A 57,671-nucleotide genomic window follows, 5' to 3' on the forward strand; every position below is an offset into this window, starting at 1 on the left:
CTGCATTGAAGGCCGCAGCTCTAAAAAATTCCTCCACCATTTCCGTATCTAAATCTCCTACTTTATCTACGGTAAATTCTGCATCAAAAACTAAAAATGCTCTTCCGCTTATATCCAAGGACACCAGACCTAGAGTTTCATCCATTGGTACATAAGAAGTGCCGTATCTTTTTATACTGCTCTTATCTCCCAAGGCTTCCTTAATGCATGCCCCAAGGACTATACCTATATCCTCTACGGTATGATGACAATCTACTTGTAAATCTCCCTTAGCCTTTAAATCCAAATCCATTCTCCCATGTGCCGCAAAAAGTGTAAGCATATGATCTAAAAATCCTATTCCAGTGTCAATATTGCTGTTTCCTTCTCCGTCTACCTTTAGGTTTAGCTTAATATCCGTTTCTTTTGTTTTTCTTGATATTTCAGAATACCTTCCCATAAAATCACTCTCCAATACCAGCAAGCAGTTTCTCTAATGCTTCAATAAATTCCCCATTCTCTTTTCTGGTGCCTGCATTTACTCTAAGGTTCTCTCCAAAATTTCTTACTATTATGCTGCTATTTCTTAAGCTTTCAAATATTATCTGAGAATAAACAGTCCTTATATATATAAAATTTGCACCTGTGGGGTACACCTTTAATTTGCTTTTTCCAAACTTACTTTCTAAATTCAAAAGCTTCTCATATAAATAGTTTCTCTCTTCTTTTATTCTTTTTATATTCTCCCTTATTATCTCCGGATGACTAAGCATAACCTTAGCCGCTGCCTGAGATAGAGAATTTACATTGTAAGGAGGCTTAACCTTTTTGGCATTTTCTATAATAATATCTCCAGCTATCAAAAATCCTACTCTTAACCCTGCCAAGCCAAAAGCTTTTGAACAAGTCCTAAGCACCGCCAAATTTTCATATTCATATATGCAGTCAATTACAGTTTCACCGTAAAACTCATAATAAGCTTCATCTGCCACTACTAAAGCGTCACAGTTTTTCACTACATAAAGTATGTCATCTCTTTTTATCACATTTCCTGTAGGATTGTTTGGATTAGAAAATATTATTAGCTTAACAGCATTGTCATTAGCCAATTTTACAAATGCCTCTTTATGAAAAATCAAATTTTCTCCCATATCATATTCTAAGGAAGAAGCCCCTATAATTGAGGCGTAAAACTTATACATTGAAAAATCAGGTTTTAAAGTGAGGATTTTATCTCCACTTTCTAGAAATCCATTGCACAAGGTTTGTATTATGTCATCGGAGCCATTGCCGGGCATTATATTTTTTTCTGATGTTCCGCAGTATTCTCCATATAATCTGCATATTTCCTCTGCATCAGGATCTGGATACCTATTGAAGAGTACCTCATCTATGGTACTGAAAAGCTCCTCCTTTAGTTCTTTAGGGAACTCCAGAAAGCTTTCATTGGCATCCAATTTTACATTGTACTTATTTTTATCCATTATATATGGTTGTATTTTTTTTAATTTTTCATTTATAGAAATCTTCCCCATTACTCTAACCTCACTTTTATGGAATTTGCATGAGCAGTTAATCCTTCTGCTTCTGCCAGTACTATAGCCTTATCTCCTATGCTTTTAAGCGCATTCTCAGTATAATAAAGAAAGCTTGATTTTTTTATAAAGCTGTCTACAGATAATGGAGAAAAGAATCTTGCACTACCGCTGGTTGGCAGCACATGATTAGGCCCAGCAATATAATCTCCAAGAGGTTCCGGTGCATATTTCCCAAGAAATATGGAACCTGCATTTTTTATTTCTCCGAGGTAGGACATAGGTTCATCAACCATTAATTCCAAGTGCTCCGGTGCTATGGTATTAGCTATATTTATAGCGTGCTTTGTATCTTCTGTTACTACAATGCAGCCATAATTTTCTATAGATTCTTCTATTATCTTTCTTCTGCTTAGACTTTTAATTTGCAGCTCCATCTGCTGTCTAACCTTTTTAGCCAGGTCCATAGAATTAGTTACTAATATAGCAGACGCCAAAACATCATGCTCAGCCTGAGACATCAAATCTGCAGCTACATATTTTTCATTTGCTGTTTCATCTGCCACTATCAAGATTTCGCTGGGTCCGGCTATCATATCAATGTCTACAAAGCCAAAAACATATCTTTTAGCGGTGGCCACATATATATTTCCAGGTCCTACTATCTTATCTACTTTTGGTATGCTCTCTGTACCAAAGGCTAAAGCTGCAACAGCCTGAGCTCCTCCTACCTTATAAACCTTGTCAACTCCTGCAAGCTTTGCTGCAACTAATATATTAGGATTCACTTTGCCATCTCTTGAAGGAGGCGTCACCATGATTAAATTATTTACTCCAGCTACCTTGGCAGGAATAGCGTTCATAAGCACTGAGGAGGGATAGGCTGCAGTGCCTCCAGGAACATATATTCCAACGTTTTCTAGTGCCCTTATATTTTGTCCAAGCATTACTCCCTGTTCTTTGGTTATTAACCAAGATTTCTGTTTTTGTTTTTCATGATAGAATTCAATATTTTCCTTAGCTGCATTTATTGCAGCTATAAATTTTTCTTCCACCTTGCTGAAAGCCTCATCAAATTCTTCCTGAGATACTAAAAAATTATCTATTTTAACCCTATCAAAGCTTTGAGTGTAATCCTTAAGAGCTTTATCCCCTTCTTTTTTTACTGTTTTTATTATTTCATCTACTATAAAACTCACTTCTTCTTTTACTTCTTCACTTCTATTCTTCAAGCTTTCTATATATTGCTTTTCCAGGCTTCCATCCGCTTTTATTATTTCTATCATCTCTTAATCTCCTTTTTGTAGAATTATTTTAACCCCTGGGATATTTTTCAGCATGCGCTCTCATGATCCACATATTTCTGAATCTTATATATTATGTCCTCAATTTTTTCCTTTTTCATTTTTAAGCTTGCTACATTAACTATCATTCTTGCACTTATGTCACAAACTTCCTCCAATACGATTAATCCGTTCTCTCTGAGAGTTGTTCCTGTTTCCATGATATCCACAATAGCATCCGCAAGACCTAATATAGGTGCTATCTCTACAGATCCTTCTATTTTTATTATTTCCACGTCCATACCTTTTTTAGAGAAAAATTCTCTTGCCACTGCTGGATACTTAGTAGCTATTTTTTTATTATTATAACCGCTGTATAAATTTACTCCCGGCATAGCTGCCACTATGAATTTGCATTTTCCAACCTTTAAATCTACCACTTCATAATAGTTTTTTCCGCTCTCCATAAGAGTATCTTTTCCTACAATACCTATATCTGCTGCGCCATGTTCCACATAGGTTACCACATCTGCCGCTTTTGCCAGAAAAAATTCTATATCATTTTCTTCATCATTAAAAATAAGTTTTCTTCCTTTATTTTTAAGTTCCCCGCAGTTAATTCCTACAGCTTCAAAGATTTCTATGGAGTTTTTCTCAAGACGTCCTTTTGTTAATGCAATTTTCAATTTTGCCATTTTTTCCTCCCCATTTATAGCTGAAATTCTTTTTCTTCTTTGCTTTCCACATCATAAATATAGGTGCTTTCATCCTTTATAAAAATAATATTTTTGATTCCTTTTTTAGATGAATACTCTACAGTTTCTTCTCTTTTTGAAAAGAACGACATTTCACAAGCAAATCCTTTTGAGATTATTCTATCCGCTAATTTGTTTGCTATATCCGTACTCTTATAATCATAGTGAATTATATAATCGGCATTAATATTTACAAAATTTTTTCTACCCTGCTTATGAAAATACTCTAATATCCCATCTACATTTATAGCAAATCCTGTGGCAGGAATATCTGCTCCAAAATTTTTCACAAGCTTGTCATATCTTCCTCCGCTTAATATCTCATCTCCTGCTTCATCTATATAAGCTCTAAATATCAAGCCTGTATAATAATCTATATGATGCACCATTCCTAAGTCCACAGTTAGATAATCTTTGAAGCCCATAGTTACCAGTATGTCGTAAATATTCTCTAGGTTATTCAAAGCTTCAAAAGCTTGCTTTATTTTATCCCCCTGCTTAAGCTGATTTAATAGCTTTCTAGCTGTATCCAAAACTTTAATATCTCCAAAAAGTGCCGGAAGCTTATTTAATATCTCCATATCACTCTTTGATAAGCCAGCTTTTCTTTCCAATAAAAAATCCTTTAAAGCTCCAAAATTTTTATTTTCTATAAAACTTCTGATGCTTTCTTTTTCTTCATCCTCTAGATCTAAATTCTCAACTATTCCCTTAAAGAAATCTATTTGCCCAAGTTCCAGTTTAAAATTGGTTATTCCTGCTTTAATCATGGCCTTCATCGCAGTTGCTATAACTTCTATATCCGCTTTTAATTCCCCTGAGCCTAGGATTTCTACTCCGGATTGAGTGAATTCATTTTTCTTACCGTTTAGATTCTCATTGGCTCTGAAAACATTAGCAGAATAACAAAATTTAATGGGATAATAGCTGTCTCTTAATTTAGTTGCTGCAAGCCTTGCCGCAGGTGTGGTCATATCTGGTCTAAGCACCATTATCCTGCCGCGATTATCAAATAATTTATACAGCTTTTCCTGCTCAATCCATATATTATCTCCATCAAACACATCATAAAACTCCAAAGTTGGAGTTACTATTTCCACAAATCCTCTATCTAGATAAACCTTCTTTAAAATATTTTCTATATACCTCTTATCCGCACAATCCTGAAATAATATATCTCTTGTGCCTTCAGGTATATTTTTTTTCCACTTCCTCATTTTTCCACCGCCTAAACTTTAACGCTTTACCACGCTACTATATTAAAATATTATCAGCTAAAATATTATATGTCAACATTTATTATGCTTAACCATTTATCTATTATTTACCGTATTTAAAAATAGTGCATTTTGAAAAGATAATTATTTTTATATTTATTTAAGGCATAATCAATAATATATCCATAATTTTTTTTATAATTTTAGAATTAAACAGGAAATAATTTATTTATTCGTAAAATAGGTTTAAAATGTAAGAGGAAAAAGACATAAAATTGGAGGTACTAAAAAAATGGATAAAGCTGCAGAAAGAATTTGCTACTATTTAAAAAATATAATTAACATCGAAAGCCCTTCCGGGTACACTAAGGAAGTTATACATTACATTGAAGAGGAACTAAATAAGTTTAATATACCTTATTCTATTACTAATAAAGGTGCTTTAATAGCAACTTTAAAAGGTGAAGATGATGAAAATCAGATAACTTTTTCTGCCCATGTAGACACATTAGGTGGAATGGTGAAAGGAATAAAGGCTGATGGCAAGCTTTCTCTTGTACTTGTAGGCGGATATATGTTAAACAGCATAGAAGGAGAAAACTGTATAATAAAAACTTCAGCTGGAAAAAGTTACAGCGGAACTGTGCAAACCTGCAAGCCTTCAGTACATATAAGCGGTGATGAAGCTAGAGAGCTTAAAAGAACCGCTGATAACATGGAAGTTGTACTAGACGAAAAAGTGTTTTCTAAGGAAGATGTAGAAAAGCTAGGTATTGAAGTAGGAGATTTCATATGTATGGATCCTAGATTTAATATCACTGCTTCAGGCTTTGTTAAAAGCAGATATTTGGATGATAAAGCCAGTGTGGCTGTCCTTCTATACTCTATGGAATATTTAAAAGAAAACAGCTTAAAATTAAAAAGCACTATAAATTTCTATATAAGCAATTATGAAGAAGTTGGGCATGGAGCCAGAGCAGCCCTTCCTGTTAACACTAAGGAATTTATATCTGTGGATATGGGAGCTCCTGGCTTAACTCAAAATTCCTCAGAATACGCAGTATGTATATGCGCTAAGGATTCTTCAGGTCCCTATGATTACGAGCTAAAAAACAAACTTGTTAATATCTGTAAGGATAAGAGTATACCTTATAAAATAGATATATATCCATATTACTCTTCTGATGCCTCTGCTGCTGTAAGTGCTGGCTGGGACATAAGAACAGGACTAATAGGACCAGGAGTATTTGCTTCTCACGGCTATGAAAGAACTCACATGGATTCACTTTGTGCAACAAAGGATTTAGTTATTAATTACTGTATATAAATAAAATAAGCCACTGATTTAAAACAGAGCCTAAAATAAAAATAAAGAAGGTAAAAGCATGAAAAATATCTATGAAATAGCTAATAAAGTTAATGAGCTGGAACAGCAGTACGAAAGACTGGAGTGGGTCTTATATACAGCTGGCTATGACTTTGGCACACAAGAAACTTATAATAAGCTGGTAGATGAGCTCTCCTCGGAAGAGAATTTTAAAGTTGTAGAAAAGGCTTATAATAGCTCTTTTCAAGATATAAAAGAGCAGAGACGCTCTGAAATCATGTATAAAAAATTTAAGCCCTATCATCTATCTAAAGAAATTAACGAGCTTTCTTTAGAGATTGAAACCTTGACAAATAAACTTTCAAATATTTTGAACAAGCATAGAAGCAAGATTAATGGAGTAGAAGTTTCTTCTGTAGACATAGCCCAAATTTTAAGCGGAGAAAGCGATAGAGCCAAAAGAAAGGAAGCTTTCCTTGCAAGAAGTCAAGTAAATAAAGCTCTAGTAGACGGCGGTTTTATCGAACTTATAAAGCTAAGAAAAGAATATGCTGAAAAAAGAGGTTTCAAAGACTTTGTAGAAATGAAGCTGGATGAAGATGACTTAAATATAGATATATTTAAAAACTGGAAGAAGCAGGTTCATAACATGCTTCCAACCATGCGTAAGACTAAGGAACAAGTAGCTATAAAGTATCTTAATGATACAGAAATTGAGCCTTGGGACGAAGATTTCATCTCCTCAAAGCTTGCTCCAGCTTTAAATGCAAAAGTAGATATGAGCTCTTATTATGATGTGATCAGAAGCTTCTTTTTAAAATTCGGTATAGATATAAGCAAATTTAATATAACCTATGATATTTTCTCCAGAGCAAATAAATCTGAATGGGGTTATAATTTTCCTATTGCTACTGGCAAAGATTCCAGAATATTAGCTAATGTTAAAAATCAATATAGAGAATATGGAGTGCTTTTACACGAAACAGGGCATGCTGTTCACTCTTTTCTGTTAAGCCCTGATGAAACAATATTGAATTATGCTGTAAGCGGAATAATATCTGAAGGAATTGCTAATTTGTTCGGAGGTTTTATTTACGAGGAAATATTCTACAAACAATTCTTTGCTGCTACTGCGGTAAAAGAGGAATTCAAAGTAGTAAGGGATTATTTTAATATAAACTCACTTACTGCAGTTAATTCAATACTTTTTGATCAAGAGCTTTATAGAAATGATATAAATTCTTTAGAGGATATAAATAATCTGGCATTTAAACTCCAAAAGGATATTTTAGGAGAAGATCGATATGCTGAAGAATATCCTTGGGGCTACAGAATTCATCATACTACCCATCCAATATATCTGCATAATTATTTTATGGGAGATGTGACTTGCGAAATGCTTAAAAAGTCCTTCTGCAAAAACTATAAATGCTCTTCGGTAATAGAAAAGCCTTTGGACTTCAGTGAATTTTTAATTACTTCCGTAATAAGTCCTTCAGGCCTTTACAAATATCCAGATCTATTTAAAAGAATCAGCGGAGAGGATTTTTCTCTTAAATATATACTCTAATAATTGCAAATTATAAATGGCAGGTTTCAAAGGAAATCTGCCATTTATCTATTTTTATTAGCTATTAAGTTTTGCGGCCTCTACTATTTCTTTAGGGTAACCTAGATAATCTAAAAGCTTTATAGCATTTCTTGTTGGTGAAACACCAGCTCGTATTTTATAATCAAACTTTAGTCCTTCTTCGTTATCTACATCTTCAGTAAAGTAGTAACAAGCATACTTGTCCCTAAGCAATTCCGTAAGCTCTAAGTCATGAGTTGCTACCACTACTAAAGCATTTCTAGCCATAAAATATTTTAATATTTCTGTAGAAGCTGCAACTCTTTCTATAGGGTTTGTCCCTCTAAATATTTCATCTATTATGCATAGAGTTGTATATTCTCTGTTGCAGTTATTAATTATTCTAAGCAGTGCCTCTGCTTCTCCCAGATAATAGCTTTTTCCTTCATTTATATCATCCTGAGGACTTATGGAGGTCATTATATTAAGAAAAGGAGCTTCATACTTTTTAGCCATAACCATGACTATAGTCTGTGCTAAGATTGCATTCACTCCAACAGCTCTAAGAAAAGTAGATTTTCCAGACATATTGGAGCCTGTTATTATTATTCCGCCTTTTATGCATATATCATTTGGTACTGCTTCCTCCAAAAGCGGATGACTTAAGCCTTCTATATTTATGTTAGCGTTATCTTTAGAGAATTCAGGTTCCACATATCCAGTATTGCTATCTCTATAGGAGGCTATAGAAACAAGAGCGTCCAAGGTGCCTACCATGGAATAAACTTTATTTAATTCATACCTATGAGAATTAATATCCTTAATTATCTTATAATAATTTCTTTCATCTATGAGGAATATTGTCTTAAAATATTCTAAAATTATATCCGCATTATCAGGTATGGCAAGCACACTTGCTTTAGGAATCATATTTTTAAATTTATTATATAAACCTTTTAAGGGTTCTATATAATGATTAAGCTCAGCATTATTAATTTCAGATATTTCTCCTGCACATTTTATAACCTTTGACAGGTACTGTATAGAATGAAGCAAGCCTTCATTGGAAGTCAGGCTCTTATTATGAATATACATATTAATTCCAAAGGATATTATCAAAGGAAATATTACTGCGCTCTTAAAAAATGGAATCATGCATAGAAGTACTAACGGCATAGCAGCAGCAACATTGCAGGTTCTCATCATGCTTTCATCAAATTCATGTTCCTTAAATAACAGTTCAACTATGTTTCCATCCTTAGCTCTTTCTCTTCCGCAGATATAAAGATAAGTTCTAAGTTTATCTCTCAATTCCTTATCCCTAGAAAATAAATCTATTTGAGCCTTTCTTATATGGATTTCCTCCTGGCTCTTAAGCGGTCTTCTCAAAATATCATATAGCATATGCTCACCTGGAGTGGATAAATTTCTGTCTAAAAAAGCATATATTTCATCCATGGTAAGATCTCCCCAGGTTTGATCATCTATTATATCTTCTTCATCCTCTTTTTTAGACAGCAAATGATATTTTTTCGTTCTTTCTAAATTTCTCTTCTTTTCTATGGGAGTACCCCAGTTTTCTTTTAAATAGTCAAGCATTCTGTAAAAATTTCTTCTGTATCTAAACTTCAAAGCTATGGCTAGAAATACAGGAACTAATATAAGCACGGAAAATCCCTTAATTCCATAGCTTTGCCCTAGGAGTAATCCAAAATATACATCCAAAGCCAAAAGGGCTAAAAACAATTTAAACAACTTATCTAAAACATATTCATTACTCATGGCTGTCTACCTGCCTTCTTTATTAAGTTTCTTATAGCTACTGCAAATGCATCTGGTCTATCTACTTGAATATAGCTTCCTGATTTCTCTATAACCATCTGTTCTGAATTGCTGGAGAGCTCTGTAAGCTTTTTTTGCTGTTGTATATAAGCGGTATCCTTAGAGGCATCATTAAATTTTGAGGCTGGAGTCATAACTATAAGCGGCATACTTAAAGAATTTTTTTGCTGTACATTAAGGTTATAGTTCTTTAAGGTTTTAAGCTCATCTCCAAAAGCACCATAATATTGCCCAGTTTCTCTTTGTGCTCTAAAAGCCCCTTTATCATCTTCCTCTAAGTTATTCAGGAAATACTCTTTATCCTTAAATATTCCTAAATCATAGGCCAGTCTGGTTCCCCCAAAATAGGAAGCAACTTTTTTTATATTAGCATTCCTTATATTTTTAGCTAAAGTTTGCTGAAATTCCTTGCTTTTTATATCATCTTCCATAAGACTGTCCACTAATATTACTCCAACTATGTCTTTAGGATATTTCTTAGCATATTCAGTCATTATAAGTCCGCCATAGCCATGTCCTACAAGTATGTATGGTCCCATAGTACCAGTACTTTTTAAAACATTTCTCAAGTTATCAACATTAGCTTCAAAATCCATATTACTAGTTGAGGCATCACTGAAACCAATGCCCGCTCTGTCATAGGAAAGTTCTCTATAAGTATCATCAATGCTGTCCTTAACGCCCTTCCATTGCCCTATAGCACTGCCAGTATCACTTTCAAATACAACGGCGTATTTCCCATTTCCATTACCACCAGAATTTACAAACAGCCTGTAACCCTTAATAGAATACATGCTTCCTTTTCCCTTGTATTCATTTTGATCTGCTCGAGATGCTATGAATTGAAATAACACTCCCACAAAAAGCAAAAGCACTAAGGAGAAAAAAATAATTTCAACAGATAATAATATTTTATTTCTAGGTTTATCACCAGGCTTCTTCAAAAAGCTGCTGGCATTTTTATCTTTATATTTAGAAAGAGCATTAGTAAATATAAAAAATTTCATATAATTGACCTCTATCTTTCCCCAAGCTTAAGATTTGGAATAGCATTTAGTGTAAGTGGAGATCTAACTCCTCTCATATATTCAAAATAAGCAGCGCTTCCTATCATGGCTGCATTATCAGTGCACAATATAGGCGGTGGAAAAAGTACCTTTATTCCAAGATTTTCTCCCGCCTTCATAAGAGATTCTCTTAAAGCAGAATTGGAAGCAACTCCTCCTGCTATAGCAATCTTATCTACATTTCTCTTTTTACAAACCTTTATAACATTATCCGTAAGCACATCTACTACAGCTTTCTGAAAGGATGCAGCCACATCAGCTTTGTTTACCTCTTCATGAGTCATCTCTGCTTTATTTAAATAATTTAATACTGCAGATTTTAAGCCGCTGAAAGAAAAATCCAAGGAATCATCATGAAAATTAGCTCTAGGAAACTTTATAGAAGCCTCTCCTTCCTTGGAAAGCTTATCTATCTTTGGTCCCCCGGGATATCCAAGTCCTATTGCCCTAGCCACCTTATCATAAGCCTCCCCTGCCGCATCATCTCTGGTTTGACCTATAACTTCAAAATCCCCATAATCCTTCATGTGAACAATAAAAGTGTGCCCTCCAGATACCACCAGACATACAAAAGGCGGCTCCAAGTCTTTATGCTCTATAAAATTAGCACTTATATGTCCTTCAATATGATTCACACCTATCAAAGGCTTTTTCAATGCATAGGCTAACCCTTTTGCATACTGGAGTCCTACAAGAAGAGCTCCCACAAGTCCTGGTCCGTAAGTTACTGCCACCGCATCTATTTCCTCAAAATCTACCTTTGCCTCCTGAATAGCTTCCTCTACTACTGCATTTATAACTTCTACATGTTTTCTTGAAGCTACCTCAGGTACAACTCCTCCAAATTTTTTATGTATATCAATCTGTGATGCTATTATATTGGATAGAACTTCTCTGCCATTCACTACCACTGCCGCTGCAGTCTCATCACAGCTGCTTTCTATAGCTAGTATTTTTATATCTTTCATCTTATCACCCTTTATATTAAGCCATTATACTTATTTTTAACATACCTTATATTATATTATTATACCGATTAATTGTAAATTCTATTTAAAATTTATTATTCGCTATTTGTAAAACAAATGTTATAATATATACACATAAAAACATTTTTCAGCGGAGGTATTATGGAAGCTTATGCAAAGGTTATAGTTAAGGGATCTCCCATATCTAAATCTAATTTTAAATTATTCAACAGCAGCGGAAGAGCTATTCTTCCTTATAATTCAGGAAAATATCATGATAGATATGCCCTTTACGAAGAAGAAATTGCCTATGAAGCAAGGATTCAGAATCCTAATACTGTCCTTTCTCAAGCTTTGATTGCAGTGCTTAAAGTTTTTTATAAAAGTGCTAAGAGACATCCTGATACAAATAATATTACGAAAAGTATATTCGATGGTATCGAAAAAAGCGGATTAATAATTAATGATGCCCAAATAAGGCGTCTTATAATCGAAGAGTATTACGATGTAAAAGATCCTAGATTTGAATTAGAGCTTTACGGTGAAAGCAGCTATAGTATGAAATACGAGATATTTAAAAGAGAGATTCCTAATAAACCTATAGAATACGAACCACCATCTAACAAAAAAAATATTTCAAGTTTAAAAAAAATAAAACCAAAGGAAACAGAGGCTACCGCCGATAAGCTTTTGTGCAGCATATGTAACAGAGAAATTTCTAAAGACTCCTGCATATCTGCCAATAATGGAAATATGTTAATTTGTAAAAATTGCTTTAAAAAATTATTTTAATAGGGGGGCTAAAATTGCTTATACGTGATATATACAAAAATAAAAAACCTGTCATATCCTTCGAGATATTTCCACCAAAAAAGGATAGCGATATTTCTGCAATTTATAATACTTTAGAAGGCTTAAAGGACATGCGACCAGACTTTATAAGCGTAACTTACGGTGCAGGGGGAAGCACCAGAGACACTACTGTAAGCATAGCATCCTTGGTAAAAAACAAATATAATATAGAGTCACTGGCACATTTAACCTGCGTAGAACTTGATGAAAAAGCTTTAAGTTCCATTACAGAAAATTTAAAAAACAATAATGTAGAGAACATATTAGCCTTGCGTGGAGATTTACCAAAAGATTTCTCTCACGATGCTCTTAATTCTCAAAAATTTAGACATGCTAGCGATATAACTTCTTTTATTAAAAAATCAAGCGGATTTTCTGTAGGAGGAGCTTGTTATCCTGAAGGCCATGTAGAATGTGATAGTCTTGACAAAGATATATATAATTTAAAGCTTAAGGCTGAGAGCGGAGCAGATTTTCTTATTACTCAGCTATTCTTTGACAATGAAAAATTCTATTCCTTCATGGAAAAGATAAGAAGCATAGGCATAAACATCCCTGTGTCTGCAGGTATAATGCCTGTAACAAATAAAAAGCAGATTGAAAGAATGGTTCAGCTTAGCGGAGCCACTCTACCTAAAAAATTTACTCGCATAATGGAAAAGTATGAATTTCAGCCTGAAGCTCTAAAGGAAGCAGGAATAGCCTACGCTACAGAACAGATAATAGACTTGCTTTCCTGGGGAATAGACGGCATTCATCTCTATACCATGAACCGTCCGGAAACCTGCAGAAAAATAACTGAAAATATAAAGACTATAAGAAATTCTTTAGAGGAAAATATAATTTAATACAAAAATGGCTGTCACAAAAAGATTATTTATTTTAAAATATTAAGATAAGATTCGTAAGTGATAAATTTCAAGTAAGAATTAAGAGGTAAAAATTAATAGTTATTGAGGAAATCGTCTCTTTGTGAGCCGATTTCTTATAATTTTTACACTTATTTTTAATTCTTAAATTTTACTTATTAACTTGTTCTTATCTATTTCTCTTTAAAATAACCTTATCTTCATTGTGCAGCTCCCTTATCTCAACTATAATTTTAAAATGTAGTTTAGCATTTAGCAGCATATTCTGCAGCAGCTTCTGCAGCTTTATAGCCTTCAAGGCTTACCTCATCAGCGCTATTATGTTTTCTTATCACATCACCGCAGGCAAATATCCATTCTTTACTGGTCTGCATTTTTTCATTTACTTGCATAAGCTCTTCTTCAGATATTTCTAAAGTATCTCTTAAAACCTCATTCTCTGGTTTCAAATCTACAGAAATCATTAAAGTATCACAAGAAATATATTGTTCACTTCCTTCAATAGGTTTTCCTGAAGCATCTATTTTGCATATAGTAACACCCTGCACTCTGTCCACACCAGCTATAGATTTAATAACATGAGAAGTAATAATATTTATATCAAAATCTTCTACGCATTGAAGTAAATTTTTTCTATCACATTTTATATTCTTATTTTCTTCTACCATAGCCTTTACTGAAGCACCTTCTAGCACTAATCTTTCAACAGTTGAAAAGGAAAGATTGCTAGTGCCATATACTACAATTTCCTTACCAGGCAAATACCCATATATATTAACAAGATTTTGGATAGTTCCAGCTGTAAGTACTCCTGCCAGCCTGCTCCCGGGTATATCTAGACTCACCTTTGGTATTTCTCTGCAGCCAGCTGCAAAAATAACTGCCTTAGCTTTAACCTTATGTATTCCTTTTGGATTTATGAATTTAATCTCCCTTTGATCATTTATTTCAATAACCATAGCATCAAGTTCACATTCTACTCCAAGATTATTGAATTCATTTATGAATCTTTGAGCATATTCACAGCCAGTAATATCTTCATTAAAAATATTAATACCGTAACCCTTTTGTATGCATTGATTAAGTATTCCGCCTAATTGGTTTTCTCTATCCAAAACCAGACATTTGCAGCCTAATTCTGTGGATTTTACAGCTGCAGCCAGCCCAGCAGCTCCTCCTCCTATTATAACTATATCGTAACTTTTCATTTCGCCTAACCTCTCAAAATTTAAAAAATATTACACTATAAAATATATTACAGAGGCTCAAAATAATCAATTTTATTTTTTTGCTGCCTATAAATTTATTTCATTTTGAGCATAATATAAAAAGGCTATGTTTAAGAAATTACCGATGTAAAGCTTTGAACATAGCTAAACTAAATTAAATTTTATATAATAAAGGAGGTGTTCCCTTGAATATACGAACTGGCATAAACTTAGATAAAGAAATGAAAAAACTTATAAAATTCAGCAAATTTCATCCCTATATGGAAAACTATGAAGAACATCCAAAAACCAATCATAATAAGTCAAATAATAAATGCTGTGAAAGCAATTCAGTTTCTGAAAATATGAAATATATAATTCCTGCTGGAATAGCTGTTTTAGGAGCTGCAGCCCTTGTTGGCTATGGCATAGGGAAAAATTCAAGATAGATACATAATAAAAAACTAAAGCAGGTATAATTGGCTTTAGTTTTTTATTATCACTAAATATTAATTTACAACGTCTTTAAATTCAGCACTATTCTTCACATTATTAAAATCCGCTTCATGCCTTGCCTCATCCTTCACGTTTGGGTTAATGGCAATAGCTTGTTTTAAATATTCTACAGTATTTTGTACATCTCCTCTTCTGCCATATATACTAGCTATTCCATAATAGCTCCATTCATATTTTTCAATCTCTAGAGCTTTTTTATACCATTCAATGGCAGTATCATAATTTGCCTGCAGCTCATTAGCAAGCCCCATATCAAATCTTCCGTGACCATAATCGTCTTTTAGCTGTAAGCATCTCTCTATGTTGCTTACACCTTCTTTATAATTTCCTTTATAGCACTGTGCTATTCCTTTTATGTCATAGGCCTTGTAGAAGTCAGGATACATCAGTATAACCTGATCCTCAGCTTTTATGGCATCATCATAGTTTTTTTCATAAAGCAAATTATAGCCTTTTATATAATCCTGCTGTTTTTGATCTTCAATTGCCTGCTGACTGCTTTGCTGATTATTTTGATTTGATGTCTGCTGAGAATTATTATCTAAGCTGCTATTGGTATTGCTGGAAGCCTGTTCATTGGTTTTTGCTTGATTATTTTTCTCTATATTGTTTTGATGAATTTTCACTCTGTACTCACTTGACACCAAAATTCCTAAAAAAATAAATAATAAAAATGTGAATAATAATTTAATCTTATGTCTCTTAATAAAATTCATAGTTCTTCCCTCTTATTTTTTATGAAACTTAATTTATAGATTAAATTATAACATAAATTTATATTTTTCAATGGTTAATAAATTAATAATTTATATTAAAAAATTTATACATGATTTGTTAACATAAAAAAGCGATGCACATTTTTAATTCTTGCATCGCTTCTTTACATAAATTAAATATTCTTTGTTTACCCTTTTACCGCACCTACAGTAACTCCTCCAATTATATATTTGGAGCAGAATAAAAATACAAGCATAATAGGTATTATAGATAGAGCTATGCACATATAAACTGCTCCAAAATCTGTCTGGTAGGTACCCTTTGCCATGGCTGTAAGTATTGGAACTGTATATTTATCTTCATCATTTAACACTATAAGAGGAGTAAGATAGTTATTCCAGGTACTTATAAATGTAAATATTGACATAGTTGCCAATGCAGGAGTTATTATAGGCATAACTATTTTGTTATATATTTTAAATTCTCCGCAGCCATCTATTCTGGCAGATTCCATTAAGGAATCCGGTACAGAGGAATCAATGTAAAGCTTCATGAAAAACACTATGTTAGCTGTAGCAATTGACGGAAGTATCAAAGCTAATCTGCTATTCATTAAATCTAAAAATCTTATAACCCTGAAGAAACCAAGTATTCCTAATTGAGGTGGAATCATAAGCGTCATAAGCACTATTGCAAACAGAAATTTATTGCCTTTAAATTTAAATTTTGAAAAGCCATAAGCAGTAAGTCCCCCAAAATATGCTGCAAGAAGTGTAGCACTGAAGGATATTATTATACTATTTTTAAATCCATTCCATATATTTATTCTTTGCTGCATTCTGTTGTAGTTATTAAGAAAATCTTTACCTGGTATAAGGCTTAATTTTGAGGCTATTTCTGCATTGCTGTGAGTGGCATTTATAATCATTATATAAAATGGTATGAAGCATAATACCGCAAGAGCAATAAGGAATATATACAAAACTATTTTTCCTACAGTGAAATGAACCTTTTTTCTTGTTTTTAATGCAGGTGTATTTTTATTTTTAGCTAATTCCATACTAAATCACCTCTAATCATAAACTGGTTTTCTATTCATCATTTTGTATGCTATAAATACTACCACCGCAAGAAGTATAAATAGTCCTGTTCCTATAGTGGCACCATAACCAAAGTTATAGGTTCTAAAGGCTGTATTATATTGATACATTACCATAGTTAAAATAGATCCTTGCGGAGAACCATCACCGTTGGTAAGCAGGAAAGGGACATCAAACATGGTCATTCCTCCGATCAAAGAAGTTATGACTGTATATAGCATTGTTGGTCTTATTAGAGGAAGCGTAATATTCCAAAAGCTTTGCCATTTATTAGCTCCATCTACTATAGCTGCCTCCAGCACATCATCAGGTATAGCTTTTATACCTGCAATTATTATTATCATGGTATAGCCAAACCACATCCACCAATTTATAAAAGATACTCCTCCTCGTGTAGCTGTGATACTCTGAAGCCATTCTACAGGCTGATTCAATATTTTCAAGGACATCAGTATTCTGTTTAAAGCTCCCGTCTGCCAATCCATGATAAACCTGAATAGAACAGCTACTGATGCTACAGTTACTAGATTAGGCAGGAAAAATATACCTCTGAAAAACTCCTTACCTTTTATTTTGGTATTTGTTAAGGCTACTGCCAAGAATAGCGCAAATATCATCTGGGGAATTATATTAGCTATCCACATTATAGCTGTATTGCCTATACTGCTAAAAAATGTGGTATCCCTTATAAGAGTTTTAAAATTATCAAACAGTATAAACTTAGGCGTTGAAGCTGTGCCATCCCAGTCAGTTAAACTCAAATAAAAGGTATATAAAATTGGATATAATCCAAAGATCATAAATGCTATAAAGTACGGTGCAATAAATAGATACGCATAATTATTTTTATTTACTTTGTTTTTAAGCTTCATATAAGTCACCTCCATTAAATTATTACCGCATTAAAAGACATTTAATGCGGTAATAAAAAGTTTTTATTCGACAGTTAATTTAGGAAAATCTGCTTTTACTTTTTCCTTAAATTTCTTGTACATGTCATCTTTACTTATTTTTCCTGATAAATAAGTTGCCATGTTGTCATCCCAATCAGAGGTTATCTTATCATCATATTCAGTAAATATTGTACCGTTTATGTCAGAAATAAGCGGCTGGAAGAATTTGTTCAAGTTTTGGTTAGTAGTTTTATTAATATCTGAATTTTGTGCCAAGTCACCAATAAGCTTAGTATTATTAATTATGTCTCCAGTCTGTTGAGTCCAAGATTTTAAGCTATCTTCGTCACTAACTATAGTTTTAACAAACTGCCAAGCTAAGTCCTTATTCTTGCTCTTGCTGTAAACTCCAAGCCAAGTTCCGCCCCAGAAGTAGTTGATAGGAGCCTTAGCCATTGCCCATCTTCCTGTATCCTTGTTATTAGGATCATCTGCACCGATTATGTTAGCTACTCCCCAAGTTGGTATAGCATAAGCGAAAACATCATTTCCAGCTACAGCTGTTGTCCAAGGCTGTGTCCAAGCATCGTAGCCAGCTTCTAATTTGTCATCTCTCATGATCTTTGCAGTAGCTACATATTTATCCATCATAGGATCTATTACTAATTTATTGTCCTTTACCCATCCAGTCTGTCTTGCTCCCATATAAAGTCTTTCAATCTCCTGTCTTGAAGCGAAGAACTTAACACTTCCGTTGCTCTTTTCTTTCAATTGTTTCGCCATATCAATAAGCTTATCAACAGAAGACATCATGCTAGCTATCTGATCTGGATCGTCTGTACCAAAATATTTCTTTGCCAAATCTCTCTTATAGCCTATTCCACCTGGTGTTATCTGATAAGTGAGAGCTTTAACCTTTCCTTTGTCATCAGTACCGATATCTACAGTATATTTAGCCATTTTACTAGTTACATCATCCAATTTATACTGTGATTGGGACAAATCTTCGAATCCATTGTCCATATTAACAAATCTTTTTACAAAAGCTGATTCTCCACAATATACATCAGGCATTCCAGAACCGCCGCTAGCTAAGGTAGTTGTTATTTTGTTCTGATATCCCTGATTCTGGTCAGATATTACTTGAAGTTTAACCTTTACATTTGGATACTTTTCATTGAAATGCTTAACAAGAACCGGTGCTTCGTCCTTGTTAAAATGCCAGAAGGTTATTTCTCCCTTATAGTCTTTTGGATCCTTTTGAGAAATGGTTTGCTTTGAATTGTCATCAGAACTGCTTTTACATCCTACAAAAGCAGAAGATATAACTGCAGCTCCAAGCACTAAACAAAGAATTTTTTTAATGTTGTTCATCTTTATCCCCCCATTTATATTTTATACTTTAATAATATACAAACGTTTACTTGAAATAAATGGATAGATTTGCTTTTTGGTATTCTATTTTGTCTAGTGCTTGTGTAATAATTTGCATTGCAACCGCAAAATTTTTTACCTAAATTGAATTGTTATCTCTATATTCAGAAGGAGTATAGCTAGTATATCTTTTAAATAGCTTTGAAAAATAATGAGAGTCCTTTATTCCCACCATTTCCGCAACTTCATAAGCTTTATAATTATCTTTTCTTAAATATTCCTTTGCCTTCTCCATCCTTAATTCATTCAAAAAATCCACAAAGCTTTTATTGAGTTCTTTGGTAAATAGCCTGCTGAGGTAGAAGGGGCTCACAAATATATGCTCAGCTACATCATTAAGATTAATCTGATTTTGGTAGTTTTCCTTTATATACTCTACAGCTTTTCTTATTATAACAGGCATCATATCAGCTTCCACCTCCTCACCATCGCGCGCCCCTGCATTTGAATCACTATTTACTATTTCAAGTACCTTTTCTTTTATTGTCTCCGCTCCATTTCCTATGCTGCTGCAGTTTATTTTAATGGGAGAGGATATATATTGACTTATCATATTTTTAAATATCTCTGTTTTTTCTTTCACTTCTTTCATAACAGCTCCATCTTCTCTGTCTAAGTCATACTGCAATAGAAAAAGAGCTTTTTTAGCCGTCATTGGTATTGAGGTTATTTCATAATTATCTGCAAATATATCTTGCATAAAATTAACTATGCCTTTATGGTATCCATAGTCTTTTATAACTTTTTCTTCAGCCAAAACCTCCACACTTACAATCAAATATTTTATTATGCATATCCCATGATTTTTCATGGCTTCTATTGTCTTGCTCTCTTTTATATTTAAATGAAAAATTAAGTCATAAAGAAGTTTTTCTTTTACGATCGTTATTGTTTCTTTAGCATTCAGTCTCAATTCTTCTAACTCTTTTTCTCTTCTTTTTTCTTCCTTTAGTTTTTCTACTGCCTTTTTTACTATTTCAGTTATCTCTTCCATCTTAGATGGCTTTAGAATGTAATCAAAAGCTCCTATCTTTATCGCTCCCTGTATATATTCAAAGTCTCTGTATCCTGTTAATATTATCGTTTTAGTATGAGGAGTAAAATTTTTAGTAAGCTTAATCATATCTATGCCTTCAATGCCTGGCATTCTTATATCTGCCACAATTATGTCCGGCTTCAGTTGTTTTATTTTTTCTATTCCCTCCACTCCATCTGAAGCTTCTCCACATACCTCACACTCCATAGCTTCCCAGTCCACAATATTTATAAGACCTCGTCTTATTATGGATTCGTCATCTACTATAAGGACCTTAAACATAATAATTATCCCCCTTAATATTATTTGCAGGAATTCTAATAGTTACTTTAGTATACTTATCATACTCGCTTTGTACCTTTAAACCATATTTCTCACCATAGAAGAGCTTTATTCGTTTATTTACATTAGAAAGTCCAATTCTCTCTATAACAGTGCTGCTTTCTTCACCTTCAATATCTTCTAATAATTTTTCCAGCTCTTTTTCCTTCATGCCTATGCCATTATCAATTACTTCGATTACTACCTCTTCGCTGTCTAAAAAAGAATTAAGCACAACCTTCCCCTGTCTTCTTACATTCTCTATGCCATGGATTAACGAATTCTCCACTATAGGCTCCACCAAAAGCTTGGGTATTTTTATTTCCAGAGTCTCCTGCTGTATATTTTTCTCTATAGTCAATCTATCCTCTAATCTGTACTTCATTATTTCAAAATAGTTTTCCACATAAGCAAATTCCTCACTTAGATTTACAAGCTTATCCCCTTTTCCCATATTAGCTTCCATGAGCTTTGAAAGGGCCGTTACTGTATTGCTTATCTCTGGAACCCCATTTAACTGTGCCATCCAGTTTATATTCTCAAGAGTATTAAAAAGAAAATGTGGATTAATTTGCGCTTGAAGTGCTTTAATCTCTGCATCTTTTCTGGTTATTTTCTCCTTATATATGCTGTTAAGAAGGTAATCAATTCTTTTTGCCATGTTATTAAAGCTTCTAAATAGATATCCTATTTCATCCTCTCTTTCTACTTTAGCTTCCTTATAGCTATCACCTTTTTCAACCCTTTTCATGGCCTCTACTAAATTATCAATGGGAGTTACAATATCAAAAGCAGTGATTCGACTGAGAAGAGATAAGCCCAATATAGACCATATAACAAAAATTATTATTTTTATCCTCAAATCATTTATATCTTTATATATTTCTTTTAACGGTCTATGATAAACTATTCTCCAATCTGGATTATTTAAAACTACGTAAGAGATTAGAAGCTTATTTTTATTATCTATATAGTGACCGCTCCCTCCTGCATACCCCTTTTCATTCACCATGGAAAGATAGGTTTTATCACCTGAACTTCCTATTATCTCTTCATTATTTGCAGACAATATTGATATATTGTTTGTACCTTCCTTTGAAAGTTCCTCATAGAGAGATTTTATATACTCTCTATTTATTAATATAGCTATCATTCCAATAGGCTTAAAATCATCTCTATTATAAATTATTCTTGCTGCGTATATATCTTGGTCACTATTATCAATTTTATAAAGCACCCAGCAATTATTTCCGTTAGCAGATAAAGCAGCTTTTCTCACAAAATTATAAGGAAGTTTTTCGCGGATACTTGTATTTTGTGTATTACCATCAAAATACACACAATCATTATTAGGAGTATACATGCATATTGATTCTATTCCACTCCTAGAAAGCACTGAATCTCTCAATATATTCTGGGTATAATTATAATTAGAATAATAAGTACTGTCCTTTCCGTTATATCCTTGCTTTAAGAATTCATATATCCTATTATCATATAATATCTGCATGGAAAGAGAGTCTATGTCATGGCATAAGTCCCCAATCCTCATATCAATCATCTTCAATATATCTTGAGAATAGTTGAAGGATTTCTCATTTATAACCATAGAGGATCTATGATAAGAGGTATAGCCTATAAATATTATTGGAATTATGATTTGTATACAAAATAAAAGCAGGAGCTTGTTTCTTAACGATATATTTCTATAAAACCTTAAAATTAACTCTCTCATTTATTTTCTTCCATTTCCTTAAAAATTTCTTCAGGAGTTATCTCTCCAGTGAGCATTGCCGGCATTTTTTTCACTAAAATATTTTCCCAAGAGCTTCTCTTCATAAAACTATCTATTGGCCCTACCAATTCCTTAGAATTATTTATTAAGTCGTCCCCTTTTATAGCCAATATATCTTTGGGATTTCTGTTAATCCCTTTTATACTGCTAATGCTTCCCGTAGTATTTACAAGCTTCTCTCCAGCTTCTTTTGATGTTAAGTATTTTAAAAGCTTTAAGGCCGCCTGCCTTTTTTTGCTGTCTTTGTATACCTTTTCGCTTATATGGAAATTTCCATTTCCTAACCCGTATATGAGAGAACTATCATCAGCCTTTCCAGCTGTAAAGCTAGGAAAAGGCACTATTTCAACATAATTATCATTTCTCTTTACGGACACTTCTCCTATAAACCAAGAACCCTGTACTATCATTGCAGCCTCTTTATTTATAAACTTTTCGTTTCTCGCTTTGTCATCCATGGTAAAAACATCCTTTGAAAAAGCGCCTATATCATAAAGCTCTTTCAGATAGTCCATAGCCTTAATATAGCAGGAATTAATATTTCCATTTTTATATGGATTTTCAGAATCTTCTTTTCCGCCCAGCTTCATAACCATATTTTGATATAAATAAGAGCCTTCTGGCGTACAATTAAATGCTATGGGAGTATCTATGTTATAATACTTAAGGCTCTTAACTACATCTTTTAATTCTTCAAAGGTCTTAGGTATCTTTAGTCTGTAGGTATCTAACACATCTTTATTCACAAATAACCCTTCATATATTATTTCCATTGGTATGCCGTATATTTTGCCATTGGAGGTATCATACCTCCAAGTATCTTCCTTAATACTCTCCTTCCAGGTCTCATCCTCATTTAAAGCTTCGGTGAGGTCTGCGACTTTTCCTACCTGAATCAATGTATCCAAATCAGAGCCCGGCCACAATCCGAATACATCCGGCTCATTTCCTTGAGCAAAATCCGTTTTAAGAGTAAATAGAAAATCATCATTTCCTTTAGACCTGTTTACAATCTTTATCCCAGGATTTTCTTTTTCAAATTCTCCAAGAAAATCTTCTAAAGCTAAAGATTTAGTATCCATTCCTCCCCAGCTGCTGGAAAATGTCAATTCTATGGTATCTTTTTGGTTATCTTTGTTTGCATCTTCTGATACATTATTTTGAAACCCAAAAAACATTACCAGGGATAGAACACCTAATATAGTCACTGTAATAATATACTTTATACTAGTTTTTCTAAACTCCATATAGCTCCTCCTAAAACTCAAAATTATATATCTGCTAAAAATCAAAATTAAAAAACTCTCTAATATAAAAAATACTAAATTTTTCAAGTTATTACAAGCAAAATATAAAATGCCAAGTAATATATTATTGTTTAGCGCTTATTAATATTACTTATTTTATATTTAACTATAAAAATTTAACATAAATCAATATTATAAATTATAATATTGAATACGTTTTTATTATATATTATAATTCATAATTAATCGTGCTAAAAGGAGGACAAACATGAAAGATATAAAATTATATTTAAATCAGCAGGGCTATAGGGTAAATGGTAACAAATTTGCATTCTATTTAGGCTCAGCTAAAACTTTTAATTTAATAAATACTGAAAACGAAATATTGTATAGGGGTGAAATATCCTATAGCGGCAAAAAAGATCTATCAAGCAATGACGAAGTTGGATTTATTAATTTTTCTGATTTCCAGGAAGAAGGTACATATTATTTAGAAATTCCTGATGAAAAATGCTTATCCAATAGTTTCAATATTAACAGCAAGCCTTATACCTATGCAAAGGAAGCCCTTATTAAAGGCTTATACCTGCAAAGATGCGGTTTTGATTTAGATAAAAAAATAGCTGGAAAGTGGTTCCATGAAAAATGTCATACTGCTAAAGCTTATTTATATGAAAATCCTGATGTAACTATAGATATAAGCGGCGGATGGCACGATGCAGGAGATTATGGTAAATATGTGGTAGCAGGTGCAGTAACTGTAGCTATGATGCTGCTTTCCTATGAACATGCTCCTTCTGCTTTTGAGGACAAATTTGTTGTACCAAATTTATTAGATGAAGCTCGCTATGAATTAGAATGGATGCTTAAAATGCAAGATTCTGAGGGAGGTTTATATCATAAGGTAACTACTCCTTCCTTTCCTGGTTTTATAATGCCTGAGGATGATTTAGATACCTGGGTGGCCACTCCTGTATCTACTGCAGCCACTGCTGATTTCACAGCTTGTACTGCTATGGCCTCAAGAATCTATTCTAAATATGATTCCGAATTCTCTAAAAGATTATTAGCTGCTTCCTTAAAAGGCTGGCAGTGGTTAGAAAATAACCCTAAGGATAAACCTTTCAAAAATCCTGTAGGTGTTGTGACCGGAGAATATGGGGATGATGATTTAAGAGATGAAAGACTTTGGGCTGCTGCAGCTCTTTACAGAGCTACTTTAGATTCAAAGTACAGCAATTTTATGCAGGAATTTATGCTTAAGCATAAGGACATGGATAGAGTTAACTTTGGCTGGTCCAAGGTTGGTGGTTTTGCTGCAGCTGAAATATTATTCATGGAAAACTCTAATGAAGCACTTGCAGATTTATTTAAAGCTGCTTTTATTGCAGAGGCAAATCGACTAAAAGAAATAGCTTTTAATGACGGATATAAAGTTCCTATGCTTCCAGAAGATTATCTTTGGGGAAGTACCATGGTTCTCTCAAACAGAGCTGCGCTTCTTATTTTAGCCTCAAAATTGGTTGATGATGCTGCCTTTGAAAAAATAGCGGAAAACTGCCTTCATTGGATGCTTGGAGCGAATCCTGTAGGCATAAGTTATATAACAGGAGTTGGTACAAATAGCATTATGCATCCTCACCACAGACCCTCTGTGGCTGACAAAGTAGATGCACCTGTACCAGGCTTGGTTTCCGGTGGACCAGACTTAGGAAGAAGTGACCCTGCAGCAAAGGAATTAATTCCAAGCCATGTTCCACCTGCAAAGGCATTTATTGATAACGATGAAAGTTATGCCACTAATGAAATAGCTATATACTGGAATAGTCCTGTGATTTTTCTCTCTGGCTGGTTTGACAAATAATTATGGAAAATAAGCCACCCATTATCTTATTGGGTGGCTTATCTCCATATATTCATCTACATTAGATGTGAAGTCTATAGTGCTTTTTATTATGGCTATTAGCTTTTCCTTATCATGGCCTCTTTTTTCTATTGTTTCAATACCTTTTATAGCTGTTACGATGTAGGGATAACTATCCTCATCGCTGTTAGCTACTACCTCGATGTTAAATCCTCTATACTCCATAACCGCCTCCAGAATATTTATAATTATATTATAACATAATATACAGTTAAGTCTTTTTAGTACACAGAATTTTTACATTATTAACAATTTTAAAATTATTCCCATATATCTTTAGTTATTTTATCAATTTCATATTTTCTTCTTTCAGTTTCATTTACATCTATATTTATCTGACTTCCTTTAATATTAATAACGTCTCCTTCTTTGCATCCCTTTGGCATTTTGCTTGTATGTATATTTAAAGTTGTTTTATCTGGTTTTTCGCACACCGCAAAATCTCCTTCAAATCTATCTATAACCACTAGCATTTTGTAAATCCTCCATCTATTCATCAATATAATAATATACTATATGTACTTTCATCACATGCACTTCTCTATGTATTTTCGATTCTGAAACTACATTTTTATATTTAACGTCTTTAATTACAATTTCACTTTCATCTATTTTTACAAGCTCTCCCTTAAAGGTATTTCCATCTGCAAGCTTTATGACTATTTTATCCAACACATATTCACCCCCATATTATATATGAGGTTTATATACAAATATGCCTAATTTAAAAATATTTTTTCCTTTATTTTTATATAATTTTTATATTCTGAATGCTTTAATATTTCTTTAATATTTTTATTTCTAATTTGGTATTCATCTTCACTCAAAAGTATTTCCTCTATTCCTAATATGTTGTCAATATGAGCTTGCTTTAAATCGTGAAATACTAATTCTATATAGCTTTTCTTTTTTCCTTCAAAGCCCCTATTTATTTCAATTCCAGCGTCTGAATGATCATTACCATACAAAGTGTATACTAACCTAAATTCATCTTCATTCTCGTAGGACGCATTTTTAAAATAAGGAGATATTAGCTTTATTCTGAATACAAGCAAGTTAAATAAATTTTTAAAGTATTCCCTATATTGACTAGTGCTGTATTGCTTATAAAAAATATAAAATTTATCAATTTCTTCTCTTAAAATTCTTTCCTGTTTTTTTATTTCATAAACCACATTTCCAAAGTCGCCATATATGCTGCAATTTAAAGGAGTTTCATTGAAGTTTATCACTTTCCCATGGCAGTTTTTGAAATATAGATTATTATTTATATTTTTAACATTTTCATACAGAACCTTTATTATCACTCCATGGGATTTAGAATAATTTTTCCAAGTGGAAAAATTATCTTCATTTTTTGAAAAGCTTAAAATATAATGTCTCATTTCATTAAATATTAAATTATCGTCTTTAATTCTTGAAAGTACTAAATTTATAAATTCCTTATCATAAGGATAACTCTCCAGTATGCTTTCTGCAATATTATAGCAATATTTTATTTCCTCCTTATCTTGCATATCATGCGCTCTTCCCACATATATGCTCCCACCCTTAAATATATTTGTAATCGCCTCATAGGTGGTAAAATGATACAAATATTTATTGTCATATTTTCTATCTATATTTAATCTTTCCTCGTAAAGCTTTTTAAAAGCTCTTTTCATATCCTTAGTCGCCATAATTTCACCCTCCCTATGTGTTATTTTATCCACAAAACAAATAAATTCATGCACTTTACGCACATGAATTTATTTTATTTAATACTTAACACAGGTATTGAAATTATTAATTACCTAAAGCATTATTTGTTTACAGGAAGCCAATTCAGCACACTTTGTATTTTCTTATCCCAGAAGCCCCACTCATGGGTGCCTCCTTCCTCCTCATAAGTATAATCAAATTTTAAACTTTTCATATGATCTCTAAATTTTATGTTGTTCTCATACAGAAAATCCTCAGTACCACAGCAGCTATATATTTTAGGCTTATTGCCGCTAGATTTTGATAATTCGGATGCCATGTAAAACAAATCATTCTTACTGTTTTTAACCTTATCAAAATCTCCAAATATATTATGCATTTCCTCGCTATTCATGGATGCACTATCCTTTAACCTTTCCAATATGTCAACTGCTCCTGAAAGACTTGCTGCAGCAGCATATTTATCTGGACAATTAAAAGCTGCTTTAAGTGCTCCATATCCTCCCATAGAAAGACCTGCTATAAAATTATCTTCTCTCTTTTCTGATATTGGAAAAAAGTTCTCAACAATCTGAGGCAATTCTTCCGTAATATATGTAAAATACTTATATCCATGCTCCATATCTGTATAGTAGCTTCTACCGCCACAAGGCATTACCACTGCAATGCCAAGGTCTGCTACATACCTTTCAATAGAAGTTCTTCTGCACCATATAGTATGATCATCTGATAAGCCATGCAAAAGATATAAAACAGGATATTTTTCTTTTTTTATAGATCCCTTCATACCTATTTGTCCTATAGTATTCTGAGGAAGTATCACAGAAATTGAAGTTGAAATATCTAATACTTCTGAAAAAAAGTCACAATTAATTAATGCCATTTTACTCCATCCTCCTTATATTATACAAAAATTCTTTTACCTACAGTTATTATAATACAATTACTTTTATAAACTAAAGTCATATTTCTACAAATTAACAAATAATTCTTAATGCTGCTACTTCAAAAAGCAGAAAAACAGCCAAATTTTTAATTCAACTGCTTTTCTGTGTTTTTATTTTTAGGGGTATATTTTCTTGCTATGGTTATATATTATATAAGTATTGTGGCAGAATGTTGACATAAATAAAAAATATTTGTTAACAATAGACCATATTTTTAAGTTATAATTGTTATTGTAGCTTATACCATTATTATACTAAATCGTATATATTATATATAACATTTTATTACTATATAATAATATTTCATACAATTAATTAAAGTAGGGAGAGATAAAATTTATGAAAAAAATAATATTAGCTATACTAATTTCTACAACAATTTTAGCAGCAGGCTGTTCTAGTAAGCAATCCACAACTAAACCTACTGTAACTAATAATACAACAAGTCAGTCAGCGGATTCCGGCACCTCCCAAAGTGCTGATAACAGTACCGAAAAAGCTAGTGATTCCAGCAGCTCTACTTCTACAGCTAATGTAACTAGTTCAGCAGATTACTCAAAATATAGCGGCAACTGGGTCACAGAGAATAGCTTAAAAAATGATTATAAATACGGTCTTTCTGCCACAATAAAGGTTGATAAAGCAGGCAACCTCACTGGCACCCTGAGCGACTCTACTGAGAACGCTACACATATTTCCAATGTTGATATTAAAGGTAAAATTGAAAACAATAAATTTTCATATAACTTTGACGAAGATGGCTGGGAGCATAGCGGAACCATACAAATGAATTTTAATGATGATAAAATGACCTTGACCATAAAATACAGCGATAAAAGCAGCAAAGATAATTTATGGGGAATAGGTGAAGGAACCTTTACTCTTGTAAACAGTAATAAAACTTCTTCTAGCCAAACCTTAACCAGCCTTAAAGATGGAGGGCTAGTGGTGATTGATAAGCAGTGCTTTTCAGTAAAACTAGAAAATTTTGGTACAGTAAAATTTATATCTGGACTTAAAAGAGAAAATTCTACCCAAGCTGCAGCCTTTTATCTATTAGATTCAAATAGCAATGTCATATATAAATTCCCTGATTTTTACGGAAATTCAAAGGGTGCCTTTAAAGATATAAGCGCCGTATCCTTTTCAGATGTAAACAATGATGGGTTAAAAGATGTGATAATAATTACTGATTACACAATCAATGGTTCAACTAAAACTATCAGCAGCATATATTTTCAACACGGCACTTCCTTTGCTAACAATGAAGCCCTGGACACCAAGCTTAACAATTCCTCCAGCAATAAAGATATAAACTCCGTGATAAAATATGCTAAAAGCAATTTGAATTAAGTAATATAAGTTTAAATTATACAAAAATGCACGTATTTTTATCATACGTGCATTTTTATTGTGCATTATAACGTCACTAGCTGACTTTAAATTTGTAAATTTCAGAGCTTAATTCTTCTGCTAATGAATCCAATTCCTTGGAGGACTCTGCAATTAATTCTATTGAAGCTAGTTCTTCTTCAGCTGCAGAGGATATTTGTTCTGTACTTGCAGCGGACTCTTGAGCTATAGCTGATACTTCCTGAGTCTGTACAAATATCTCCTTTGATTTATCATTTACAGTTTTCATAGCAGCTGCAGTGTTTTTAAAGCCATCAACTATGCTGTCATAAGAGTTCTTAATCTTTTGAAAGGCTTCCTGATTAATTTTTAATGCTTCTTTTTGCTGCTCTACTATCAATGCAGCTTTACTTATATTTGCTACCGATAAGCTTGTCTTTTCTGTAGTATTATTTATAATTTCTGTAATTTTATTTGCTGCATTTGATGATTCTTCTGCCAAGTTTCTTATTTCATCTGCTACTACTGCAAAACCCTTTCCAGCTTCACCTGCTCTAGCAGCTTCTATAGCTGCATTAAGAGCCAATAAATTAGTTTGATCTGCTATGGAGGTTATAACATTAATTATATCTGCTACTTGTTCTACATTCTTGCTAAGCTCTTTTATTGAAGAATTAACCTCTTGAGAAATAGTAATATTTTCATCCATTTTCTTTGACTGCATATCTACAGCGTTTTGTCCTTCTGTTATTGACTCAAGAGAATTTACTGCATTTTCAGCTCCCATTGAGACTTCGTCTGTTATATTTTCAATAAGCTTAACAACCTCAGCCATAGTTGAATTAATAGCATTTACTGCCTGTGCCTGATTTGTGTTTCCATCTGCTAACTCATTTATTGTTGCTACTACCTGTGAATTTGTTTTCACATTTTCGTCTGTAACCTTAGTAAGATTAGCTGAATGTGAGGATACCGTAGATGAAATTCCTTGTAATTTCACTACCATCTCTCTCAAAATCTTTCTAGTTTCAGCAAGTGCTTTTGCCATATCTCCGGATTCGTCTTTATACTTTAAGGTTACATCAAAAGCTTTATTATCTACAAGATCTAATTTAGCAGTTGTCTTTGTTATATCTGTTATCATTTTTAAAGGTGCTGAAATAAATCTACCCAAAATATATGATATTATCACTCCTATAACTAAAGAAATCCCAAGTCCAATTAATTCTGTAGTAGGTGGAATAATTCCTCTAAGACCACCGCCACCAGGTGCGTGTGCTCCATCTGAAGTAGATCTTGTGCTATTCATTATAAGTGACGCAGAGACATTTACAATGGCCACAATCAATGAGTTAATTAGTGAAATGATTATGATTTTACTAGAAATTTTCTTCATATATGTCCTCTCTCCTTGCATAATACTGATTTTAAAATGCCCTTTGCTTACATACGTTTAATTTTAATCAATTTTTTGATATACCTGTACAAAAAGACAACATATATACATATTTCTACAAATATTATTTTTTTCCTGCATTATAATAATATTTTATTCAATAAAATATCTTTTTTTTATTAAATTTCTATATTTTATTTCGTTTAATAAATGTATGTTGTGTTATTTTATTCTATTACTTTTTCAATAAATTCTATTATCTCTTCAGTAAATTTCAAACCATCTTTTACATCTTCATTTTCTGCAACTAATGCATCTTACGTTGGATATCTTGTTTCTATGTAATATCCATTTAAAAAAGCACAATCTTTAATAAATTTTCTAAAATCATTATTATAAATAGTTGCTTTTTTACAAAGCCTAATTAAGCTGTGACCTTCTTGTAGCATACCTGTTTTTAAAATTAAATATCCTTTTAGGTACTTTTCTACTGCTTGTTGAAGATGAAACAATACTAAACTATAGTCTGCATCATGTTCATAAAGAATTTTGGCTCCTTTTAAGTCTTTTTTTGCAGTTTCAAACCATTCTTTATATTTTATAGTATCAACTTCTGAAATAAAAACACCAATGAAAATAATTGGTATTATTCCAATAGATAATATCAAAGATTTCAAGCCACTTAAACTAGAAAACTAGTTATCGCGATATCAAGATATCTAGTTTTCTAGTTCATCAATTAAACTGCCAACATTATTTAACATTCTTCTTAAGGCTGGAGAAAATGAACCCTGTCGGGCTCGTTCTCATATACTTTCCTATACTTGAACTAAAAACGCCTCAAGATTCATCGCTGAATATGACGTATGATGATTATTCATTTTTATTTATAATGCTTTAAAGTGTATTTCAACTTATTTTTTAAAATTACTCTTTATCCTTAAACTGAAATTTACTGATTCCATATTATGTTTGCATTGTATGATATAATCAAGAACCTTCTGGCTCATTATAAGCATACCAGTCCGATTCTGGCAATCCCAACTCTCGCAATACGCCATTTAGATAGCCAATGTTATACATTATATGTCTTATTTGCCCCACAATTACATCCACATAAGTATATTCTGGATTATTGTTATAAATTGAAGTGCTTAATTTTTCATCATTTAAATCATCAAATATGCAAGTAGTTTTTGTTTGAATTGCATCAAGATACTCTAGCATTTTATCTTGTGATATAAATAATCCTTCATAGGTGTCAGCATACAAATCAGTAGTATAATCATTATCAAAAACCATTGTACGCCATTCGCTGTCATCGTAACTTTCACGCATCCAGAAATCAATAAAATAAACATAATGAAAAACCTGCTGCCAAAAGGGTACCTCATTATATGATTCAGCCCAGATTTCCTTTGGGCAAACTTTTACAAGGACACGTGCCATGTGAAATGTGGAGTCAAACTGATTTCGCAAAGCCTCTGTAATCAATCTTTTCATGCTAACCTCCTGCATTATAAAACAATCTAAAGTTCATATGCGCTAAACAAACTACTATTTACCATGTAATAAACAAATAACTTCTATTGGGTTATTTTCTATGATTCTAAATTAAATCGCGCACAATTATACCATATATTTTATCATTTAATTTATATATGTAAATCATAGAATTATTGCTAGCTCATTTTAAATCAGTATTAAATATATATCAAATGTGTTATAATTATTTTTAAATTAATTCATAGTGGTAAAATATTGTTCATTAGGAAATTTATATAATCTAATAGAGCAATAAATAATAAATTTATGGAGGAATAATACTATGGGACTTATAGACCTAAAACACTTCGTGTGGACACGACAGCCAAATAGCTTCTCTATAAAGAAAGACCTTGTGGAGATACAAACCATTCCCAATACAGATCTGTGGCAGCGTACTTACTATGGTTTCCAGAATGACAATGCTCCAGTGTTACAGATGGAAACGGAAGAACGATATTTTTCCTTTGTGGTGAAAACTTCTTTTGAAAGCAAACATCGTTTTGACCAGTGCGGTATAGTCCTATACTTGGACAGTGAAAACTGGCTGAAAGCATCCATTGAGTACGAAAATGAAAATTATCAGCGTTTGGGTAGCGTTGTAACAAATCATGGATATTCTGATTGGGCGACAACAGACATATCTTCTGAAGTCAAGGAAATGTGGTACCGCTTGAGCCGCAGAGAAAGCGACTATTGCATTGAATGCAGTACAGATGGTGTTGCGTTCAAGCAAATGCGCATCTGCCACTTGTGGGATGGAGCCGGGAAGATTAAATTCGGCATCTATGCTTGCAGCCCAGTGGAATCATCATTCAAGGCCCGTTTTACCAATTTCAGTATCACTGAATGCCAATGGAAAGCTCACGTCTAGATTTAGATTCTGCTCTGTCTATTTTCAGGGACTGGATCCTGTATTGAACAGGACTCAGTCCTTTTAATCTGATCTTAATACGATTATCATTTTCCATGACTTATATATTCTTGTTTAAATCTACAAAGCTAAATTCTTTTTTACACACTTTACACTCACAACCATATTTCCATACAAAGCCTATAGTTTTGTGTGATGTTTCCATTATTTCAATATCCGCGCTCCCGCAATATGGACATTTCTTTTCGGTTGTTTCCTTAATTTCTTCGTCCACAATATTCACCTCCTAATGTTAATTATACATCAGATTTGACTATATATGCCACAATTTCACATACATTTCTGCATTATATGCAGCTCCATCTATTGGCAGTAGTAGCACAAAGCAATCTTATTCCTATACCACTTAACTTAAAAGTTAAATTGCTTCCAAGTAGTCCCTTGCACGTTTCCATATAATATTTATTTTAAATTTAGGAAATAGGGAAATCACTATTAAAAGATATTTACTTTGACAATTCATTAAACTTTCTTGCATGGTGAATAGAAATCTAAAATAACTTTTCTACCTTTGTTTTTTTGATTATAAAACCTTTCTTCCGAATAATATTCCATTTCAAATAGTCCATTGGAATCATCATATTGATAGCCATGGGCATCTCTTTCTTTTGCTAAACAGTCTGAAGCGTCTGCAAACAAATCACCACATTCATCATCGCTATCTTCAATCCATGCAACAGCCATATCACAAGCATCTATATCTTTATACTCGTAACCATCAGGTACAATAGCGCCTGACTTAAATAGGACACCTGCCATGTATGTATATACAGCATCACCAAAATTATACTCGCCTTGCCAACCCACCGTATCACGATGGTTGCTAAATGTTCCCTTAAGGCTAAACAGGTAATCATAAGCACCATTATTGACCATAAGTTCTAATAAATCATTAACGGTTGAATCCTCTAATGTTGTTTCGACCTTAACTTGGACACTTTTACCTATTACCCTTGCCCCTGGGAAATGCTTCACTTCAAAGTTTATTGTTTTTACTCCCACAAAATTCACCTCCAGTATCTATTCTAATATTACTTTGAAACATCTCTGTCTAATTTATCTCACAATACCTTCTAGCTAATGAAAATTATATCATGTTTCAATCGTATAGGTTAATTGCTTTTTTTATTATATTAATTGTAGAATAAATGATTTATTTGCATAAGTTTTTATGCCCATTTAAAACTAATGTGGGAAAAAATAAAAAACAGAAGTTTCACATTTCTGTAAACCTTCTGTTTCCAACGTTTTTGGCAGGGGCAGCAGGGATCGAACCCCCAACCTACAGTTTTGAAAACCTTTTAAAGGTTTAATAATGAACTATCGAGAAGTTTAGTATCTCGTTAGCTGTTACTGTTTTGTATTCTTTGTTCAAGCTGTAATTTAGCTTTTTGAATAGCTTTATGAAGCTTTTCTTCAAGAACTTCCTTAGGTGGCATTTGAGTTAAGTACTGAGCTACATGTATACCACTATTACCTAGCTCTAAAAGTTCAATAGTCTCACTGGATTTCTCAGCACATAATATTATAGCAAGAGGACTTTCTTCTCCCTCCATTCTTTCATACTTATTTAACCATCTTAAATAAAGCTCAACCTGACCCTTATGCTCCGGTTTGAAATCCTCAAGCTTAAGTTCAATAACTACAAGCCGCTTCATTCTTCTATGATAGAAAAGCAAGTCTATATAATAATCTCTGTTATCCACTGTGATTCTCTTTTGCCTGCCTAAGAAAGCAAAATCTATACCCATTTCTAATATGAATTTTTCAAGTTCTCCAAGTATTGCATTTTCTAAATCTTTTTCACTATATGTATCTTCAAGTCCAAGAAAATCTAGCACATAAGGGTCTTTAAAAAATAGGTCCGGAGTCATTTTATTTTCTTCTCTAAGAAGCTTCAAATCATTCATAATAGTGAGTTCAGGCTTCTTAGAAATAGCAGTTCTCTCATACATCATGGAGCTTATCCTATCCCTTAAGACTCTTACACTCCATCTTTCACTACTACACATGGTTGCATAGAATTCTCTTTTTAGCTCGTCTTTAATTGATATAATTTCTTTAATATGTGACCATGTTAATTGTTGTGACAGTGTAGCGACAATTTCACTTTTTGGAAAAACTTCATAGAACTGAACCATTCTAAAAAGATTACTTCTGCTATATCCTCTGCCATATTGCTCAGATAACTCTTTAGCCAAATCAGCAACTATTTTTTCACCGTAACCAGCCCTTTCAACTTTAATTATATCTTCTTTTATAGTCATACCTATATTCCAGTAAAGTAATACTAATTCAGAGTTTACAGAATGATATACTCTTTCTTTAGTTGTTTCTATAAGGGAAGATACATTATTATAAAGAGAAGCTATCCCATTATCAGAATTTATAATTTCATTAGCCATAATACACCTTCTTTTTTGCTATAAAAAATAATAAATATAATATTGAACAGGCTTTAGTAATAGAAACGTTTCTATATATTTTATATTATTATACCATCTTATATTACATATTCAACTAATGCACTAACAACAATTTTATTTTGTTATTATGATGCTAAAAAATTATGTATAAAGTAAAAAAACTAGTAGAACCATCCATTCTACTAGTTTTTTACTTGGCAGGGGCAGCAGGGATCGAACCCGCAACCTACGGTTTTGGAGTGCGTTTTTCTGCCTGTTTTTATTTTTATCATGCTGTTCAAAATGGCATTATACCTTAGTTTCATCATTTAAGGTTAATGTGTCTTGTAGCGAAAATGGGTACTTTTTTTGTTTAGTAGTACCCAAATAGTACCCAATAAAATTTATTTTTTTATGGTTTCAGATAATACAATTTTATTTGCAGTTTATTATTTATCTTCTATAGAATACATTGGTATAAATCAAATAAAAGCTTTTTTTCATCCTTCTTTTATGAAAATAATTTATGGTGATATTCTTTAATTCTTGATTGTAAGTCATCCAATTCTTTATAATATCCCTCTAGTTTTATTTTATATTCTTTTGACATCAAACTGTTAATGTCAAATTTGTCCTTTTGCTTATATGCAAACTCATTAGTTACCACTATTTGACTTATCTTTGTTCGTATCTCTTTCATTAGCTGTCCTATTTCAATAACTGAATTTCTCAGAGTTTTGTCTTTAATATATTTCTCATATCTGCCCTGTTTAACTATCACTTCATGACAAATAATATAAATTTCTTTATCCATGGATTTAGATTGTCTATCAAATTTTGATAATAATATATCCATTATCATTAATTGATTCAATAAATTTCTACAAAAAATATCTGCTTCATCAAATATTGATTTAAAATAAAAGCCTATAGCCATAATAGTGCTTGATACTATTCCGGTAATTATACCAATAACAATATTAGATCTATTATTTATTAAGAATATGCCAAATGTATTATTGATTTTGGTCAAATAACTACCTACGAAAATCCCTATGATAAAAAAAATAATTATTATAATTCCAAATAATAACCTTTTTTTAATTTTTAAATATTTCATCCTACCACTCACCTTTCTAGTACACTATTTCTACACTAAAAAGGATTTTCCTGCATAATTTGCTATTTTATTAGTATGCTCAAAATTGAGCGTTTAAAATAAATAATTTCTTTTTCATTACTGCAGACGAAATTCGTACTCTGTCTAACTTATAGTGAAGATACTTGGTTTTACGATTTGAAATTGGGATTTCCCAGACTGAAATTTATGACTGTCCAAAACTGGACTCTCCAAATTTGGCGACCCCTATTCTACACTTCCCTTTAAAGTGAAATGCTTTAGCCAGTTGTGGCAAAAAGATAACATAGGAATATTAGTAGCTTTCTCCACATATGGAGAATTTATAATATCCCAATTTTCGCAAGATGTTGAGAAATATACTTCTCCCAAAAGTGGGCGAAAGAGATTCCTCCATAAGTGGTGGAATAAAAATCACCCCTCATAATTGAAGGGTATTCTTTATAATGATAAAATGCATTTTAAGGCTCATAGAGCGTTCTTAATTTGATAGGTATATTTACCTTCTACTTCCCTGCAAGCTTAACAATAAGGCTATTATCAATAAATTCTTTTGTACGTAGGCTCATTCTTCTTTCATATGTCTTTTGGTATTTTTTATACAGGGCTATTGCTTCTTCCATATCTCCTATGAAATAAATATCTCTAATCTTCCCTTGATCATAGATCTTAGTTTCTCTCAAAGATATTCTTATATTATCTTTCTTAAAAGTGTATCCCAATGCTAACAAATAAGCTTCGTTTTCACTTAAAACCATACTCAAAACCACCTTATTCTTTTATAAATTTTGTACATATAAACTTTTCATAAATATTCATAATTAATGGTAGAACATTGTAAAAACTCATATTACTCTTGATTCTAGTCTAAAAACTGACTTTTACCACACCCCCTTATAACAAGCCGAATCGGTTTTTTGAATGGCTATACTACGGTTTCCAAAAGCAATTGTCATAGTGCCATATGGGGGGTATACGTATAAAAATAACCCTTCAAATTTGAGGGGTTAAGATAAATATTTCTCAAAAAAATCTATATTTTCAATAGCTGCAGCAATGCTGTTGTTTTCATATCTTATCCTATTTCCGTACAGTTCATTTGCTTTCCTTCGTCCCCATGACGAGTGCCTAATTTTTCTTAGAGCCTGCCCTTCTATTCTCTTGACTTGGTAATCATCAATATTGAATATGGATCCTATTTCACCAAAGCTTAGTATCCTTCCATTATTCCATCCGTAATGAAGCTTTAGAGTTTCCCTTTCTTTTAGTGATGTATTATCATTCATAGCCTGCTCTAGTTCCTCTCTAAGCTCTTTTATATATATTCTTTCCTCTACATTCTCCAAGCTATAATCTTCGCCCTCTATGTAGTCCATGAGCTGTGAGGAATCATCATCACCTATAGGAGAATTAAGGCTTATTTCTTCTTTTGTAGCTCTAGTATTAATAAACCTACTTATCTTACTATTTACCCAAAACACAGCATAGGTTATAAACTTGGCTTTCTTCTCATTATCAAAATCATATTTATCAGCTGCAGCAATAAGTCCTAAATATCCTTCCTGAATTAAATCCTCTTTGTCTACTGCATTAGTACCTTCTGTATAGAACCTATTAGCCAGCTTGTATATAATACTTTTATTTTGCTCTATTAGTATCTCTAAGGCTTGTTTATCTCCTTGCCTATACAAATATACTAATTCCTCATTAGTCATCAGTATACCTCCATGAGAGCCTATTCAAAATCTTTTTTTCTCGTCTACGGAGGGAACTGCCTGAAAGATTGAATAATACCTCTAAAGCTTTTGGATCTATTTTATCAATGTATTTAGCCTTAATATACTGCCGCTCTTCATCTTCAAGGAAATGCTTAATTCCATATGTAAAATCAAAAATATTGGATTCTAGTCTCATAATATCTAATTCTATTTCTATCTTTTTCGGAATACTTTTGCCTTTGAAATTAATCTTTTTAAGTGCATCCAATCTTTCCAAATCCTTAAAGTATTCTTTCAAATTTTTATACATATATACTCACATCCTTAAGTATTACCAAAGTTTTTGAATATAAATTTCAGTATTCCTTAATATCTCACTTACTTGCTTAAGCAGCTGGTTATAAGTTTTCATAGCATCCATATAAGAAGTTAATGCAGGATTAGTACGCCTTGTTTCCTGAGTTCCATTTTTATATAACTCAATTGCACCATTCTTCTTAATATCGGCTTTCAATTGCTTTATAACTGTTTCTATATACTTAAGCTCTTCCAGATACCTTTTTATTCTTATCATTTTATCCTCTGTTAGGTCTTTTTTAATTTGGCTATCTGCAGGAAGTTGCTCTATATAATCTAGCAATTCCATTATGTTTACTTTTTTTCTGGCAGCCATATATTACAACTCCTTTCATATTATTTTTATCCTTTTGGGCGGAGGGGGGTATTTTTCAATGAATTTTTGAATTTTACTCCGTATATCGTTCCGTTCTACTACATGCGGTTCTCCGCAGCCTTCTCAATATTTTTTCCTGGGGGGTGTTGTCCTGCTTTTCATTATTTTAAAAGTAGTCAATTTAGGATTACTATTCCATATCCTCCTTAGCTCCTCTTTGGTTATATCTGTACGCTCATTTATTATTAGTGTTCTGCCTTCTATTCTATATTCTTTAGTGGTGCCTTGGTTATATACCACTTATCTCACATCCTTGTATAAAAAGTATGCTGGCATTTATGTATACCAGCATTGAAGGAAAGGTTATTAAATGAATAATATAATTATTAAATATATATATATAAACACTAACAAGTAATGTATATACCATTATGCTTTTTTAATTCTTGTAAATCCTTTGTATGCTGCCACTGATCCACCAACGAATACACTGCCTTTATAACATACTTGTCCTGATTTAAATTTATAGTCCCTACTCTCTTGTACATCTACTGGTGAGAATATAGGTAACTCATATCCTAGTAGTTTTCCATAAGCCATACAATAAGTAGCAGCAGTAGTAGTTGTATCTGATAATGCAGGACATACACTATTGATTATGAAGTTAACAGAATAACTATCCGCTGAGGATATAGTACCCATATTACCATCGTAAGTAATCTTGTATAGTTTTTCTCCAGTGGTAGACCTTACTGCTGCAAATGCTGCTAAATCTTTTTTATTTAGTATAAGGTAGCAGCCACCTTCTATATCTTCATCACCGCCATAGCCAAACACTATTTTATCTAATGTATCTGCATCTATGCTTGATAATGATAAGTCACTGGCTACAGGTATTACATTAGCTGGAGAATTAAAGATACCTTTTATCTGATTTTCTCCACCAGCCCCTACTAGTATCTGCTTTGATATTTTCTTTCTTATAGCCACATTAATAGAGTTTGCAACTTCTGCCTGGTAGTCAACATTAGGAAGCTTTACTGATTCCTCAGACATTTCACAGTATGCTGTTACCTTTGCTTTGCCTATAGTTACATAATCCATTATAGGATCTGCATCTGTATAATCTGCATTTTCTTCGGTGTAGTCTCCTTCACCATATCCAACTACAAATCCCTTCTTATAGGCTTCTCCACCCATTAAAGGTACTGCATGAATTAAGTCTATAGTTGAGGACACTTGATTAAATGCTGGATTTAATGTATTGCTTGTTTGAGTTGGTATTACCAACGGATTACTAGCTATTGTTATTGACCTTAGCTCCGCCATTTCTCTCATATCAAAGCTAACTGACTTTTTATTTTTTAAGTCTAAACCTCTTTGTTCATATAACTCTATTTTCTTATCGTCTCCCATGAAATCATCACTCCTTGAATTTGTATTTACTTGGTTACCCATGCTATATGTAGCTATTGGATTTAATTGTCCAGCTGGCTTTCTTCCTCTTTCTTGAGGTTTGGAGTTTACTCCATATATAGGCGGCATAGCTGCAACACCTTCTGCAGTTCCTGGATTAGCGCTTCTTGATTCCTCTGATTCTTCTATTTGGTCCAGCTGATCCTCTAAAGATTCAATCTCTTTTCTTATCTGTTCCGTTTGGCTATTAATATTTCTTACTTCTTCTAAGGAATTTGTAAATTGACTCTTATCAATAAGCTCACGCATGGTATTTCTTTTCTCTCTTAAGAGTTTCTTTATATCTCTTTTATTCATTTAGATCACTCCAATCAAATTGATTTTTAAATCTTTCTATAGGTTTTTTCTCGCTCTGCTTCTAAGGCTATTTTTTCATAAGCTTGCTTTAAGCTGCTTTCACCTTCTATATTGCTTGAAAGAGCTTCCATAGTGCTTATTAAAATATTAAGTTCCTCATTTGATAATGTGTTAGGTATTTCCACCTTGATTACTTCATTGAATTTTTCCATTTCAATCATCCTTCCTTTTTCCGTAGATAACTCAGACTTTCGCTGCCAATATCTATCTTGTATTTTCTTTACCTTGTCTGGATTTTTATTTCTCCAGCTTTTCATATACTCGTTCCTGGCTGCCTTTGCTTTCTCATCCAACGTAACACCTCCTAAAAACAAAAGAGCCAACTAACAACATAAATTAATATGTGTTAATTGGCTCTGGCTCACAGGCTCTGGCACTCTTTATGATATAGGTTTTCCTTTTTAAAGGGGAAAACTTAAATGTTATCTTTATATTTATTATACTACAAAGCTATGATGTATTCTATGGCTTGTCCGTAGTTACCATAGATATATTTTAGATAACTACACATTTCCTAAAAATCAGAAACGCGGATATAGTGTGTTGTTGAATATTGATATACTTACTCGGCTTTACTTCTACGTCAATCCGAGTAAAGTACCTATTATCAGATTCCCCATTGATCTTTAAGCTTATTTAAAAATTTCATGCCCTCACCATTATCTTTTTTAATATCCGGATGAAGTTTCAAAGCTGCAGCCTTATACATGACTTTCAAATATTCCTTTTCTTTATCTGTGTAGGTACTGTCTTTACTTTTGAAGTAACTACTATAATCATTGTCGCTGTAGTTACCTTGTGAAGAATTAGAGTAACTACGGTATTTTTCATAAAATCTCTGATTAGCTTCATATTCATCCTGGAGCTTTTTCAAATATTCAACATTTCTCAAAACCCCAAATACATCATAGCAATAATCATAAGTATCTCTGCCATACTTGCCCTCAAAATCAGCCTTACTTGCAGCATATATAGTGGTTATCCTGTCATGCTCTTCTTTAACCTTGAATTCTTCTGTCTGCTGAAATTCCTTTTCTATTCTTTCACGTAGAGGATTATATTTCTCATAAACTATATCCCAAAACTCTTCTTCTGAGATTTCAAGATCTTTTATAATTTCCTCCACACGGTCAGTTCTTATATGTTCATATATATCAAATACAAGTACATCATAATAACCTATGCTACATAATGGCCATTGTTTTTTCTTAACCCTTCCATGCTCTCTATAGCTCTTATGTATGCTTATCTTATATGCCTTTTTAATAGGTCTTTGAAATCGCCCTCCAGTGTATCTATAACACCATTTTTTATATTCATTATTGCCATCACTCCAGATGGTTTGATAGGCTTCAAGCTTTTTTAACCCACCGAAAGGATTAGCTTTTTTAGTTTCTATTTCCTGAATAACACAATACAATATATCACCACCACATATTCACAATGTAGGTATCTTATTTTATTAAAAGTTAACTACATCAGTATTGATTTTTTGCTTTGGTGTATTTCTTATCTCAATTTCTCGCTTACACTTTTTACACCAAATTGCAACTCCTGCAATATCCTTATCATCATCTATCTTTGCAAGCTTTTGCCCACAAACAGGGCATTTGAACCATTTTTTCATTTATAATCATCCTCACTTAAAATTATTATTCCAAGCCAAGTGGATTTCCACTTGAGCTATTAATTTTAATCCAAGGGTTCAGCATAATGCTGAACCTCGTCAATATTATTGACTACCCCTTCAACACCATGTAGAACCCTGTTAAGTATAAAGATAGCGTTTAAAACGTAACCTTTGCAAACACTTCGACATTATGTCGAACCCTACTGAATAAGTCTTGGCCAGTGGATTTCCACTTGCCAAATATTTAGAGTTACCCAGTATCATGAGCCCGGCTGAAAATTTTGCTCGCCCCAATTTTAGGGTTACCTTATAGCTCAAGCGACGAAATTCGTCGTAAGAAGTTGCCTATGACTTAATTCCTTTTTTCTAAAATAAGTGGTGCTTGAAATTTCAAGCAGGGGTACTTACCTATGGTTATACTTCTTTTTCCACTCTAACAATTCCTTAAGCTGCGGCTCCTTGCCATTCATATGGCAGTGGTCCATATAGGATAAAAATATTGCTACGCTCATATGTTCCTCCTTGACATTGCCATCCAAAGAAGCTAGACTATATTTGCGTGATATAAGTCTGTTCCTTCGGAATGGATTTTTTTATTTTTATACATTTTCTTCAACAATAGATTCCTTAGCTTCTTGAAGTGTTTCTATTATTTTGTGAAGCATAGCTTTTAGTCGCTGGTTTTCCAGTTTTAACTTTAAATTTTGCATTTCCCAAGTGTATTCTAGTTCAAATTTTATAATCTCTGGTGTGTGATTCGATTCCTCTAAACCAGAATAGAAACCTCGGCGGAAGTTGTATATTATTTCCTCTGTAGCTTCATTAGTTCTGGCATCACTATATTCAGCAAGTACCTCTAATTGTTCCTTTGTAAGCATGCCTGATAGCTTCTTATATAACCTACGTGTTTCGTTAATTGCTTTTTCATAGCTGCTTTTTTCCGCTTCTGTCATATCGCTAAAATTAAGATCCTGCACATCAAACATCTTTGCATCAATAGTTTTAGTAATCAATTCTTTTACAATTTTATTCATTTATCTTTTCCCCTTTCAATACTATTAATTTATTTTTACCTGCAAGTATATAACCTACAGTTATTTTTATATGTCTTGGAGCTTCTTTGTATTTGTCCCCAATTCTTTTTATTGTGGCTGCAAGATTATCAGACATTTATACCACTCCTAAATTACTTATTCTATAAAATTGACCTTCCCATTTACATGCTAGTGTTACTTTTGTACCGTTTCTACACTTTTTTACTAAGAGATTAACGCATTGAGGGTTATACGTAGCATCCTTTGATTTAAAATCTAGTTTTCCTTCCTTCTCGGCTTGGTGCCTTCCTATTGGATCATCTAGTTCAGTATTTCTATATATGCCTATAACCTTGTCACTATCTCTAAATATTGAAGCACTCTCTGCTATATCATCATCAGATAGCTTCTCGTTAGCTGTATAGCTTGTACCTTTTTTATTCTGTACGCTCTGTTTAGCTTGGGATAATATCACTATAGGTATGTTTAAATCATTGGCAAGACGTTTTAATGTGCCTGTTATATTAGCTATAGCCAAATCTCTTCTCTCTGCCGCTGGAGCCTGTATAAGTCCAACATAATCAATAAAGACTATGTCCGTATTATTCTTCATTTTTTCAAGTTGTATCTTAGCAACAATCTCGCTTAAAGAATTTTTTTGGCTTATAATTAATCTATTTTCACTGCAAAGGTACCCAATTACATTATTAATATTTATAAACTCTTTTTCGTCAATCTGACCTTTTCTCATTCTTCCATTTTGTATAGTACATACATTGCAAGCTAACCTCTCCAGGAGTTGAGTTGGTGTCATTTCAAGTGTAAAAAATAATGTTTTTTTCTTACTCTGCAGTACCATATTTAAAGCTATCTGGCAAGCTAGAACAGTTTTTCCTACGCCGCTGAATGCAAATATATCGATTAGCTCTGAGCCAGAAAATCCGCCTATAATTTCATCAAGATTGTGAATTCCAGTTTTTATTCCTTGGCTGCCTTCTATACCCTCAACCCTATTTTGAAGAGTTATTAAAAATTGCTCTTGATGTTCATATGGTGTTAGCTCATTTTTGCCAGTATTAAACATGTCCATTATCTTGCCATGAATATTTGTTTTTAGAACATCAGTATTATCATTTTCATGGATTTTAATATAGTTTGCTAATTCTAATAATTCTCGTTTAGTTCTGTACTCCCTGAGAATATCTATATAATTTTCGATATTGCTTGTACTTGGAACTCCATCAAAAATTTGTGTTATGTAAGTAATTCCACCGCACTTTTCAATATCATTTTTGCTCTTTAGGTGTTCTAGTAGCAATATAAGGTCTATTTTGCTGTACTTATGCAAAACTTCGCTTATATCGGTATATAACACTTTGTGCCTATCATCATAAAAATCTAAACTTTTTATACCTTTGCTTTTTATTTGGAGTGCAGCATCTAAATCTATGATCATTGCTCCTAAAATACTCTGCTCTATTTCTAAGCTCTTATAGGCTTCTGTATTCACCTTATCACCCCTATAGAATAATATCTTCGATTTCCTTTCTGTCAGAAGTATTTTTACTACCGCTATTTGATTTACCACACCATGTGTTTAATACTCTATAATGATCCTTGTACTTGTTGCCTTTTCCATTGGCAATATAGTTATCAAGGGCAATTATATTTTTATGGACTACACTTTTAGTAAATTTATCAACTAGCTTGTTATATTCCTCTTGTGTAATTTTTACTTTGTCCACAACATCATCAATAAATTTTAAGTCCATATATATTTCTTTACTTAATATTCTTTTATTAGTATTCTTAGAGTCAATTTTCTTTACCACCTGTTGTAAAGATTTTTTACTACCGTTGTCAATTTCTTTTACCACGTTGTCAAAATTATTTACCACGTCGAAATCGTATATAACAGTATAGCTATTATTATCAAAATCACCGTTTGTTTTAGTTTTATTAACTGCTATATATCCTTTATTGCTTAATGATTGAACTGTTTTAATTGCTGTGGGCTTTGAACATTTAAGCACCTCACATATTTTTTTATATGAAGGATACACTTTATTCCCTATACTAAGAAAATATATTAGTAATACTTTTTCATTCACATTAAGCTCTTCATTGCGGATTAAATTGTTAGGTACTTGTGTAAATCCTTCTGCCATAAAATCACCTGCTTAGTACCATTCGATACCATTATTTTTAGCCCTATAGACGTGTAGCCAAAATGATTTAAACTTTACTTTAATGGCCACGTCTTTACCAGACATTGATAATGGTTCATAGCCTATTAAATCTTTTTTAAATTCTTTGCTCTGTAGCTCCAGATATTGATTAAACAACAATTCTTCCTTTAGCCTTTTAATTTCTGTCTGCAAATAAGCTTTTTTCTTGTCTATCCTTAAGGCTTCTTCTGGCGTATTGCCACCATTTTGAGGAAGATTAATAAACTCTTTGGTAAGTCTAGTTATTTGCAATATTAGTTTGTCCTCTGGCTGCTTATCTTCTCTACGCTCTGCCAATGAATCCACCTGTTCCAGTAAATCATTCTGCCTATTTAATACTTCTTCTGTTGTCATAAAAACACCACCTTTCTAAGCTTTAATTTTTCTAAGTACGCCATAGGATATATCTGGATCTTTTTCACTTATGTTCTCTAGGGCCATCTTCTCCAAATCCTCTTCCAACCAATCTTCACGAAGTATAAATCGATTCCCAGCCATATTGAATCTTATTTTCTTTTGCTTACACCACATTCTAGCTCTATATGGTGTTATTCCAGGGAAATGCTGTTCTACATCTTTGATTAAAAAATACGCTGTTTTACTCATTTTTCATTACCTCCTAAAAAAATAATTCTTCGGCGGATACGCCTAACAACTCACTTATTTTTTTCATAATTGTTATACTTGGATTTTTAGCTTTACCATTCTCCAATTGCCTTAAATACTCTCTTGATATTCCAACCTTTTCAGCAAACTCACAATGCTTATAACCCATGCCTACTATTAGCGCTTTTAATTTGTATTTCAAATCATCACCCCCAGCTGACACCTTTACGGTGTCATTTGTGAAATTATTATAACATGACACCTTATAGTTTGCAATACGTTTTTATAATAATTATTTTGACAACTGAAAGGTGTTGTTTTATTATTAATATAGTGAGGTGTTTATTTTGATTGGGAAAAATTTAGAACTTATTAGAAAATTTGTTGGTATAAGCCAAAGAGAACTTGGCCGACGCATAGAAATGAGTGGTCAATATATAGCAAAGATAGAGAAAGGTGAAAGGACTCCTACTGTTAATACTATTGAAAAAATCGCTAGTGCATTGAATGTTGAGGTGTATGAACTTTTTGAACATCCAAAATTTACAAGAGAGCTTTTTTTTGAAAAGATAGAAAAACAAAATATTACTGAAGAAGAAATTTTGAAAAATTGTGATTTTCCAATAGGAAACCTAAGTAGAATTTTTTCTGATAGAGGTTTATGGGCATATATCCATGGTTATTATGAAATAGGCATGTATTTAGGTTTTAGCAAGGATTTTTTAAAAAAAAGATATGAATTAGATTTAGAAATAAAAAAAACAATACCTACTCATCTTTACGATAAACATATTGAAGATTTAAAAAATAAATATAGAGCATGGGTAAATCATCGCGATAAGTATAATAGAGCCTATCTAATGGAATTAGCTTATAATGAAAACCCACTAGATGAAAAAATAGCTCATTTATATGACAAAATGAAAAATCATTCATTAACAACTGATGATATAAAATTGATTGATACTTGTATAAGTGAATACATCCTAAAAAAATCTAATACCTATGATGGAGCTATATTAAATTCTGATAAAAATGATTATCATTTATTTTTACAATTTCTTATTTCCCTTGGATACACTAAAGAGAAATTAGAAAAATATGATACCGCCTTCTACCTTTTAGCTGAAAATATGGATAAAGAGAACACACCTAAATACTCAGAATACTTATTTTATAAGATTAAAGCACAAATAGAATTAGAGATAAAACAATTGAAAGAACTAGATTCCAAAGATACAAAATATCTATTAGATTAACACCGAAAGGAGAGATTACTTAATGGCAGCCATAGAAAAGCGTGGAGATAACTCCTACAGGCTTACTGTGTCCTGTGGGTATGATAAGCAAGGTAAGAAGATAATCAAGCGTAAAACCGTAGATTTATCACATATAAAGCCTAATAAGCAGCTGGAAGAAGCTAATAAGCAATGGATTTTATTTAAAGATGAAGTTGAGAAAGGAATATACCTGGATAGTGGTAAAATAACCTTTGAAGATTTTATAAATAAGTGGCTTAAGGACTATGCAGAGCCTGAACTCGCCCCTAAAACACTATTTAGATATAAAGAAATTATAAACTCAAGAATCATTCCGGCTCTTGGCCATATAAAAATAAATAAACTTCAACCAACTCATTTAACCGAGTTCTATAACAATCTTAGAGAAAGTGGAATCAGGTTAGATAAAAAGTATGTTCCAAAGGAAAACTTTGTTGACCTCATTTCAGAACTAGGCTATACCCCTAAAGACATTATGCAAAAATGCAATGTATCAGAAAGAACCCTATTAAATATAAAGCATGGCAAGAGCGTCCAATCAGCCACAGCAAATAAAATAGTAACCGTCTTAAATATAAAAACAGAGTATTTATTCAATACTGTTAGTGATAATACTGCTTTATCTGAAAGAACTATCCTTCACCACCATAGAATTATTTCAAGCATTTTAACTTGTGCAGTACAATGGGGATTTATTTTAAATAATCCTGCATCAAGAGTTAAGGCTCCTAAGGTAGAAAAGAAAGAAGCCAGACATTACGACATAGATCAGACGGAATATATACTGGAGCTGCTACAGGAAGAACCTATAAAATATAGAACTATGGTTACCTTAGCTATCTATGGAGGTATGAGAGAGGGTGAGCTTGCTGCTCTTACCTGGGATGATGTTGACCTCAAGAATTGCCTATTAAGAATAAATAAATCTCTGCAGCATTTAACCGGTCAAGGCACCTTCATAAAAAGTACAAAGAATGAAACCAGTAATAGAATAATATCCTTGCCGCCCTCTGTAATTGCTTTGCTAAAGAATTATAAGCTATGGCAGAATGGACAAAAATCTGATATGGGTGACCTGTGGAACGATACAAATAGCCTCTTTACTGCTATAGATGGAACTTACATTTTTCCTGGTATAGTAGGCAGCTGGTTCAGTAATTTTATAGCACGACATAATAAAAAAATTATGGATGATGATACTATAAAAAAAGATGATAAAGAAAAGTATTTACTCGATAGGGTGAACTTTCATGGCTTAAGACACACCTCGGCCACGATATTGATTAATCAGGGAATGGATGTTACTACAGTTAGTAAAAGGCTAGGTCATGCCAGGACATCAACCACAACTGATATTTACGCCCATAGTTTAAAGAAAGCTGACTTTGAAGCTTCTCAAAAGTTAGAAGAGCTTTTCAATAAGAAGAATAAGAGTAAAAAGAAAAGCTAATTTCTTTCAGTTATTTGTGAGGATTTAGAATAACTTTTTGCATGAGTAGTACCCAAATAGAACCCAATTCACTGTTTAGTACCCATTTTCAAAAAATAAAAAAGCCTGTGAAACATTGATTTCACAAGCTTTGGTTTGGCAGGGGCAGCAGGGATCGAACCCGCAACCTACGGTTTTGGAGACCGCCACTCTACCAGTTGAGCTATGCCCCTTCGCAACAAAATTTATTATATATGATTCCAATATAAATTGCAACCACTTTTTTTACTTTAATATGTATGATAATGAAAATCTAAGAATTAAAGAGATAAATTGATGTAATCATTTTTTGTTATCATTTTCAGAGGTTATTAGAGAAAACAAGCTATTGTAGTTGTTTTGAAGGAAATCCACATATCTTTCATTGCTGCTGTATATTTGTATCTGCGCTGCCTTTATTGAATTTTCTTTAATGAAGCTTTTTACTTTTTCTAAATCTGAAGGATCTGAATATAAAAATAACACATCTTTATACTCCACATCATTTTTATTTAATTTCTGCTTTAAATCTTCTATATCGCTACTATCATATATTTTCAAAGGAGTTATATTAATAGAACTAAAAAAGTAGTCTAGATTATCACCAAAGGTTACAAAAGTTTTTCCCTTAAATTTATCCATGGATTTTTTAGCTTTTGCTATGACTGTATCCACTTCTTTAACTGCAGAGGTGTAATTATCCTCATATACATTTCTCTTTTTCGAATCCTTTTCCTCTACTGCATTTTTTATATTAGAAAGAATCACCTTATAATCACTGGGATCAGTCCAATAATATGGATTTTTAGTAAGCTCAGTTTGCTCATAGGTTTTACTGTTTTTTAAAGCATTTATTTTAATACCTCTAGAGGTATTAACTGTAGAAACATTATCTTTTTTTAGTTCATCTACGAAGCTTGTGCACCATGGCTCAAAGTCCGCCCCAAAATACATAAAAATATCCTTCATTGCTATATTGTTCACAGAGTTCTTAGTATATTTAAAAAGCCATTGATCCTCTTCATCTTTCAGCATATAATCTACATTATTTCTATCCTTTACTATGTCCTTAACCATGTAGTATAAAAATTTATTGCTTGTCTCTATATTTAAATATTCTTCATTTTCTACCCTCTTATTCACTTGAACAGGAGGAACACCATTATCTTTTTTCCCACAGGAAGTAAGAAAGATAGCTAAAGTTAATGCTATGCATAGGAACTTTTTCAATGTTTTTGCCTCCTTACAAATATCATACGAAACAATTATATATGAAAAAACTGAAAACTGCAAATTACAATACTTTACACTGCTCATCTATGAGGCACTGCTTTTCTTTTTAAGCTATTTGTTATAAAATATGCTTATGCATTAAAATATTAGGCTAGGTTTAAATTTAAAACCTAGGCAGATATTATGGAGGTGACTAATTTGGAGTTTATTATAGATAGTATTGAAAAGACCATGCATTTAGGTCAGCAATTAGGTGAAAGGGCAAAGGCTGGAGATATAATATGCCTTACAGGTGATTTAGGTTGCGGCAAAACACACCTTACTAAAGGGCTTGCTAAAGGGCTTGGAATAACTGATGAAATAACCAGCCCTACCTTTACAATAGTGAATGAATATGAAAGCGGAAGGTTAAAGCTAAACCATTTTGATGTTTATAGAGTAAATGATCCAGATGAAATAGAAGGAATTGGATTTGATGAATATATATTTAGTGACGCTGTTTCCGTCATAGAATGGGCTAATTACATAGATATGCTTATTCCTGATGAATCGCTTCATATATCTATGAAAAAGCTTCCTGAAAGAGGAGAAAATTTCAGAAAAATAGTTATAAATTATACTGATAAAAGATATGAATATGTAAAGGAGATTATGATATGAGAGTACTTTCGATAGATACTGCCACAGAATCAGCAAGTTGCGCTGTGCTTGAGGATGATAAACTGCTGGGAGAAATTAATTTTAATTTTGGAAAGGCTCATTCTGTAATACTGATGTCTATGATTGATACTCTACTTACTTCTATTCATGTAGATATTAGTGAAATAGATGGTTTTATATCTTCAAGGGGACCAGGTTCTTTTACTGGCCTTAGAATAGGAATGGCTACTGTTAAAGGCTTATGCTTCGGAAGCAAAAAGGATTTTATATCAGTATCCACTTTGGATTCCTTAGCTTTCAACTTGGCTTATTCTTCAGGAGTAGTATGCCCTATTATGGACGCCTTAAGAGGCAATGTGTATACTGCACTTTATACCTTTAAAGGTGAAGAATTACAGAGAATTTCTGAATACATGGCTATTCCTATTGAGGAGCTCATTAAAGTGCTAAAGGAATATGAAAAGGTTAATTTTATTGGGGATGGTATTATAAAATTTAAAGAGGTTCTAAAAAATAATATTAGTAATACTAATTTTGCTCCAGTTCATCTTAATGCTGCCAGAGCTTCTTCCTTAGGAGAACTTGGTATGAAGCTTCTTAAGAGCGGTATGAAGGAAGATATTAATACCAGTACTCCAATATATCTAAGAAAATCCCAAGCTGAAAGGGAATATGATAAAAAAATGGGGTTGAGTAAAAATGAGTGATATAACTATAATGCCCATAGATGATAGATATATTAATGATATACTAAACATCTCTTCTTTAAGCTTTACAGTCTCTTGGAGTAAAGAATCCTTTGAAAATGAATTATCTAATCAATACGCTAGATATGTAGTTGCAATTGTGGATGGCATAGTAGTAGGCTTTGGAGGAATGTGGATCATAATTGACGAAGCTCATATAACTAATATTGCAGTACATCCAGAATTTAGAGGCTGCGGCATAGGAAGTGTAATTCTTGATGCTCTTATAGATATATGCTTAAATGAAAAAGTAGTGGCTATGACACTTGAGGTACGTGCTTCAAATGAAAGAGCTAAAAATTTGTATGGTAAATTTGGATTTGTGGAAGAAGGCATAAGGAAGGCTTACTATCAAGATAATAGAGAAGACGCTATAATAATGTGGAAAAGGGATTTTTGAAAGCTTAAAAATAAAAGGATTGTTCATCTAGAGCAATCCTTTTATTTCTAATAAATTTCTATATTTTATGCCGCATTTTTACTTTTGAAGCCTTCAGCACGTATAACTATAGATATCTTATTGTAAGCTAACATAGTTATTGCTGATACCATAATACCTTTTATTAAGTTGAAAGGCACTATCCCTGAAACTATATATTTTGTAATATAGTCTGCGCCCTGAAGCTGCAATTTATATAATGGTACCAATATATAATAATTTGCCAATACTCCTACTATAGTCATAGCTATAGTTGCTGCAGCTAATGATATAACCGCGCCGGTTTTGGTTTTATTCTTTTTATATATAAGTCCTGCCATACCTACGTAAGAAGCCCCAACTATAAAATTGGCTAGTTCTCCTACTCCTGCTGTTCCTGTACCTTTTACAAGTATAATCAATATATTCTTTATCAATTCAATTACTATGCCTACCATTGGTCCAAAGCCAAAAGCTCCTATAACAGCAGGTAAATCACTCAAATCAATTTTAAGAAATGGGAATGCTGGTAGAATAGGAAATTCAAAAACCATAAGTACCACTGCTATGGCTGACAACAATGCAATTTTTACTAACATTTCTGTGCTTTTATTAACGCTTTTCATTTTTATTCCTCCTTAAACTACTTCAGGAGGTATGCCAGATAGCTATACAGCAGTTTAAGCAGGCGCGCCTTAAAATCTACTTAAACAAATAAATAAAACCCTGACAAAAGTCAGGGCTTAAACTCTATCTACACACATACCTTCTTCCATCCAGACTTTACTGTCGGCTTCGGAATTTAACCGAATCTGCCTTACGGCTCGCGGGCTATACCGCCGGTAGGGAATCACACCCTGCCCTGAAGATACTATATTTGATTTATTAATTACAGTATAGTACCATTTATAAAATTTTGCAACATGTTTTTTATTGTTTTTTCATGGTAAGAGATATTCTTTTTCTTTTGGTATCTACCTCTAACACTCTTACATCCACTATATCTCCCACCTTAACTATATCAAGGGGATGCTTTACAAACCTATCTGCCATCTGGCTTTTGTGTACAAGCCCATCCACATGAACTCCAATATCTACAAAAGCACCGAAGTCTGATACATTTCTTACAGTACCCTTAAGTTCCATGCCTTCTGTAAGCTGTGTCATATCTATAACTCCAGTTTTAAATATAGGCTTTGGAAGCTCTTCTCTTGGGTCTCTTCCCGGCTTTTTAAGTTCCTTTATTATATCCGTAAGAGTAGGAATACCAATCGCTATAATATTAGCAAGTTCTCCTATGCCCTTTTCCTTAACTCTATTCTCTATATCACTTAGCCCTTTTCTTAGCTCCTCATTAGAATATCCCAATAATTCTACCAGTTTTCTTGCTGCTTCGTAGGACTCTGGATGCACAGCTGTATTATCAAGTGCCTCCTTGCTCTCTACAACTCTCAAAAAGCCTGCACACTGCTCATAAGCCTTTTGTCCAAGTCTTTTAACCTTTAAAATCTCTTTTCGATTTTCAAACTTACCATTTTCTTCTCTATAATTAACAATATTTTGTGCTATACTGGCATTTATTCCTGATATATAGGATAGCAGAGATGGTGTGGCAGTGTTTATATCTACTCCTACATTATTAACACAATCCTCTACTACTCCCTTTAAGGATTCATCCAAAGTCTTAGGGGTTACATCATGCTGATACTGACCTACACCTATGGATTTAGGATCGATTTTAACAAGTTCCGCTAATGGATCCTGGAGTCTTCTTCCAATGGATATGGCTCCCCTTACTGTTACATCTAGTTCAGGATATTCCTTGGCAGCAAGCTCTGAGGCAGAGTAAACCGAAGCTCCTGCCTCAGAAACTACCACATAAAATAATTCTTTTCCTTTTTCCTCTTTAACTTCTTTTATTAATCTTGCTATTACTTCTTCTGATTCTCTGCTGGCAGTACCATTTCCTAAGGATATAACCTCTACATTGTGCTTATATACAAGCTGCTTTAAGGTTCTAATAGATCCCTCAACATCATTCTGAGGAGCTGTTGCAAATACAGTAGACTTATCTAGATATTTTCCCGTATCATCTAGTATAGCTATCTTACAGCCTGTTCTAAAGCCTGGATCATAACCCATAACCACTTTCCCCTTTATAGGTGCTTGCATCAGCAGTGCTTTTAAATTTGCCTTAAATATATCTATTGCCCCAGCTTCACCCTTATCCGTAAGTTCAGAACGTATTTCTCGCTCTATGGAAGGATAAATAAGCCTCTTAAAAGAATCCTTTACGCTTTCTTCTATGTACTTATCTGTGACTTTATTTCCTTTCAGACAGTTTGAATTTAAATAATTTATTATTTTCTCTTCATTAACTGTTGTCTTTACAGCTAATATCTTCTCTTTTTCTCCTCTGTTTACAGCTAATATTCTATGGGAAGGTATGGTTCTTACAGGTTCCTTGTAATCATAATACATCTCGTAAGGAGTTGGTTCTTCGGAGCTTCCTTTAGTCTCTATCACTCCTTCTCTCTGCACAAGACTTCTTATCCATTTTCTATATTCTGCTTCATCAGATATCATTTCGCTCACTATATCCATAGCTCCCTGAAGGGCTTCTTCTGCAGAAGCGACTCCTTTTTCTTCATTTTTAAAGCCCTCTGCATGTTTTATTATATCTCCCTGGAACTTTCCTTCATATATGAGCTCTGCTAGCGGTTTTAATCCTTTTTCTACAGCTATGGTAGCTCTTGTTCTCTTTTTAGGTCTGAAAGGTCTATATATATCTTCTATTTCTGTTAATGTATCAGCATTTAAAAGATTAGTTTTCAATTCTTCTGAAAGATTTCCCTGCTCATCAATGAGACGCATTACGTCTTCTCGTCTCTCCTCCAAATTTCTCAGATAGTTTAATCTTTCATAAAATTTTCTTAAAATATCATCGTCAAGACCGCCTGTTCGCTCTTTTCTATATCTGGCAATAAAAGGAACAGTGTTTCCTTCATCCAGCATTTCTATTACATTATTTACTTGATTCAAACTTATTTTTAATTCTTCAGCTAATCTCTGTTCTATATTTTTCATTTCTATTACTCCCTATAAATTTTGTTAAATTAATGCTTATGCTCTAAATTGCCTATTAGCATAGCCTAAAAAAATACATACTTAATTATAAGTTAAATCACATATAATTTTCAACCTTAACGGAATTTTTTAAAAGTATTCTAATAAGAGTAGCCTTTTCATAATATTATATAGAAATCAATAAAAGCGAGGCTGTGAATGAAAAAAAGACACTTATCCATCTTTATACTTTTAATATTTTCACTGCTATGCGTACTTGGTTTTAGGTATACCAAGCAGAGAAATAGCTTTGATATTTCAGAAACCATAGATAACATTGAATACCTTTCCTCGGAAAAACTTGGAGGAAGACTTGCCGGAACTCTAGGAAATACGGAAGCTTCTGTATTTGTTAGAGATTGGTTCAAGAAAAATGGAATTGAACCATTAACTAAAGATTATATGGAAAGCTTTGAAGTATTAGCTCCAAAAAAACTAAATGGAAGCGCCTACTTAAAAATAGTAAACAGCAGCGGCGCAGCTGTTCATCAATTCAAATATGGAACTGATTTCAAGGAGGACATGCTTAACTTTCAGAGCAATTCAATAAATTTTAATAAAAAGGATCAGATTCATCAGGATAAAGGCTTCATTACAGTGGCACAAAATAATAAAATTTATCTGTTTTACTGCCCAGAAGATAATAATTTAAGCTTTAGGAGCTCATTTTTTTCTGATTCTAATATAAGCTTATGTGTTTTGCTGAACAAGAATGCCTTTGATTCTATGAAAAATTATATTGCCAAGGGATATAATGTTCAATGCTTCCTTCCTTACGAAACTGAAAAAGTTAAAATAAATAATGTTTTGGGCATAGTCAAAGGAAAGAGAAGCAACCTTCCACCTATAGTTATTTCCGCGCATTTTGACCATCTGGGAAATGATCTTTCAGGAAATACTTATTTCGGAGCACTGGACAATGCTTCAGGAACTGCATTTATGATGGAGCTTGCAAAACTAGTGAAATCCATAGGACAACCAGAAAGAGATATAATCTTTGCAGCCTTCAATGCTGAAGAATTCGGATGCCTTGGTTCTAAATATTTTGTTCAAGATTATAAAGGCAGATTGAGTGGCAGCCAAGTATTTAATTTTGACATGATAGGCAGCGATCAAAATGTACCTATTTCAATAATAGGCGGCAGCAAAGATAATGCGAATTCTCCTTTAGTTAAGGATACAGCTAAAATTTGCAGTGATAAAAATATTTCTTTTAAATATTCTTTTGAAGACTGCAGTGACCACGAATTTTTTAGGAAAAATAATATTGATGCTGTAACCTTATGCGATAATGATATTTCCAAAATACATACTCCATCAGATAAATCAGAGTATATAAGTGAATCTTCCATACATCGTTCCTACATTCTCTCTTCAAAATTAATAATTAAATATGCTTATTCTGATTATGTATATTACATATACAACAATACTATTTTCTTCATATTTATAGTTTTAGTTATAACCATCTTCACAATCGTTATGGTTCATAATAAAATAAAAGAAGCTAGAAAATCCAATTCAACTAAGATACGATAAAAAAAAGCAGCCTAGAAATTAATTTATGTTAATTTCTAGGCCTCTAAAATTAAATATCCAAAGTTCCGTTGCTGCTCTTTTTAAGATACTCGTTTATAAATAAGTCTATTTCTCCATCCATAACAGCATTTACATTTCCATTTTCTGCTCCTGTTCTATGATCCTTAACCATGGTGTAGGGCTGAAAAACGTAGGAGCGAATTTGGCTTCCCCAACCTATGTCCTTTAGATCTCCTGTTAAATCATCTATCTTTTCCTTATGGGCTCTTTCCATGAGTTCAATAAGCTTGCCTTTAAGCATATTCATAGCCTGCTCTCTATTAGAGTGCTGACTTCTTTCATTTTGGCATTGAACAACTATGCCTGTAGGTATATGCGTTATTCTTATAGCTGATTCTGTCTTGTTTACATATTGTCCTCCAGCACCGCTGGCCCTATAAGTATCAATCTTAAGATCCTCAGGTCTTATCTCTATATTTTGACTTGCAGTAAGCTCTGGAAGAACTTCCATGGAAGCAAAGGAAGTCTGCCTTTTCCCATTAGCATTAAAAGGCGATATTCTGACCAAACGATGAATTCCTCTCTCTGCCTTGAGATATCCATAA

At 32.8% G+C, this 57,671-nt stretch carries 62 protein-coding genes, 1 tRNA gene and 1 riboswitch (2 of these 64 cut by a window edge); of the genes, 14 read left to right on the forward strand and 49 right to left on the reverse strand.

What is annotated here, in order from left to right:
- The 5 genes in view from hisB to IAI10_RS02410 are tightly spaced (at most 47 nt apart) and all read right to left on the reverse strand, a layout consistent with a single transcriptional unit that may run on beyond the window.
- Positions 1-439: the 5' portion of an imidazoleglycerol-phosphate dehydratase HisB gene (hisB, locus tag IAI10_RS02390; protein ID WP_315671695.1), read on the reverse strand. The gene continues 149 nt to the left of window position 1, outside the view; 439 of the gene's 588 nt are visible here — the first part of the coding sequence; the start codon lies at positions 437-439; the stop codon falls past the left edge of the window.
- 4 nt (positions 440-443) lie between these two features.
- A complete protein-coding gene (gene hisC / locus IAI10_RS02395; RefSeq protein WP_315671696.1) occupies positions 444-1,514 on the reverse strand; it encodes a histidinol-phosphate transaminase in 1,071 nt (356 codons plus the stop codon).
- Positions 1,514-2,800 (reverse strand): histidinol dehydrogenase, encoded by a 1,287-nt coding sequence (hisD, locus tag IAI10_RS02400; RefSeq protein WP_315671697.1) that lies wholly within the window; start codon positions 2,798-2,800, stop codon positions 1,514-1,516. The genes hisC and hisD overlap by 1 nt, the downstream gene beginning before the upstream one ends.
- A 47-nt stretch (positions 2,801-2,847) precedes the next feature.
- Positions 2,848-3,492, reverse strand: a complete 645-nt coding sequence (hisG, locus tag IAI10_RS02405; protein ID WP_315671698.1) for an ATP phosphoribosyltransferase — start codon at positions 3,490-3,492, stop codon at positions 2,848-2,850.
- Positions 3,493-3,506: 14 nt separating this feature from the next.
- Positions 3,507-4,769 carry an ATP phosphoribosyltransferase regulatory subunit gene (locus IAI10_RS02410; protein WP_315671699.1) on the reverse strand — a complete coding sequence of 421 codons (1,263 nt, stop codon included), beginning with the start codon at positions 4,767-4,769 and terminating at the stop codon, positions 3,507-3,509.
- Between the two features lie 292 nt (positions 4,770-5,061).
- Here IAI10_RS02410 and IAI10_RS02415 point away from each other — a divergent pair, with 292 nt between their 5' ends.
- Both IAI10_RS02415 and IAI10_RS02420 read left to right on the forward strand, forming a co-directional pair.
- A complete protein-coding gene (locus IAI10_RS02415) occupies positions 5,062-6,096 on the forward strand; it encodes a M42 family metallopeptidase (RefSeq protein WP_315671700.1) in 1,035 nt (344 codons plus the stop codon).
- A 58-nt stretch (positions 6,097-6,154) separates the two neighbouring features.
- Positions 6,155-7,666 carry a hypothetical protein gene (locus IAI10_RS02420; RefSeq protein ID WP_315671701.1) on the forward strand — a complete coding sequence of 504 codons (1,512 nt, stop codon included), beginning with the start codon at positions 6,155-6,157 and terminating at the stop codon, positions 7,664-7,666.
- Between the two features lie 57 nt (positions 7,667-7,723).
- Here IAI10_RS02420 and IAI10_RS02425 read toward each other — a convergent pair whose 3' ends face one another.
- From IAI10_RS02425 to tsaD, 3 genes are read right to left on the reverse strand one after another with little or no spacing between them, the layout of a single operon-like run.
- A complete protein-coding gene (locus IAI10_RS02425) occupies positions 7,724-9,448 on the reverse strand; it encodes a MutS-related protein (RefSeq protein WP_315671702.1) in 1,725 nt (574 codons plus the stop codon).
- Positions 9,445-10,515: an alpha/beta hydrolase gene (locus IAI10_RS02430; RefSeq protein WP_315671703.1), complete on the reverse strand. Its 1,071-nt coding sequence runs from the start codon at positions 10,513-10,515 to the stop codon at positions 9,445-9,447. The genes IAI10_RS02425 and IAI10_RS02430 overlap by 4 nt, the downstream gene beginning before the upstream one ends.
- Positions 10,516-10,526: 11 nt before the next feature.
- Positions 10,527-11,543 carry a tRNA (adenosine(37)-N6)-threonylcarbamoyltransferase complex transferase subunit TsaD gene (tsaD, locus tag IAI10_RS02435; RefSeq protein ID WP_315671704.1) on the reverse strand — a complete coding sequence of 339 codons (1,017 nt, stop codon included), beginning with the start codon at positions 11,541-11,543 and terminating at the stop codon, positions 10,527-10,529.
- Positions 11,544-11,702: 159 nt separating this feature from the next.
- Between tsaD and IAI10_RS02440 the strand changes: the two genes are divergently transcribed.
- Together IAI10_RS02440 and metF are read left to right on the forward strand one after the other, a co-directional pair.
- On the forward strand, positions 11,703-12,335 hold the full coding sequence (locus tag IAI10_RS02440; protein WP_315671894.1) for a RusA family crossover junction endodeoxyribonuclease: 633 nt from the start codon (positions 11,703-11,705) through the stop codon (positions 12,333-12,335).
- A gap of 14 nt (positions 12,336-12,349) precedes the next feature.
- Positions 12,350-13,243, forward strand: coding sequence for a methylenetetrahydrofolate reductase [NAD(P)H] (gene metF, locus IAI10_RS02445; protein WP_315671705.1), 894 nt, complete (start codon positions 12,350-12,352; stop codon positions 13,241-13,243).
- A gap of 266 nt (positions 13,244-13,509) precedes the next feature.
- On the opposite strand, the gene IAI10_RS02450 is transcribed toward metF, so the two are convergent.
- Positions 13,510-14,472: an FAD-dependent oxidoreductase gene (locus tag IAI10_RS02450; protein ID WP_315671706.1), complete on the reverse strand. Its 963-nt coding sequence runs from the start codon at positions 14,470-14,472 to the stop codon at positions 13,510-13,512.
- A 206-nt stretch (positions 14,473-14,678) separates the two neighbouring features.
- Here IAI10_RS02450 and IAI10_RS02455 point away from each other — a divergent pair, with 206 nt between their 5' ends.
- Positions 14,679-14,921 (forward strand): hypothetical protein, encoded by a 243-nt coding sequence (locus IAI10_RS02455; RefSeq protein ID WP_315671707.1) that lies wholly within the window; start codon positions 14,679-14,681, stop codon positions 14,919-14,921.
- Between the two features lie 60 nt (positions 14,922-14,981).
- On the opposite strand, the gene IAI10_RS02460 is transcribed toward IAI10_RS02455, so the two are convergent.
- From IAI10_RS02460 to IAI10_RS02490, 7 genes are all read right to left on the reverse strand, one after another.
- A complete protein-coding gene (locus tag IAI10_RS02460) occupies positions 14,982-15,704 on the reverse strand; it encodes a tetratricopeptide repeat protein (protein ID WP_315671708.1) in 723 nt (240 codons plus the stop codon).
- A 188-nt stretch (positions 15,705-15,892) separates the two neighbouring features.
- Positions 15,893-16,765, reverse strand: a complete 873-nt coding sequence (locus IAI10_RS02465; RefSeq protein WP_315671709.1) for a carbohydrate ABC transporter permease — start codon at positions 16,763-16,765, stop codon at positions 15,893-15,895.
- A 12-nt stretch (positions 16,766-16,777) separates the two neighbouring features.
- Positions 16,778-17,677: a sugar ABC transporter permease gene (locus tag IAI10_RS02470; protein WP_315671710.1), complete on the reverse strand. Its 900-nt coding sequence runs from the start codon at positions 17,675-17,677 to the stop codon at positions 16,778-16,780.
- Between the two features lie 63 nt (positions 17,678-17,740).
- Entirely contained in the window at positions 17,741-19,072 is a 1,332-nt protein-coding gene (locus IAI10_RS02475; RefSeq protein ID WP_315671711.1) for an extracellular solute-binding protein, read from the reverse strand.
- Positions 19,073-19,211: 139 nt separating this feature from the next.
- Positions 19,212-20,450 (reverse strand): response regulator, encoded by a 1,239-nt coding sequence (locus tag IAI10_RS02480; protein WP_315671712.1) that lies wholly within the window; start codon positions 20,448-20,450, stop codon positions 19,212-19,214.
- The gene (locus IAI10_RS02485) at positions 20,443-22,224 is read right to left on the reverse strand and encodes a sensor histidine kinase (RefSeq protein ID WP_315671713.1); all 1,782 of its coding nucleotides are present in this window, start codon (positions 22,222-22,224) and stop codon (positions 20,443-20,445) included. Before IAI10_RS02485 ends, IAI10_RS02480 begins: the two co-directional genes overlap by 8 nt.
- Entirely contained in the window at positions 22,221-23,531 is a 1,311-nt protein-coding gene (locus IAI10_RS02490; RefSeq protein ID WP_315671714.1) for an extracellular solute-binding protein, read from the reverse strand. Before IAI10_RS02490 ends, IAI10_RS02485 begins: the two co-directional genes overlap by 4 nt.
- 268 nt (positions 23,532-23,799) lie before the next feature.
- Here IAI10_RS02490 and IAI10_RS02495 point away from each other — a divergent pair, with 268 nt between their 5' ends.
- Positions 23,800-25,395 (forward strand): glycoside hydrolase family 9 protein, encoded by a 1,596-nt coding sequence (locus IAI10_RS02495; protein WP_315671715.1) that lies wholly within the window; start codon positions 23,800-23,802, stop codon positions 25,393-25,395.
- A gap of 21 nt (positions 25,396-25,416) precedes the next feature.
- Here IAI10_RS02495 and IAI10_RS02500 read toward each other — a convergent pair whose 3' ends face one another.
- The 5 genes from IAI10_RS02500 to IAI10_RS02520 form a co-directional block, all read right to left on the reverse strand.
- Positions 25,417-25,620: a hypothetical protein gene (locus IAI10_RS02500; RefSeq protein ID WP_315671716.1), complete on the reverse strand. Its 204-nt coding sequence runs from the start codon at positions 25,618-25,620 to the stop codon at positions 25,417-25,419.
- 95 nt (positions 25,621-25,715) lie between these two features.
- Complete coding sequence (locus IAI10_RS02505) at positions 25,716-25,928, reverse strand: DUF3006 domain-containing protein (protein WP_315671717.1); 213 nt, start codon at positions 25,926-25,928, stop codon at positions 25,716-25,718.
- 16 nt (positions 25,929-25,944) lie between these two features.
- Positions 25,945-26,127, reverse strand: coding sequence for a hypothetical protein (locus tag IAI10_RS02510; protein WP_315671718.1), 183 nt, complete (start codon positions 26,125-26,127; stop codon positions 25,945-25,947).
- Between the two features lie 47 nt (positions 26,128-26,174).
- Positions 26,175-27,134 (reverse strand): DUF2971 domain-containing protein, encoded by a 960-nt coding sequence (locus tag IAI10_RS02515; RefSeq protein WP_315671719.1) that lies wholly within the window; start codon positions 27,132-27,134, stop codon positions 26,175-26,177.
- Between the two features lie 122 nt (positions 27,135-27,256).
- A complete protein-coding gene (locus tag IAI10_RS02520) occupies positions 27,257-28,039 on the reverse strand; it encodes an alpha/beta hydrolase family protein (protein WP_315671720.1) in 783 nt (260 codons plus the stop codon).
- A gap of 403 nt (positions 28,040-28,442) precedes the next feature.
- Here IAI10_RS02520 and IAI10_RS02525 point away from each other — a divergent pair, with 403 nt between their 5' ends.
- Positions 28,443-29,456 (forward strand): hypothetical protein, encoded by a 1,014-nt coding sequence (locus tag IAI10_RS02525; RefSeq protein WP_315671721.1) that lies wholly within the window; start codon positions 28,443-28,445, stop codon positions 29,454-29,456.
- 76 nt (positions 29,457-29,532) lie between these two features.
- Here the strand turns inward: IAI10_RS02525 and IAI10_RS02530 are convergent, their stop codons facing one another.
- The 3 genes from IAI10_RS02530 to IAI10_RS02540 form a co-directional block, all read right to left on the reverse strand.
- Positions 29,533-30,852 carry a methyl-accepting chemotaxis protein gene (locus tag IAI10_RS02530; protein WP_315671722.1) on the reverse strand — a complete coding sequence of 440 codons (1,320 nt, stop codon included), beginning with the start codon at positions 30,850-30,852 and terminating at the stop codon, positions 29,533-29,535.
- Between the two features lie 317 nt (positions 30,853-31,169).
- Positions 31,170-31,520, reverse strand: a complete 351-nt coding sequence (locus tag IAI10_RS02535; RefSeq protein ID WP_315671723.1) for a HEPN domain-containing protein — start codon at positions 31,518-31,520, stop codon at positions 31,170-31,172.
- 322 nt (positions 31,521-31,842) lie between these two features.
- A complete protein-coding gene (locus IAI10_RS02540) occupies positions 31,843-32,355 on the reverse strand; it encodes a hypothetical protein (RefSeq protein WP_315671724.1) in 513 nt (170 codons plus the stop codon).
- Positions 32,356-32,680: 325 nt separating this feature from the next.
- On the opposite strand from IAI10_RS02540, the gene IAI10_RS02545 reads away from it, so the two are divergent.
- The gene (locus IAI10_RS02545) at positions 32,681-33,271 is read left to right on the forward strand and encodes a DUF1349 domain-containing protein (RefSeq protein ID WP_396334332.1); all 591 of its coding nucleotides are present in this window, start codon (positions 32,681-32,683) and stop codon (positions 33,269-33,271) included.
- Here the strand turns inward: IAI10_RS02545 and IAI10_RS24625 are convergent.
- From IAI10_RS24625 to IAI10_RS02640, 20 genes are all read right to left on the reverse strand, one after another.
- Positions 33,240-33,368, reverse strand: coding sequence for an IS3 family transposase (locus tag IAI10_RS24625; RefSeq protein WP_396334333.1), 129 nt, complete (start codon positions 33,366-33,368; stop codon positions 33,240-33,242). The genes IAI10_RS02545 and IAI10_RS24625 overlap by 32 nt on opposite strands.
- A 3-nt stretch (positions 33,369-33,371) precedes the next feature.
- Entirely contained in the window at positions 33,372-33,545 is a 174-nt protein-coding gene (locus IAI10_RS02550) for a hypothetical protein (protein ID WP_315671725.1), read from the reverse strand.
- 248 nt (positions 33,546-33,793) lie between these two features.
- Complete coding sequence (locus IAI10_RS02555) at positions 33,794-34,333, reverse strand: hypothetical protein (protein WP_315671726.1); 540 nt, start codon at positions 34,331-34,333, stop codon at positions 33,794-33,796.
- Between the two features lie 341 nt (positions 34,334-34,674).
- Positions 34,675-35,736: a PDDEXK nuclease domain-containing protein gene (locus tag IAI10_RS02560; RefSeq protein WP_315671727.1), complete on the reverse strand. Its 1,062-nt coding sequence runs from the start codon at positions 35,734-35,736 to the stop codon at positions 34,675-34,677.
- 511 nt (positions 35,737-36,247) lie between these two features.
- Entirely contained in the window at positions 36,248-36,856 is a 609-nt protein-coding gene (locus tag IAI10_RS02565) for a hypothetical protein (RefSeq protein WP_315671728.1), read from the reverse strand.
- A gap of 524 nt (positions 36,857-37,380) precedes the next feature.
- Positions 37,381-37,632, reverse strand: a complete 252-nt coding sequence (locus tag IAI10_RS02570; RefSeq protein ID WP_315671729.1) for a hypothetical protein — start codon at positions 37,630-37,632, stop codon at positions 37,381-37,383.
- Positions 37,633-37,881: 249 nt separating this feature from the next.
- Complete coding sequence (locus IAI10_RS02575; RefSeq protein ID WP_315671730.1) at positions 37,882-38,589, reverse strand: sigma-70 family RNA polymerase sigma factor; 708 nt, start codon at positions 38,587-38,589, stop codon at positions 37,882-37,884.
- Positions 38,582-38,902 carry a hypothetical protein gene (locus IAI10_RS02580; RefSeq protein ID WP_315671731.1) on the reverse strand — a complete coding sequence of 107 codons (321 nt, stop codon included), beginning with the start codon at positions 38,900-38,902 and terminating at the stop codon, positions 38,582-38,584. Before IAI10_RS02580 ends, IAI10_RS02575 begins: the two co-directional genes overlap by 8 nt.
- Positions 38,903-38,923: 21 nt before the next feature.
- The gene (locus tag IAI10_RS02585) at positions 38,924-39,265 is read right to left on the reverse strand and encodes a hypothetical protein (RefSeq protein WP_315671732.1); all 342 of its coding nucleotides are present in this window, start codon (positions 39,263-39,265) and stop codon (positions 38,924-38,926) included.
- Between the two features lie 429 nt (positions 39,266-39,694).
- Positions 39,695-41,038, reverse strand: coding sequence for a phage major capsid protein (locus tag IAI10_RS02590; RefSeq protein ID WP_315671733.1), 1,344 nt, complete (start codon positions 41,036-41,038; stop codon positions 39,695-39,697).
- A 26-nt stretch (positions 41,039-41,064) separates the two neighbouring features.
- Positions 41,065-41,391, reverse strand: coding sequence for a hypothetical protein (locus tag IAI10_RS02595; RefSeq protein WP_315671734.1), 327 nt, complete (start codon positions 41,389-41,391; stop codon positions 41,065-41,067).
- A 314-nt stretch (positions 41,392-41,705) separates the two neighbouring features.
- Positions 41,706-42,518: a hypothetical protein gene (locus tag IAI10_RS02600; RefSeq protein WP_315671735.1), complete on the reverse strand. Its 813-nt coding sequence runs from the start codon at positions 42,516-42,518 to the stop codon at positions 41,706-41,708.
- A 42-nt stretch (positions 42,519-42,560) separates the two neighbouring features.
- Positions 42,561-42,725: a cysteine-rich KTR domain-containing protein gene (locus IAI10_RS02605; RefSeq protein ID WP_315671736.1), complete on the reverse strand. Its 165-nt coding sequence runs from the start codon at positions 42,723-42,725 to the stop codon at positions 42,561-42,563.
- 602 nt (positions 42,726-43,327) lie between these two features.
- Positions 43,328-43,762: a hypothetical protein gene (locus IAI10_RS02610; RefSeq protein ID WP_315671737.1), complete on the reverse strand. Its 435-nt coding sequence runs from the start codon at positions 43,760-43,762 to the stop codon at positions 43,328-43,330.
- The gene (locus IAI10_RS02615) at positions 43,755-43,898 is read right to left on the reverse strand and encodes a hypothetical protein (protein ID WP_315671738.1); all 144 of its coding nucleotides are present in this window, start codon (positions 43,896-43,898) and stop codon (positions 43,755-43,757) included. Before IAI10_RS02615 ends, IAI10_RS02610 begins: the two co-directional genes overlap by 8 nt.
- A complete protein-coding gene (locus tag IAI10_RS02620; protein WP_315671739.1) occupies positions 43,899-45,272 on the reverse strand; it encodes a DnaB-like helicase C-terminal domain-containing protein in 1,374 nt (457 codons plus the stop codon).
- A gap of 10 nt (positions 45,273-45,282) precedes the next feature.
- Entirely contained in the window at positions 45,283-45,930 is a 648-nt protein-coding gene (locus IAI10_RS02625; protein ID WP_315671740.1) for a helix-turn-helix domain-containing protein, read from the reverse strand.
- A 12-nt stretch (positions 45,931-45,942) separates the two neighbouring features.
- Positions 45,943-46,344, reverse strand: coding sequence for a hypothetical protein (locus IAI10_RS02630; protein ID WP_315671741.1), 402 nt, complete (start codon positions 46,342-46,344; stop codon positions 45,943-45,945).
- Between the two features lie 15 nt (positions 46,345-46,359).
- Positions 46,360-46,596, reverse strand: a complete 237-nt coding sequence (locus tag IAI10_RS02635) for a hypothetical protein (RefSeq protein ID WP_315671742.1) — start codon at positions 46,594-46,596, stop codon at positions 46,360-46,362.
- A gap of 13 nt (positions 46,597-46,609) precedes the next feature.
- Positions 46,610-46,798, reverse strand: coding sequence for a helix-turn-helix transcriptional regulator (locus IAI10_RS02640; protein ID WP_315671743.1), 189 nt, complete (start codon positions 46,796-46,798; stop codon positions 46,610-46,612).
- Between the two features lie 145 nt (positions 46,799-46,943).
- On the opposite strand from IAI10_RS02640, the gene IAI10_RS02645 reads away from it, so the two are divergent.
- The gene (locus tag IAI10_RS02645; protein WP_315671744.1) at positions 46,944-47,855 is read left to right on the forward strand and encodes a helix-turn-helix transcriptional regulator; all 912 of its coding nucleotides are present in this window, start codon (positions 46,944-46,946) and stop codon (positions 47,853-47,855) included.
- Positions 47,856-47,877: 22 nt separating this feature from the next.
- The gene (gene xerC / locus IAI10_RS02650; protein ID WP_315671745.1) at positions 47,878-49,326 is read left to right on the forward strand and encodes a site-specific integrase; all 1,449 of its coding nucleotides are present in this window, start codon (positions 47,878-47,880) and stop codon (positions 49,324-49,326) included.
- A 136-nt stretch (positions 49,327-49,462) separates the two neighbouring features.
- Here the strand turns inward: xerC and IAI10_RS02655 are convergent.
- Together IAI10_RS02655 and IAI10_RS02660 are read right to left on the reverse strand one after the other, a co-directional pair.
- Positions 49,463-49,538: transfer RNA gene (locus IAI10_RS02655), tRNA-Trp, on the reverse strand.
- Between the two features lie 109 nt (positions 49,539-49,647).
- On the reverse strand, positions 49,648-50,574 hold the full coding sequence (locus IAI10_RS02660; protein WP_315671746.1) for a metal ABC transporter solute-binding protein, Zn/Mn family: 927 nt from the start codon (positions 50,572-50,574) through the stop codon (positions 49,648-49,650).
- 201 nt (positions 50,575-50,775) lie between these two features.
- On the opposite strand from IAI10_RS02660, the gene tsaE reads away from it, so the two are divergent.
- Genes tsaE through rimI form a run of 3 tightly spaced genes read left to right on the forward strand, consistent with a single transcriptional unit; the run spans position 50,776 to position 52,383 of the window.
- Positions 50,776-51,237 carry a tRNA (adenosine(37)-N6)-threonylcarbamoyltransferase complex ATPase subunit type 1 TsaE gene (gene tsaE / locus IAI10_RS02665; RefSeq protein ID WP_315671747.1) on the forward strand — a complete coding sequence of 154 codons (462 nt, stop codon included), beginning with the start codon at positions 50,776-50,778 and terminating at the stop codon, positions 51,235-51,237.
- Positions 51,234-51,944 carry a tRNA (adenosine(37)-N6)-threonylcarbamoyltransferase complex dimerization subunit type 1 TsaB gene (gene tsaB, locus IAI10_RS02670; protein ID WP_315671748.1) on the forward strand — a complete coding sequence of 237 codons (711 nt, stop codon included), beginning with the start codon at positions 51,234-51,236 and terminating at the stop codon, positions 51,942-51,944. Before tsaE ends, tsaB begins: the two co-directional genes overlap by 4 nt.
- A complete protein-coding gene (gene rimI, locus IAI10_RS02675; protein WP_315671749.1) occupies positions 51,937-52,383 on the forward strand; it encodes a ribosomal protein S18-alanine N-acetyltransferase in 447 nt (148 codons plus the stop codon). The genes tsaB and rimI overlap by 8 nt, the downstream gene beginning before the upstream one ends.
- Before the next feature lie 65 nt (positions 52,384-52,448).
- Here rimI and IAI10_RS02680 read toward each other — a convergent pair whose 3' ends face one another.
- Both IAI10_RS02680 and IAI10_RS02685 read right to left on the reverse strand, forming a co-directional pair.
- Entirely contained in the window at positions 52,449-53,027 is a 579-nt protein-coding gene (locus tag IAI10_RS02680; protein WP_315671750.1) for an ECF transporter S component, read from the reverse strand.
- 134 nt (positions 53,028-53,161) lie between these two features.
- A riboswitch (FMN riboswitch) is annotated at positions 53,162-53,275 on the reverse strand.
- Positions 53,276-53,331: 56 nt separating this feature from the next.
- Entirely contained in the window at positions 53,332-55,488 is a 2,157-nt protein-coding gene (locus IAI10_RS02685) for a Tex family protein (protein WP_315671751.1), read from the reverse strand.
- Between the two features lie 198 nt (positions 55,489-55,686).
- Here IAI10_RS02685 and IAI10_RS02690 point away from each other — a divergent pair, with 198 nt between their 5' ends.
- Positions 55,687-57,066, forward strand: coding sequence for a M28 family metallopeptidase (locus tag IAI10_RS02690; protein ID WP_315671752.1), 1,380 nt, complete (start codon positions 55,687-55,689; stop codon positions 57,064-57,066).
- A 49-nt stretch (positions 57,067-57,115) separates the two neighbouring features.
- Here the strand turns inward: IAI10_RS02690 and prfB are convergent.
- Positions 57,116-57,671 (reverse strand): peptide chain release factor 2 gene (gene prfB / locus IAI10_RS02695; RefSeq protein ID WP_315671753.1) (it continues 567 nt past the right edge of the window). Within the gene, positions 57,116-57,671 belong to an annotated coding region that runs on past the window's edge; the region does not span the whole gene.

This window comes from Clostridium sp. 19966 (assembly GCF_032335695.1).
Lineage (GTDB): Bacteria > Bacillota > Clostridia > Clostridiales > Clostridiaceae > JACTOJ01.

Excerpts from the sequence above, each read along its gene's own strand:
- hisC (WP_315671696.1), bottom strand. The coding sequence starts at position 1,514 with ATGGGGAAGATTTCTATAAATGAAAAATTAAAAAAAATACAACCATAT.
- hisD (WP_315671697.1), bottom strand. The coding sequence starts at position 2,800 with ATGATAGAAATAATAAAAGCGGATGGAAGCCTGGAAAAGCAATATATA.
- hisG (WP_315671698.1), bottom strand. The coding sequence starts at position 3,492 with ATGGCAAAATTGAAAATTGCATTAACAAAAGGACGTCTTGAGAAAAAC.
- IAI10_RS02410 (WP_315671699.1), bottom strand. The coding sequence starts at position 4,769 with ATGAGGAAGTGGAAAAAAAATATACCTGAAGGCACAAGAGATATATTA.
- IAI10_RS02415 (WP_315671700.1), top strand. The coding sequence starts at position 5,062 with ATGGATAAAGCTGCAGAAAGAATTTGCTACTATTTAAAAAATATAATT.
- IAI10_RS02420 (WP_315671701.1), top strand. The coding sequence starts at position 6,155 with ATGAAAAATATCTATGAAATAGCTAATAAAGTTAATGAGCTGGAACAG.
- IAI10_RS02425 (WP_315671702.1), bottom strand. The coding sequence starts at position 9,448 with ATGAGTAATGAATATGTTTTAGATAAGTTGTTTAAATTGTTTTTAGCC.
- IAI10_RS02430 (WP_315671703.1), bottom strand. The coding sequence starts at position 10,515 with ATGAAATTTTTTATATTTACTAATGCTCTTTCTAAATATAAAGATAAA.
- tsaD (WP_315671704.1), bottom strand. The coding sequence starts at position 11,543 with ATGAAAGATATAAAAATACTAGCTATAGAAAGCAGCTGTGATGAGACT.
- IAI10_RS02450 (WP_315671706.1), bottom strand. The coding sequence starts at position 14,472 with ATGAAAAGTTACGATATAGTTATAATAGGAGGAGGAGCTGCTGGGCTG.
- IAI10_RS02460 (WP_315671708.1), bottom strand. The coding sequence starts at position 15,704 with ATGAATTTTATTAAGAGACATAAGATTAAATTATTATTCACATTTTTA.
- IAI10_RS02465 (WP_315671709.1), bottom strand. The coding sequence starts at position 16,765 with ATGGAATTAGCTAAAAATAAAAATACACCTGCATTAAAAACAAGAAAA.
- IAI10_RS02470 (WP_315671710.1), bottom strand. The coding sequence starts at position 17,677 with ATGAAGCTTAAAAACAAAGTAAATAAAAATAATTATGCGTATCTATTT.
- IAI10_RS02475 (WP_315671711.1), bottom strand. The coding sequence starts at position 19,072 with ATGAACAACATTAAAAAAATTCTTTGTTTAGTGCTTGGAGCTGCAGTT.
- IAI10_RS02480 (WP_315671712.1), bottom strand. The coding sequence starts at position 20,450 with ATGTTTAAGGTCCTTATAGTAGATGACGAATCCATAATAAGACGAGGT.
- IAI10_RS02485 (WP_315671713.1), bottom strand. The coding sequence starts at position 22,224 with ATGAGAGAGTTAATTTTAAGGTTTTATAGAAATATATCGTTAAGAAAC.
- IAI10_RS02490 (WP_315671714.1), bottom strand. The coding sequence starts at position 23,531 with ATGGAGTTTAGAAAAACTAGTATAAAGTATATTATTACAGTGACTATA.
- IAI10_RS02495 (WP_315671715.1), top strand. The coding sequence starts at position 23,800 with ATGAAAGATATAAAATTATATTTAAATCAGCAGGGCTATAGGGTAAAT.
- IAI10_RS02500 (WP_315671716.1), bottom strand. The coding sequence starts at position 25,620 with ATGGAGTATAGAGGATTTAACATCGAGGTAGTAGCTAACAGCGATGAG.
- IAI10_RS02505 (WP_315671717.1), bottom strand. The coding sequence starts at position 25,928 with ATGCTAGTGGTTATAGATAGATTTGAAGGAGATTTTGCGGTGTGCGAA.
- IAI10_RS02515 (WP_315671719.1), bottom strand. The coding sequence starts at position 27,134 with ATGGCGACTAAGGATATGAAAAGAGCTTTTAAAAAGCTTTACGAGGAA.
- IAI10_RS02520 (WP_315671720.1), bottom strand. The coding sequence starts at position 28,039 with ATGGCATTAATTAATTGTGACTTTTTTTCAGAAGTATTAGATATTTCA.
- IAI10_RS02525 (WP_315671721.1), top strand. The coding sequence starts at position 28,443 with ATGAAAAAAATAATATTAGCTATACTAATTTCTACAACAATTTTAGCA.
- IAI10_RS02530 (WP_315671722.1), bottom strand. The coding sequence starts at position 30,852 with ATGAAGAAAATTTCTAGTAAAATCATAATCATTTCACTAATTAACTCA.
- IAI10_RS02540 (WP_315671724.1), bottom strand. The coding sequence starts at position 32,355 with ATGAAAAGATTGATTACAGAGGCTTTGCGAAATCAGTTTGACTCCACA.
- IAI10_RS02545 (WP_396334332.1), top strand. The coding sequence starts at position 32,681 with ATGGGACTTATAGACCTAAAACACTTCGTGTGGACACGACAGCCAAAT.
- IAI10_RS24625 (WP_396334333.1), bottom strand. The coding sequence starts at position 33,368 with ATGGAAAATGATAATCGTATTAAGATCAGATTAAAAGGACTGAGTCCT.
- IAI10_RS02560 (WP_315671727.1), bottom strand. The coding sequence starts at position 35,736 with ATGGCTAATGAAATTATAAATTCTGATAATGGGATAGCTTCTCTTTAT.
- IAI10_RS02565 (WP_315671728.1), bottom strand. The coding sequence starts at position 36,856 with ATGAAATATTTAAAAATTAAAAAAAGGTTATTATTTGGAATTATAATA.
- IAI10_RS02570 (WP_315671729.1), bottom strand. The coding sequence starts at position 37,632 with ATGGTTTTAAGTGAAAACGAAGCTTATTTGTTAGCATTGGGATACACT.
- IAI10_RS02575 (WP_315671730.1), bottom strand. The coding sequence starts at position 38,589 with ATGACTAATGAGGAATTAGTATATTTGTATAGGCAAGGAGATAAACAA.
- IAI10_RS02580 (WP_315671731.1), bottom strand. The coding sequence starts at position 38,902 with ATGTATAAAAATTTGAAAGAATACTTTAAGGATTTGGAAAGATTGGAT.
- IAI10_RS02585 (WP_315671732.1), bottom strand. The coding sequence starts at position 39,265 with ATGGCTGCCAGAAAAAAAGTAAACATAATGGAATTGCTAGATTATATA.
- IAI10_RS02590 (WP_315671733.1), bottom strand. The coding sequence starts at position 41,038 with ATGAATAAAAGAGATATAAAGAAACTCTTAAGAGAGAAAAGAAATACC.
- IAI10_RS02605 (WP_315671736.1), bottom strand. The coding sequence starts at position 42,725 with ATGAAAAAATGGTTCAAATGCCCTGTTTGTGGGCAAAAGCTTGCAAAG.
- IAI10_RS02610 (WP_315671737.1), bottom strand. The coding sequence starts at position 43,762 with ATGAATAAAATTGTAAAAGAATTGATTACTAAAACTATTGATGCAAAG.
- IAI10_RS02615 (WP_315671738.1), bottom strand. The coding sequence starts at position 43,898 with ATGTCTGATAATCTTGCAGCCACAATAAAAAGAATTGGGGACAAATAC.
- IAI10_RS02625 (WP_315671740.1), bottom strand. The coding sequence starts at position 45,930 with ATGGCAGAAGGATTTACACAAGTACCTAACAATTTAATCCGCAATGAA.
- IAI10_RS02630 (WP_315671741.1), bottom strand. The coding sequence starts at position 46,344 with ATGACAACAGAAGAAGTATTAAATAGGCAGAATGATTTACTGGAACAG.
- IAI10_RS02635 (WP_315671742.1), bottom strand. The coding sequence starts at position 46,596 with ATGAGTAAAACAGCGTATTTTTTAATCAAAGATGTAGAACAGCATTTC.
- xerC (WP_315671745.1), top strand. The coding sequence starts at position 47,878 with ATGGCAGCCATAGAAAAGCGTGGAGATAACTCCTACAGGCTTACTGTG.
- tsaB (WP_315671748.1), top strand. The coding sequence starts at position 51,234 with ATGAGAGTACTTTCGATAGATACTGCCACAGAATCAGCAAGTTGCGCT.
- rimI (WP_315671749.1), top strand. The coding sequence starts at position 51,937 with ATGAGTGATATAACTATAATGCCCATAGATGATAGATATATTAATGAT.
- IAI10_RS02680 (WP_315671750.1), bottom strand. The coding sequence starts at position 53,027 with ATGAAAAGCGTTAATAAAAGCACAGAAATGTTAGTAAAAATTGCATTG.
- IAI10_RS02685 (WP_315671751.1), bottom strand. The coding sequence starts at position 55,488 with ATGAAAAATATAGAACAGAGATTAGCTGAAGAATTAAAAATAAGTTTG.
- IAI10_RS02690 (WP_315671752.1), top strand. The coding sequence starts at position 55,687 with ATGAAAAAAAGACACTTATCCATCTTTATACTTTTAATATTTTCACTG.